The sequence below is a fragment of the Vibrio sp. JC009 genome (assembly GCF_029016485.1).
GTDB lineage: Bacteria > Pseudomonadota > Gammaproteobacteria > Enterobacterales > Vibrionaceae > Vibrio.
This window is the reverse complement of the sequence record NZ_CP092106.1, coordinates 1,900,004-1,956,722: the sequence shown is the minus strand read 5'-3', so window position 1 is coordinate 1,956,722 and position 56,719 is coordinate 1,900,004. Positions and strand designations below refer to the sequence as shown.

Annotated in this window: 56 protein-coding genes, 2 tRNA genes, 1 pseudogene and 1 other annotated feature (2 of these 60 cut by a window edge); of the genes and pseudogenes, 27 read left to right on the top strand and 32 right to left on the bottom strand. The window is 47.5% G+C overall.

The window, feature by feature from the left end:
- On the top strand, window positions 1-250 hold the 3' portion of the coding sequence (locus L3Q72_RS08745; RefSeq protein ID WP_275129564.1) for an ABC transporter substrate binding protein. The gene continues 2,624 nt to the left of window position 1, outside the view; 250 of the gene's 2,874 nt are visible here — the last part of the coding sequence; its start codon lies beyond the left edge, outside the window; its stop codon occupies window positions 248-250.
- 15 nt (window positions 251-265) lie between these two features.
- Here the strand turns inward: L3Q72_RS08745 and L3Q72_RS08740 are convergent, their stop codons facing one another.
- From L3Q72_RS08740 to pspF, 6 genes are all read right to left on the bottom strand, one after another.
- Window positions 266-1,057: an ATP-binding cassette domain-containing protein gene (locus L3Q72_RS08740; RefSeq protein ID WP_275129563.1), complete on the bottom strand. Its 792-nt coding sequence runs from the start codon at window positions 1,055-1,057 to the stop codon at window positions 266-268.
- Complete coding sequence (locus L3Q72_RS08735; protein ID WP_275129562.1) at window positions 1,054-2,049, bottom strand: oligopeptide/dipeptide ABC transporter ATP-binding protein; 996 nt, start codon at window positions 2,047-2,049, stop codon at window positions 1,054-1,056. The genes L3Q72_RS08740 and L3Q72_RS08735 overlap by 4 nt, the downstream gene beginning before the upstream one ends.
- Complete coding sequence (locus L3Q72_RS08730; RefSeq protein ID WP_275129561.1) at window positions 2,049-2,936, bottom strand: ABC transporter permease subunit; 888 nt, start codon at window positions 2,934-2,936, stop codon at window positions 2,049-2,051. Before L3Q72_RS08730 ends, L3Q72_RS08735 begins: the two co-directional genes overlap by 1 nt.
- Window positions 2,923-3,879 (bottom strand): ABC transporter permease subunit, encoded by a 957-nt coding sequence (locus L3Q72_RS08725; protein WP_275129560.1) that lies wholly within the window; start codon window positions 3,877-3,879, stop codon window positions 2,923-2,925. The genes L3Q72_RS08730 and L3Q72_RS08725 overlap by 14 nt, the downstream gene beginning before the upstream one ends.
- Window positions 3,879-5,498 carry an ABC transporter substrate-binding protein SapA gene (gene sapA, locus L3Q72_RS08720; protein ID WP_275129559.1) on the bottom strand — a complete coding sequence of 540 codons (1,620 nt, stop codon included), beginning with the start codon at window positions 5,496-5,498 and terminating at the stop codon, window positions 3,879-3,881. The genes L3Q72_RS08725 and sapA overlap by 1 nt, the downstream gene beginning before the upstream one ends.
- 119 nt (window positions 5,499-5,617) lie before the next feature.
- Complete coding sequence (pspF, locus tag L3Q72_RS08715; protein ID WP_275129558.1) at window positions 5,618-6,613, bottom strand: phage shock protein operon transcriptional activator; 996 nt, start codon at window positions 6,611-6,613, stop codon at window positions 5,618-5,620.
- A 194-nt stretch (window positions 6,614-6,807) separates the two neighbouring features.
- Between pspF and pspA the strand changes: the two genes are divergently transcribed.
- The 4 genes from pspA (at window position 6,808) to L3Q72_RS08695 (ending at window position 8,993) form a co-directional block, all read left to right on the top strand.
- Window positions 6,808-7,476: a phage shock protein PspA gene (gene pspA / locus L3Q72_RS08710; protein ID WP_275129557.1), complete on the top strand. Its 669-nt coding sequence runs from the start codon at window positions 6,808-6,810 to the stop codon at window positions 7,474-7,476.
- Window positions 7,477-7,488: 12 nt separating this feature from the next.
- Window positions 7,489-7,725, top strand: coding sequence for an envelope stress response membrane protein PspB (gene pspB / locus L3Q72_RS08705; RefSeq protein WP_275129556.1), 237 nt, complete (start codon window positions 7,489-7,491; stop codon window positions 7,723-7,725).
- The gene (gene pspC / locus L3Q72_RS08700; RefSeq protein WP_275129555.1) at window positions 7,715-8,101 is read left to right on the top strand and encodes an envelope stress response membrane protein PspC; all 387 of its coding nucleotides are present in this window, start codon (window positions 7,715-7,717) and stop codon (window positions 8,099-8,101) included. The genes pspB and pspC overlap by 11 nt, the downstream gene beginning before the upstream one ends.
- Window positions 8,102-8,387: 286 nt before the next feature.
- Window positions 8,388-8,993, top strand: a complete 606-nt coding sequence (locus L3Q72_RS08695; RefSeq protein WP_275129554.1) for a DNA-3-methyladenine glycosylase I — start codon at window positions 8,388-8,390, stop codon at window positions 8,991-8,993.
- A 38-nt stretch (window positions 8,994-9,031) separates the two neighbouring features.
- On the opposite strand, the gene L3Q72_RS08690 is transcribed toward L3Q72_RS08695, so the two are convergent.
- The 3 genes from L3Q72_RS08690 to cls form a co-directional block, all read right to left on the bottom strand.
- Window positions 9,032-10,414, bottom strand: a complete 1,383-nt coding sequence (locus tag L3Q72_RS08690) for a sodium-dependent transporter (RefSeq protein ID WP_275129553.1) — start codon at window positions 10,412-10,414, stop codon at window positions 9,032-9,034.
- A 272-nt stretch (window positions 10,415-10,686) separates the two neighbouring features.
- A complete protein-coding gene (locus L3Q72_RS08685) occupies window positions 10,687-11,877 on the bottom strand; it encodes a cystathionine beta-lyase (protein ID WP_275129552.1) in 1,191 nt (396 codons plus the stop codon).
- Window positions 11,878-11,957: 80 nt separating this feature from the next.
- Window positions 11,958-13,412 carry a cardiolipin synthase gene (cls, locus tag L3Q72_RS08680; RefSeq protein ID WP_275129551.1) on the bottom strand — a complete coding sequence of 485 codons (1,455 nt, stop codon included), beginning with the start codon at window positions 13,410-13,412 and terminating at the stop codon, window positions 11,958-11,960.
- 403 nt (window positions 13,413-13,815) lie between these two features.
- Here cls and L3Q72_RS08675 point away from each other — a divergent pair, with 403 nt between their 5' ends.
- The 4 genes from L3Q72_RS08675 (at window position 13,816) to L3Q72_RS08660 (ending at window position 18,197) form a co-directional block, all read left to right on the top strand.
- Entirely contained in the window at window positions 13,816-15,150 is a 1,335-nt protein-coding gene (locus tag L3Q72_RS08675) for a sodium-dependent transporter (protein ID WP_275129550.1), read from the top strand.
- Between the two features lie 108 nt (window positions 15,151-15,258).
- Window positions 15,259-15,951 (top strand): TIGR01621 family pseudouridine synthase, encoded by a 693-nt coding sequence (locus tag L3Q72_RS08670; RefSeq protein ID WP_275129549.1) that lies wholly within the window; start codon window positions 15,259-15,261, stop codon window positions 15,949-15,951.
- A gap of 16 nt (window positions 15,952-15,967) precedes the next feature.
- Window positions 15,968-16,906 (top strand): class I SAM-dependent methyltransferase, encoded by a 939-nt coding sequence (locus L3Q72_RS08665; protein ID WP_275129548.1) that lies wholly within the window; start codon window positions 15,968-15,970, stop codon window positions 16,904-16,906.
- A 100-nt stretch (window positions 16,907-17,006) separates the two neighbouring features.
- Entirely contained in the window at window positions 17,007-18,197 is a 1,191-nt protein-coding gene (locus L3Q72_RS08660) for a DEAD/DEAH box helicase (protein ID WP_275129547.1), read from the top strand.
- On the opposite strand, the gene L3Q72_RS08655 is transcribed toward L3Q72_RS08660, so the two are convergent.
- From L3Q72_RS08655 to L3Q72_RS08590, 14 genes are all read right to left on the bottom strand, one after another.
- Window positions 18,194-18,826: a CDP-alcohol phosphatidyltransferase family protein gene (locus tag L3Q72_RS08655; protein ID WP_275129546.1), complete on the bottom strand. Its 633-nt coding sequence runs from the start codon at window positions 18,824-18,826 to the stop codon at window positions 18,194-18,196. The genes L3Q72_RS08660 and L3Q72_RS08655 overlap by 4 nt on opposite strands.
- A 12-nt stretch (window positions 18,827-18,838) precedes the next feature.
- Window positions 18,839-19,477: an ATP-binding cassette domain-containing protein gene (locus tag L3Q72_RS08650; RefSeq protein WP_275129545.1), complete on the bottom strand. Its 639-nt coding sequence runs from the start codon at window positions 19,475-19,477 to the stop codon at window positions 18,839-18,841.
- Entirely contained in the window at window positions 19,443-21,128 is a 1,686-nt protein-coding gene (locus L3Q72_RS08645) for a thiamine ABC transporter permease (protein ID WP_275129544.1), read from the bottom strand. Before L3Q72_RS08645 ends, L3Q72_RS08650 begins: the two co-directional genes overlap by 35 nt.
- A gap of 27 nt (window positions 21,129-21,155) precedes the next feature.
- Window positions 21,156-22,298 carry an ABC transporter substrate-binding protein gene (locus L3Q72_RS08640; RefSeq protein ID WP_275129543.1) on the bottom strand — a complete coding sequence of 381 codons (1,143 nt, stop codon included), beginning with the start codon at window positions 22,296-22,298 and terminating at the stop codon, window positions 21,156-21,158.
- Between the two features lie 153 nt (window positions 22,299-22,451).
- Window positions 22,452-22,841 carry a GspS/AspS pilotin family protein gene (locus tag L3Q72_RS08635; protein ID WP_275129542.1) on the bottom strand — a complete coding sequence of 130 codons (390 nt, stop codon included), beginning with the start codon at window positions 22,839-22,841 and terminating at the stop codon, window positions 22,452-22,454.
- A 3-nt stretch (window positions 22,842-22,844) separates the two neighbouring features.
- A complete protein-coding gene (locus L3Q72_RS08630) occupies window positions 22,845-23,141 on the bottom strand; it encodes a YciI family protein (RefSeq protein ID WP_275129541.1) in 297 nt (98 codons plus the stop codon).
- Window positions 23,142-23,161: 20 nt separating this feature from the next.
- Window positions 23,162-23,566, bottom strand: coding sequence for an acyl-CoA thioester hydrolase YciA (yciA, locus tag L3Q72_RS08625; RefSeq protein ID WP_275129540.1), 405 nt, complete (start codon window positions 23,564-23,566; stop codon window positions 23,162-23,164).
- 18 nt (window positions 23,567-23,584) lie between these two features.
- Window positions 23,585-24,127 (bottom strand): septation protein A, encoded by a 543-nt coding sequence (locus L3Q72_RS08620; protein WP_275129539.1) that lies wholly within the window; start codon window positions 24,125-24,127, stop codon window positions 23,585-23,587.
- 540 nt (window positions 24,128-24,667) lie between these two features.
- Complete coding sequence (gene trpA, locus L3Q72_RS08615) at window positions 24,668-25,474, bottom strand: tryptophan synthase subunit alpha (RefSeq protein WP_275129538.1); 807 nt, start codon at window positions 25,472-25,474, stop codon at window positions 24,668-24,670.
- A complete protein-coding gene (gene trpB, locus L3Q72_RS08610) occupies window positions 25,474-26,664 on the bottom strand; it encodes a tryptophan synthase subunit beta (RefSeq protein ID WP_275129537.1) in 1,191 nt (396 codons plus the stop codon). Before trpB ends, trpA begins: the two co-directional genes overlap by 1 nt.
- A gap of 29 nt (window positions 26,665-26,693) precedes the next feature.
- A complete protein-coding gene (trpCF, locus tag L3Q72_RS08605; RefSeq protein ID WP_275129536.1) occupies window positions 26,694-28,091 on the bottom strand; it encodes a bifunctional indole-3-glycerol-phosphate synthase TrpC/phosphoribosylanthranilate isomerase TrpF in 1,398 nt (465 codons plus the stop codon).
- 2 nt (window positions 28,092-28,093) lie between these two features.
- On the bottom strand, window positions 28,094-29,092 hold the full coding sequence (trpD, locus tag L3Q72_RS08600; protein ID WP_275129535.1) for an anthranilate phosphoribosyltransferase: 999 nt from the start codon (window positions 29,090-29,092) through the stop codon (window positions 28,094-28,096).
- A gap of 40 nt (window positions 29,093-29,132) precedes the next feature.
- On the bottom strand, window positions 29,133-29,714 hold the full coding sequence (locus L3Q72_RS08595) for an aminodeoxychorismate/anthranilate synthase component II (RefSeq protein ID WP_275129534.1): 582 nt from the start codon (window positions 29,712-29,714) through the stop codon (window positions 29,133-29,135).
- 5 nt (window positions 29,715-29,719) lie between these two features.
- Window positions 29,720-31,288 carry an anthranilate synthase component 1 gene (locus tag L3Q72_RS08590; RefSeq protein WP_275129533.1) on the bottom strand — a complete coding sequence of 523 codons (1,569 nt, stop codon included), beginning with the start codon at window positions 31,286-31,288 and terminating at the stop codon, window positions 29,720-29,722.
- 121 nt (window positions 31,289-31,409) lie between these two features.
- Window positions 31,410-31,509, bottom strand: a sequence feature (Trp leader region).
- Window positions 31,510-31,644: 135 nt separating this feature from the next.
- On the opposite strand from L3Q72_RS08590, the gene L3Q72_RS08585 reads away from it, so the two are divergent.
- The 6 genes from L3Q72_RS08585 to L3Q72_RS08560 all read left to right on the top strand — a co-directional run bounded on the left by L3Q72_RS08585 (window position 31,645) and on the right by L3Q72_RS08560 (window position 38,609).
- Window positions 31,645-32,523 (top strand): PHP domain-containing protein, encoded by an 879-nt coding sequence (locus tag L3Q72_RS08585; RefSeq protein WP_275129532.1) that lies wholly within the window; start codon window positions 31,645-31,647, stop codon window positions 32,521-32,523.
- Entirely contained in the window at window positions 32,520-33,140 is a 621-nt protein-coding gene (locus L3Q72_RS08580; protein ID WP_275129531.1) for an L-threonylcarbamoyladenylate synthase, read from the top strand. Before L3Q72_RS08585 ends, L3Q72_RS08580 begins: the two co-directional genes overlap by 4 nt.
- A 153-nt stretch (window positions 33,141-33,293) precedes the next feature.
- Complete coding sequence (gene rluB / locus L3Q72_RS08575) at window positions 33,294-34,202, top strand: 23S rRNA pseudouridine(2605) synthase RluB (protein WP_275129530.1); 909 nt, start codon at window positions 33,294-33,296, stop codon at window positions 34,200-34,202.
- Window positions 34,203-34,578: 376 nt separating this feature from the next.
- Complete coding sequence (gene fdhF, locus L3Q72_RS08570) at window positions 34,579-36,687, top strand: formate dehydrogenase subunit alpha (RefSeq protein WP_275129529.1); 2,109 nt, start codon at window positions 34,579-34,581, stop codon at window positions 36,685-36,687.
- Window positions 36,688-36,700: 13 nt separating this feature from the next.
- Complete coding sequence (locus L3Q72_RS08565) at window positions 36,701-37,723, top strand: 4Fe-4S dicluster domain-containing protein (protein ID WP_275129528.1); 1,023 nt, start codon at window positions 36,701-36,703, stop codon at window positions 37,721-37,723.
- Window positions 37,716-38,609 (top strand): oxidoreductase, encoded by an 894-nt coding sequence (locus L3Q72_RS08560; protein ID WP_275129527.1) that lies wholly within the window; start codon window positions 37,716-37,718, stop codon window positions 38,607-38,609. The genes L3Q72_RS08565 and L3Q72_RS08560 overlap by 8 nt, the downstream gene beginning before the upstream one ends.
- Before the next feature lie 166 nt (window positions 38,610-38,775).
- Here the strand turns inward: L3Q72_RS08560 and L3Q72_RS08555 are convergent, their stop codons facing one another.
- From L3Q72_RS08555 to yeiP, 3 genes are all read right to left on the bottom strand, one after another.
- The gene (locus L3Q72_RS08555; protein ID WP_275129526.1) at window positions 38,776-39,381 is read right to left on the bottom strand and encodes a hypothetical protein; all 606 of its coding nucleotides are present in this window, start codon (window positions 39,379-39,381) and stop codon (window positions 38,776-38,778) included.
- Between the two features lie 189 nt (window positions 39,382-39,570).
- Entirely contained in the window at window positions 39,571-39,903 is a 333-nt protein-coding gene (locus L3Q72_RS08550) for an HI1450 family dsDNA-mimic protein (protein ID WP_275129525.1), read from the bottom strand.
- 9 nt (window positions 39,904-39,912) lie between these two features.
- Window positions 39,913-40,482, bottom strand: a complete 570-nt coding sequence (gene yeiP, locus L3Q72_RS08545; protein WP_275129524.1) for an elongation factor P-like protein YeiP — start codon at window positions 40,480-40,482, stop codon at window positions 39,913-39,915.
- Between the two features lie 204 nt (window positions 40,483-40,686).
- Here yeiP and L3Q72_RS08540 point away from each other — a divergent pair, with 204 nt between their 5' ends.
- Window positions 40,687-41,460, top strand: a complete 774-nt coding sequence (locus tag L3Q72_RS08540) for a nucleotidyltransferase domain-containing protein (protein WP_275129523.1) — start codon at window positions 40,687-40,689, stop codon at window positions 41,458-41,460.
- Window positions 41,461-41,462: 2 nt separating this feature from the next.
- Here the strand turns inward: L3Q72_RS08540 and L3Q72_RS08535 are convergent, their stop codons facing one another.
- Window positions 41,463-43,826, bottom strand: a complete 2,364-nt coding sequence (locus tag L3Q72_RS08535; protein WP_275129522.1) for a DNA polymerase II — start codon at window positions 43,824-43,826, stop codon at window positions 41,463-41,465.
- A gap of 305 nt (window positions 43,827-44,131) precedes the next feature.
- Here L3Q72_RS08535 and uvrY point away from each other — a divergent pair, with 305 nt between their 5' ends.
- The 6 genes from uvrY to L3Q72_RS08505 all read left to right on the top strand — a co-directional run bounded on the left by uvrY (window position 44,132) and on the right by L3Q72_RS08505 (window position 48,891).
- Window positions 44,132-44,776 carry a UvrY/SirA/GacA family response regulator transcription factor gene (gene uvrY, locus L3Q72_RS08530; RefSeq protein WP_275129521.1) on the top strand — a complete coding sequence of 215 codons (645 nt, stop codon included), beginning with the start codon at window positions 44,132-44,134 and terminating at the stop codon, window positions 44,774-44,776.
- Between the two features lie 12 nt (window positions 44,777-44,788).
- Window positions 44,789-46,621 carry an excinuclease ABC subunit UvrC gene (gene uvrC / locus L3Q72_RS08525; protein ID WP_275129520.1) on the top strand — a complete coding sequence of 611 codons (1,833 nt, stop codon included), beginning with the start codon at window positions 44,789-44,791 and terminating at the stop codon, window positions 46,619-46,621.
- A gap of 114 nt (window positions 46,622-46,735) precedes the next feature.
- The gene (gene pgsA, locus L3Q72_RS08520) at window positions 46,736-47,293 is read left to right on the top strand and encodes a CDP-diacylglycerol--glycerol-3-phosphate 3-phosphatidyltransferase (protein ID WP_275129519.1); all 558 of its coding nucleotides are present in this window, start codon (window positions 46,736-46,738) and stop codon (window positions 47,291-47,293) included.
- Between the two features lie 266 nt (window positions 47,294-47,559).
- Window positions 47,560-47,633: transfer RNA gene (locus L3Q72_RS08515), tRNA-Cys, on the top strand.
- Window positions 47,634-47,636: 3 nt separating this feature from the next.
- Window positions 47,637-47,712 (top strand) — tRNA-Gly (locus tag L3Q72_RS08510).
- A gap of 219 nt (window positions 47,713-47,931) precedes the next feature.
- Entirely contained in the window at window positions 47,932-48,891 is a 960-nt protein-coding gene (locus L3Q72_RS08505; protein WP_275129518.1) for a transposase, read from the top strand.
- A gap of 337 nt (window positions 48,892-49,228) precedes the next feature.
- On the opposite strand, the gene L3Q72_RS08500 is transcribed toward L3Q72_RS08505, so the two are convergent.
- Window positions 49,229-49,528, bottom strand: coding sequence for an isoamylase early set domain-containing protein (locus L3Q72_RS08500; RefSeq protein WP_275129517.1), 300 nt, complete (start codon window positions 49,526-49,528; stop codon window positions 49,229-49,231).
- 421 nt (window positions 49,529-49,949) lie between these two features.
- Between L3Q72_RS08500 and L3Q72_RS08495 the strand changes: the two genes are divergently transcribed.
- Window positions 49,950-51,167 (top strand): HDOD domain-containing protein, encoded by a 1,218-nt coding sequence (locus L3Q72_RS08495; RefSeq protein ID WP_275132091.1) that lies wholly within the window; start codon window positions 49,950-49,952, stop codon window positions 51,165-51,167.
- A 46-nt stretch (window positions 51,168-51,213) separates the two neighbouring features.
- On the opposite strand, the gene L3Q72_RS08490 is transcribed toward L3Q72_RS08495, so the two are convergent.
- Window positions 51,214-51,516, bottom strand: a complete 303-nt coding sequence (locus tag L3Q72_RS08490) for a glucose PTS transporter subunit EIIB (RefSeq protein ID WP_275132090.1) — start codon at window positions 51,514-51,516, stop codon at window positions 51,214-51,216.
- A 3-nt stretch (window positions 51,517-51,519) separates the two neighbouring features.
- Window positions 51,520-51,687, bottom strand: a pseudogene (locus tag L3Q72_RS08485) (glucose PTS transporter subunit EIIB); the annotation flags it as partial.
- A gap of 211 nt (window positions 51,688-51,898) precedes the next feature.
- Between L3Q72_RS08485 and L3Q72_RS08480 the strand changes: the two are divergent.
- Entirely contained in the window at window positions 51,899-52,561 is a 663-nt protein-coding gene (locus tag L3Q72_RS08480) for a hypothetical protein (RefSeq protein ID WP_275129516.1), read from the top strand.
- A 137-nt stretch (window positions 52,562-52,698) separates the two neighbouring features.
- The gene (locus L3Q72_RS08475) at window positions 52,699-53,031 is read left to right on the top strand and encodes a hypothetical protein (protein ID WP_275129515.1); all 333 of its coding nucleotides are present in this window, start codon (window positions 52,699-52,701) and stop codon (window positions 53,029-53,031) included.
- Between the two features lie 43 nt (window positions 53,032-53,074).
- Here L3Q72_RS08475 and amrA read toward each other — a convergent pair whose 3' ends face one another.
- Window positions 53,075-53,650, bottom strand: a complete 576-nt coding sequence (amrA, locus tag L3Q72_RS08470) for an AmmeMemoRadiSam system protein A (RefSeq protein WP_275129514.1) — start codon at window positions 53,648-53,650, stop codon at window positions 53,075-53,077.
- On the bottom strand, window positions 53,631-54,422 hold the full coding sequence (gene amrB, locus L3Q72_RS08465) for an AmmeMemoRadiSam system protein B (protein WP_275129513.1): 792 nt from the start codon (window positions 54,420-54,422) through the stop codon (window positions 53,631-53,633). Before amrB ends, amrA begins: the two co-directional genes overlap by 20 nt.
- A 154-nt stretch (window positions 54,423-54,576) precedes the next feature.
- On the opposite strand from amrB, the gene amrS reads away from it, so the two are divergent.
- Both amrS and L3Q72_RS08455 read left to right on the top strand, forming a co-directional pair.
- On the top strand, window positions 54,577-55,644 hold the full coding sequence (gene amrS, locus L3Q72_RS08460) for an AmmeMemoRadiSam system radical SAM enzyme (protein WP_275129512.1): 1,068 nt from the start codon (window positions 54,577-54,579) through the stop codon (window positions 55,642-55,644).
- A gap of 397 nt (window positions 55,645-56,041) precedes the next feature.
- A protein-coding gene (locus L3Q72_RS08455) for a tetrathionate reductase family octaheme c-type cytochrome (protein WP_275129511.1) crosses the window boundary here: on the top strand, window positions 56,042-56,719 show its beginning. Its footprint extends 942 nt past the window's final position; 678 of the gene's 1,620 nt are visible here — the first part of the coding sequence; the start codon lies at window positions 56,042-56,044; its stop codon lies off the right edge, out of view.

Genomic DNA, 56,719 nt, shown 5'->3' with positions numbered 1-56,719 from the left:
GGATCGCACCATACTTGAAGGTATTCTGGCGCTTTGTAATGCCTTCAATATTATGGCGATTGCAGAAGGGATGGAAACCATAGAGCAGGGCGTGCAACTGAAGAAAATGGGTTACCGGTATGTGCAGGGCTACGGGGTTGCTAAACCAATGCCTGCCGGTGAACTGCCAAAATGGCATAAAGAGTGGAAAGTACCCGATCAGTGGTTAAATGAAAGCGGGTACATTTCAGATATGTATCTGTCTTTGTGATTCAGGCTGTGCCTGTTAACACTTTTTATGGTTCGGAGCGGTATAGAAATGGCTCTCTACCAGACGCTGGGTAATGTTGTGTTTAGGGCAGTTAAGAACTTTATCTGTATCGCCGTACTCAACCACTTCACCTTCATGCATCACCATCACCTTGTCGGTGATATGTTTTATCAGCCCGATATGCTGGGAAACGTAGACAAAGGAAACCCCCATCTCTTCCTGCAGTTCAAGAAACAGGTTGATGACCTGAGAGCGCATCGCCATATCCAGCCCGTTTAACGCTTCATCTGCCACAATAATCGATGGCTGAAGGACCAAGGCCCTGGCCAGGCATACACGCTGTTTCTGGCCTGCTGCCAGCATCTGTGGATAGAAATAGGCGTGTTCAGGTAACAGGCCAACTCTGGACAAAGTCTCCTTCACACGCGCCATTCTGGCTTCAGGTGGCATATTGGTATTTCGCTTTAGCGGACCTTCCAGAATTCTGCCAATCTGAATACGCGGGTTCAGAGAGGTATTCGGGTCGCGGAAAATCATCCGGATAAGCTTACAGCGTGTCGAGTAATCTTTGTGTTCAAGCTTCTCACCGTTTACGCGGATCTCACCGCTGCTTGGCTCAACAACGCCGGCAAGCATTTTCGCTATGGTCGATTTTCCGGAACCATTCTGTCCGATAAGCCCAATGGTCTGTCCTGCATCCAGAGAAAAACTTACTGGCTTCACTGCCTGCTGAACTTTTTTGCCGAAAAAGCCTGAACGAGTGATGAAGCTTTTAGACAGATCTTCAACTTCTAACAGCGCACTCATGAACGTTTCTCCGTGTTAAGAGGGAAGTGACAGGCAAACTTATGGCCTTTGATTTTCTGGCTGTACGGATACTCCACGCACTGCCTCTGTGCATAAGGACAGCGAGGTCCTAACCGGCAGCCGATTGGCAGGTGCTGAAGCGGCGGGATAGCGCCAGGAAGAGACTGCAGTTTCTGCTTGTGCGGGATCCAGTCAGCAAAGTTTGGCATGGCCTTTATCAGCGCCAGCGTATAAGGATGCTTGGGGCTGTTAAGGATCTGCTCGGTTGAAGCAGACTCAACCGACTGGCCGCAGTACATAACGGTAATGCGTTTTGCCCACTGAGTAATGGTGGTCAGGTCGTGTCCGATCAGCAAAATTGTGGTGTTGTTAACCTGATTCATCCGGCTTAGCAGACGGAGAATCTGGGACTGGGTAATCGGGTCCAGGTCATTGGTTGGCTCATCTGCGATCAGAATACGCGGTTTGGCGGCAATCGCCATGGCGATCATCACCTTCTGGCATTCACCTTCAGTAAGCTCGTAGGGATAACTTCCCATTATCCGCTTATGGTCTTTAATCCCCACTTTGTGCAGCAAGGCAATAGCCTGCTTTTTACGCCACTTAATGCGCTCCCACCATCTGCCTTCAAATGAGCCCGACGGGATAGACTCGGCTAACTGACGGCCTACTAATTCTGAGGGGTCAAGACAGGTTTGCGGCTCCTGGAATATCATAGCGATATCCCTGGCAATCACTTTTCGCCTCTCTTTTGGCGACAGTTGCAGCAGGTCCACATCACCAAGGCGCATTCTGTCCGCGGTGATTTTCCAGTTGTCTTTGCAGATGCCGACAATCGCTTTTGCCACAAGGCTTTTTCCTGAGCCCGATTCGCCTACCAGCCCGCGGATATCGCCTTCAGAAATAGTCAGGCTCATTCGGTCCACCGCTTTTACCAGGCCGTGTGGCGTTTCGATTTCGATGGTCAGATGCCTGATATCAAGTAATGGCATTATTCCACCCCCGCATTTAACGCTTGTCTTACACCGTCACCAACAAGGTTAACCACTATGATGGTAAACATAATGACCAGACCCGGCAGGGTAACAGTCCATGGCGCCAGATAAATCAGTTCCACTGAATCGCCCAGTACCGCTCCCCACTCAGTACTTGGTGCCTGAGCGCCAAGGCCAAGGAAGCCAAGTGCCGTAATATCTAAAATGGCAACCGTCAGAGCCATGGTGACTTCGGCGGCAATCACAGGAAGAATGTTCGGGAAGATGGAGTTCCACAGCAGGTAGAAATCGTTGGCACCATCAAGGCGGGCGGCCATGATATAGTCCTTTTCAACCTGCTCATGAACCGCTGTGTAAAGCGAGCGGATAAAGCGTGGCACCAGAGACAGACAGATTGCCAGCAGGATATTAAATTCACCAAAGCCGAGAAAGGCGACAAAAATAATCGCCAGCAGCAGGGAAGGGATGGACATTACGGTATCAAACAGGTGATTCAGGGTGCTTGAAAGTACGCCCTTTGTCATCCCCGCCAGAATACCTATCAGGCAACCCATGAGAGCCGCAACGATTGTGATTGCGATACTTGCACCAAAGGTCAGCTGCGAACCGACAATCAGTCGTGACAGAATATCCCGGCCAAGGTCGTCGGTTCCGAGGAAATACTCTACGCTGCCTTCCGGATTCCAGGATGGCGGGATCAGAAGATGACCTGTCTGCAACTGAGGGTCGTGAGGTGCTACCCATGGTGAAACAAGAGTGATAAGAATAATACCCAGCAGACACCAGAGGCCAAACATCGCCAGGCTGTTGTTTCTGTAACTGCGCCAGAAACGTTCAAACTGGGTAGGAATATGCTCTTCCTGATAAACACTATTGCTTAGCATACCATTCCTTCCTTACCAGTGGATTCGCCATGGTTCCGATCAGATCTGACAGAATATTGGCTGTCAGGACAAAAGTGGCAACAACCATCACGCCGGCCTGAATCGAGGTGTAGTCTTGATTGGACAGGGCATCCAGCAGCCAGCGACCAATGCCCGGCCAGTTAAATATGGATTCTGTGATAATGGCAAAGGTAAACATGCTGGATAACTGCACGCCAAACTTTGGAATAATTGGCGGCAGGGCGTTTCTCAGAACATGCTCCAGAACGATTTCGTACTTGGACAAGCCCTTGATTCGCGCAATCCGGATATAGTTCTGGCCCATAATGTCAGATACGGAGGCTCTCATCAGGCGGGTGATCTGTGTTGTCGGCCCAAGCGCCAGCACAAGGCAAGGCAGGATAATATGCTCCAGCACGCTTTCCAGCGCTTCGGCTTTATGAGGCTTATCCGACAGCATGGCATCGATAATGGCAAAGCCGGTGACATGGTCAATTTCATACAGCAGATTGTAGCGTCCGGAAACCGGCAGCAGTTCAAGGTGCAGCGAGAAGAACATGATCATCAGCAGTGCCATCCAGAACAGAGGCGCTGAATAACCCGCCATGGAAATAAATGAAATGATATTATCGGCCAGCTTGCCCTGCCGCATACCGGCGATAGTCCCCAGCGGGATACCAATCAGCAGGGAGAAGGTGAAGGCGATAATGCAGAGCTCCAGTGTGGCCGGGAATACGACAACCAGCTCTTCGATGACAGGAATCCCGTTGTTATTGATGCCAAAGTCCAGTTGGAGAATCTGCTCAATATAAGCAGCCCAGCCAGCCATAAAGCCAATTTCAGGAAGATTCAGGTTCAGTCTTAATATGCTGTAGCCCACCATGGTTAATATGGTGAGCGTAATAACAAACAGGTACAGGCGTCTTATGGTGTAACGTAACATTATTGGCGCCTCTCTACCTGATAGAAGGATTGCGAACTAAACGGAGTGATATCAAATCCGGTTAATGAGCGGTGGTGGGCCTGAAACTGCACACCGTGCGCAAGAGGAATAACCGGAACCTCTTCGTTCATTATGTTTTGCGCCTCTTTGTATAAGTTGATTCTGTGACGCATCTGATTGGTCTCTTTCGCCAGATCGAGAAGGAAATCAAAATCAGGGTTACACCACATGGAAACGTTCAGGCCGACCTGCTCTGCGTCGCAGGAAAGCAGAGGCCGCAGGAAGTTATCCGGATCGCCGGTGCTGGCAATCCAGCCGGTGAGAATCAAATCGATATTAGCTACTTTGCTTAGTTCGCTGCGGTTAAAGCGGTCGCTTGTCAGCAGCTCAAGCTTTACGCCGATATCGGCAAAGCTTGCCTGAATCAGTTCTGCGGTTTTTCTTGGACTCGGGTTATACGGCTGAGGTTCCAGCGGAACCCACATGGATAACTCCAGACCGGAAGCAAAGCCGGACTCCCTTAGCAGGGCAACGGCATAGTTTCTGTCGTATCTTAAACGGACTGTGTCTTTCTCATAAGCCCAGGATGACGGCGGAAGCAGAGAATAGGCCTGATAACCGGTGCCGTAATAAACTGAATCGAGGATATTTCTCCGGTTTATGGCAAGGCTCAGCGCTTTACGGACTCTGTGGTCATTCAGAGCCGGGTGCTCAGTATTGATGGCGACAAAGGCCACGTTCATGGCATCATTCGCTTCCAGAACCAGTTCGTCGTGCTGCTTGATAATCGGGATCTGACTTGAAAGTGGCGAGGTCAGTACATCGCACTCCTTTCGCAGCAGTTTTGCCAGCGGGCCTGTTCCCCGGGCAGAGATATCAAACACGATCTGCTCCATTTCAGGCGTGCCGCGCCAGTATTGGTTATGCCGTTTTAATCTGACCAGATCGCCGACCTGATATTCGCCAAGATAAAAAGGCCCGGTTCCAATCGGGAACATATCAATATTTTGTTCTTCACCGCTTATTTGCAGCCTTGTGGCGTACTCTTTTGAGAGGATTACCGCATAGGAGGTGGCGATATTTGATAAAAAGGTATTGTCAGCCTGTGCCAGAACAAACTTAACTGTGTGCGGGTTTATCGCTTCAACTTCTTGTATCAGATCGGAAAAACCGATCCCGCTAAACCAGGGATAGGTTGAGTTGCCAACCTGATGGAAGGGGTTGGAGTTGTCAATGATACGCTTAAAGCTGAAAACAACATCGGATGCGTCCAGTGCCCTGGTTGGCGTGAACCAGTCGGTTTTCTGAAACTGTACGTTTTCACGAAGGTAAAATGTGTATTCAGTGCCATCTTCATTGGCAGACCAGCTATGTGCAAGGTTAGCCACCGGCTCATGGGTAACTGGATCGAGTTTTAGCAAGGAGTCGAATAACTGCTGACTCAGTACTTCTGAGGTAATTCCGCTATCAACCAACTGGGGATTAAATGATGAGGGGGCAGTCTGACCACAAAATACGAAACCGCGCTCTCTGACCTGCGAATCGTCGAATTTTTTTCCGCATCCGGCAAGCAGGCTAATCATGCTTATTGAAAAAATTGCTTTTGCTATTGCTTTCATAGAAAGATTTATCTTAATAAAAAGAGGCTAAGCACATCGTCCAATAACCTCATGATCCGGTTAATTTAACACTTTTGCCTTTTGAGACCAAACATATAGCCCTACATTGGCTGAGTTTTTTATTTTTCTGTCTGTTGTCCGACCAAATTGTATTTCCTGAGCATTCCCCGCATCTGGTGGTAACTCAGGCCAAGCATTTTTGCAGCTGCTTTCTGATTATGTCTGGCTTCGGTTAATACGGAATTAAGAAGCTCAATATCCAGTGTTTCCTGCCACTCTTTATAGTCTAGCGGAAAGGAGAAACTTCTCTTGGTAATGGTTTCTTTTTCTTGCTCTTTTTCCTGCCAGTCTGCAACAAACGGGTTCAGGGTCAGCTCCTGTATCGGTAACTCTGAATTACCGCTTTGATAAACCGCCCGCTCAATCACGTTTTTTAACTCCCGCACATTGCCTGGCCACTGGTAGTCGTTCATCTGTTGTCTGGCCTTCTCACCAAATCCGCTGAAAAACGGAATGGAAAGTTCCCGGCACATTTTTATGGCAAAGTTTTCCGCAAGAAGCGGAATATCTTCCTGTCTTTGTCTCAGAGGGGGGAGGTGAATGACATCGAAAGCCAGCCGGTCAAGCAGGTCGGGGCGGAACTTATCCTGTGTTGCCAGATCCTGAATATCAGCGTTGGTGGCACAAATCAGGCGTACATTGGCATTTAGCGTGCGGTTACCGCCCACACGTTCGTATTCACCATATTCGATGACGCGCAGAAGCTTTTCCTGAACAGATAGCGGCGCGGTGGCAAGTTCATCCAGAAACAGCGTACCGTTTTCTGCCCGTTCAAAACGCCCCTGATGCTTACCCTTTGAGCCGGTAAAGGAGCCGGATTCATGGCCGAAGAGCTCTGAATCGATTAACCCTTCACTTAAGGTGGAGCAGTTAAGGGAGATAAGTGGCTGATCCCACCGCTTTGACAGGTAATGAAGGCGCTGCGCTATCAGCTCTTTACCTGTCCCCCGTTCACCCAGAATGAGCACAGGTCTTTCAATGGGTGCCAGTCTGGAAACCTTATCCAATACGGCGAGAAATTGAGGGGATTCACCAATCAGTGTCTGCTGTTTCATGTTTTGTGATTCCATATAGGTAAAATTTACCACCTGGTGGTATTTTTTATCATAGCACCCTTTGTGAAAAACGTCCTCTTTCTGTAACCTGTTGAAAATTAAAGAGTGAAAGGTTGGCACGTATCTTGGTTATCTATTGGTAACAGACTGGCAGACAGTCACAGACTACAGATAGGTACGCAAAGGAGTAAATTATGGGTATTTTCTCTCGTTTCGCTGATATCGTGAACTCAAATATCAGTTCACTGTTAGATAAAGCAGAAGATCCTGAAAAAATGATTCGTCTGATTATTCAGGAGATGGAAGACACACTGGTGGAAGTAAGAACCAATTCAGCTAAGGCTATTGCGGATAAGAAAGAGCTTGCCCGCAGAGTGGATGCTGTTGAAGTTCAGATTCTGGAATGGCAGCAGAAGGCGTCTCTGGCTCTGGCTAAAGAGCGTGAAGATCTGGCCCGTGCCGCATTAATCGAAAGGCAGAAGCTTCAGGATATTGTTAAAGGGCTTCATACCGAGCAGACTCTGGTTGAAGAAACCATTGATAAACTGACCGGTGAAATTGGTAAACTGGAAGCGAAAATCAATGAGACCCGCGCGAAACAACAAGCGCTGGTGATTCGCAGAGAAGCGGCCGGCAGCCGTCGTGATGTTCAGAGATCACTTCATACCAGCCGTACTGACGAGGCAATGTCCAAGTTTGATCAGTATGAAAGAAGAATCGATGAACTTGAAGCCGAAGCAGACAGCTATGCGCTTTCAGGACAGGGTAAGTCTTTAGACCAGGAATTTGCAGAATTGCAGGCTCAGGATGAGATTGAGCAGGAACTGGCTAAAATGAAAGAGCAGATGAATAAAGATAAATAACAGGAGTGAATTATGACAGCAGCCATTATTACAGGTCCATTGGTTGTATTTCTGATCTTCGTGGCACCTCTGTGGTTGTTTCTTCACTACCGGAGCAAGAAGACGTCGGATACCGGGCTATCTTCAGAGGAGTATGAAAAGCTGGAGACTTTGTCTGCTAAGGCAGAGTCTCTGCAGATGAGAGTTCGTACTCTGGAAAAGATTCTGGATTCAGAGTCGCCTAACTGGAGGCGTGACTATGAGCGATAGACAGTTATTCCGCGATACGGTAAACGGCAAGCTGACCGGAGTGTGCGCGGGTATCGCCGGATTCTTCGGCTTAGAGATCTGGCTGGTGCGGATACTGGTTGTATCGGCCGCGCTGCTCGGCGGGAGTTTCCTGGTTATTCTTGCCTATGTGGCATTAACACTGATGCTGGAGAAGCAACCCTACGATCAGCGCGATTTTCAGTCGCCAAGAGATTACAAGCTGAAAAGTAAAGCATGGCAGGCCGGACAGTCGCCGTCGGGCTTGCTGGATAAGCTGGATTTTGAGCTCGGTGATGTTGAGAGCAGAGTGAAGGATATGGAAGCCTATGTCACTTCAGAGGCTTTTAAAGTGAATCGCGAGTTTAAGAACTTATAGTGAGAGGCTTTTATTTAAGTTTAAGGGGCAAAGAACTGCTCCTCCCCTTAACCCTGAAAGGTAGGATTTGCGAAGAAGTTCCATCGAAGGGGAGGCTGGGAGGGGTTGTTGCGTCTAGGATTAACTTATTGATTAAGCTAATATATCACCAACCCCCTCTAACTCCCCCTTTTCTCGGCTGTCATGAAAATACTCAGCTCTATCGCTCAAGGGGGAGAACCGTACTGCGGTCATTTTGATATTAGTGTTTAATGAGGGGCAACCAAGACTATTCGGAGAAAAAGCTATGTGTCAAAGATGCCCCTGGGTGGATTTAAGCAAACCGGACTATGTGAAATACCATGATGAAGAGTGGGGTGTACCGGTCACGGATGATAAAACCATGTTTGAGTTTTTAGTGCTTGAATCCGCTCAGGCCGGACTGAGCTGGTATACCATCCTTAAGCGCAGAGGCGGATATCAGAAGGCATTTGCAGATTATGATGTTGTGAAAGTTTCTGAGTTTACCGATGACGATGTGGAACGTCTGATGCAGGATGCCTCCATAATCCGAAACCGAGCGAAGATCTCCGCAACCATAAATAACGCCAAGCGCTTTATCGAAATCCAGAAGGAGTTTGGTAGCTTCTGTCGCTATATCTGGTCGTTTGTGGGTTACAAGGTGAAAGTCAGTCACTTTGACAATCTGGAAGATTATCCGGCAATGACACCAGAATCGGATGCACTGGCTAAGGATATGAAAAAGCGTGGCTTTAAGTTTGTTGGCTCAACCATTATGTACGCGCATATGCAGGCGACCGGGCTGGTCAATGACCATGTAAAAGGGTGTTCGCGAAGGGAAGAGGTGATGAAAATACCGCTTCCGGATTTTTCGGCTCACAATGAAAAGTAGTCAATAAGAAGGGCGCGAATATGCGCCCTTCTTAGCTCTTACCCGAATGAAGCCCAGATGACCGTAGCAACCAGAACCGGACAGACAAACTTAACGTATATCGGCCATAGCTTACCAAACCAGCCTTGCTGAAACTCAGGGTAGCCCTGCTCCAGCTCTTTAATTTTGGAGTGACGGTTCCAGACCCAGCCGCCGAACAGACAGAACATCAGTGCAGCGGTTGGTTGCAGGTATTGTGTCGCCACCGTCGCTACCAGACCAAACAGAGCGCCAAAGTTGTAGACAATCACCACGCTGAAGGCGGCAATCAGTCCGCCCAGTACCCATGAGGTTGGAGTTCGCTTTGTATTCATACGCTCGCTCACCAGAGCAACCGGACATTCCAGCATTGAGATTGATGAGGTCAGGGCAGCAATTGTCAGCAGAAGGAAAAACACCACAGCAAACAGCTGACCAAACAGTCCAAGGCTGTCGAACATCAGCGGAAGCACAGTAAATACCAAAGTATCTGAGCTAAGCAAAGAGCCGTCTTCGGCATAAATCTGAACACCTTTTTGCATTGCCACGAACATAGCCGGCATTACTACAAGACCTGCGATAAAGGCAACGGCGGTATCTACCAGAGTGACATTCATCGCCATTTTCGGCAGGTTCTCTTTCTTACTCAGGTAGGAGCCGTAAATCAGCATAGAGCAGCCGCCGATAGTCAGCGAGAAGAAGCCCTGGCCCATGGCGGCAAGGATCAGTTTTCTGTCCATTACTTTAGAAAAGTCGGGGATAAGGTAATGTTTTAACCCGTCCATTGCACCCTGCTGCATCATAATGTAGACAAACAGCAAACCAAACAGAACAAACAGCGCCGGCATCAGGCGTGTAGACCATTTCTCAATACCTTGTTTAACACCGCCCTGAACGATCAGGATAGTGAGCACATAAAAGACAATGGTGCCAAACAGGTTACGCTCTACGCTGAACCCTTTAAACCACGCGGTCGCGGCTTCAAGCCCCATCAGATCGGTAATCGCACCCAGCAAGAAACAGATAAGCCAGCCACCAACAATGCTGTAAAACGCCAGAACCGCACTCGGAACACTCAGGCCAATCCAGCCAACAAGACCGCCGATTTTCTTGCCCAACGGGTTGGCTGTCAGCGACTTCATACTGTCGACCGGGTTAGCCTGTCCATAACGACCGATAGCCATCTCCACCACAAGCATAGGGAAGGCGACGATCAGGATCATTACCAGATAAACCAGAAGAAAAGCACCACCGCCATTACTGGCCGCCTGGGTCGGAAATCCCCAGATATTACCAAGCCCCACCGCAGCCCCTGCTGCTGCAAGAATAAAACCTAAACGGGAACCGAAACTTTCACGGGATGGACCGGACTGGTCCAAAGAGACAACATCTACCTGACTCATTTATTTATACAACCATAACTGCGAACTAGTTTGCTAGTACAGTAATGTAAATGAACTATGTGAGCAAGCAATGCCAGGATAAAAGTTAGGTGAGGGGATGAAATGATAGTGAATTAGACTGTAATGATATGTGTACACTTAGCATTCGTCATTCCGGAAATTGCGAAGCTTTTATCCGGAATCTATCTTCAACGCGCTGTAGAGCCAGAGATAATTTGCGAGTCCACAACGCGCTTGAAGAAGATTCCCGTCTTCACGAGAATGACGAATTGTTAGCGATTTAAGGCTGCGTTGTAACGCTCAAAACCCGCTTCCAGATCAGCAATCAGATCGTCCGTATGCTCTAAACCAATATGAAGACGAATCAGAGTTCCGGAGAATTCAGGATCAGAAACCGTTCTGATGGATTTAATTGCTTCAGGCTCATGAGCAAGAATAAGGCTTTCAAACCCACCCCAAGAGTAACCCATGCTAAAGTGTTCCATCTCATCCAGCAGTGCGGTTGTTGCTTTTTCGTCAGATGTTTTTAATACAAAGGAGAAAAGGCCGTTAGCGCCGGTAAAGTCTCTTTTGTAGAACTCATGGCCCGGACAGGACTCAAAAGCCGGGTGACGGATATGATCCACTTCAGGGCGCTGTGCCAGCCAGTTCGCAACTCTAATACTGTTTTCTTCATGCTGACGTAGGCGTATATCCAGAGTTCTGATCCCGCGAAGACCAAGATAAGCATCATCTGGCGATACGCAGTAACCAAGCAGGTAGCTCTGTTCACGCAGGTGAGGCCAGTATTTTTCATTTGCCACTGCGGTGCCCAGCATAACGTCAGAATGACCAACGATATATTTGGTCGCTGCCTGAAGCGAGATATCCACGCCGTGGTCAAAAGGAGAGAAGTTAACGCCAGCGCCCCAGGTATTATCCAGTACAACGACGATGTCAGATTCGTGAGCGATGCTTGCCAGAGTCGGCACATCCTGCACTTCCATGGTAATTGACCCCGGAGACTCCAAAAACAGCAATGCGGTGTTTGGCTGAATCAAGTCACGAATTTCTTCGCCGATCATGGGATCAAAGTAAGTTGTCTCGATGCCCATTTTTTTCAGCATATTTTCACAGATGTTACGTGTCGGCTCGTAACAGTTGTCTACCATCAGGATATGGTCGCCGGTTTTAACAAAAGCGAGGATAGCAGCAGTGATAGCTGCGGTGCCGCAAGGATAAAGATAGCAACCCGCGCCACCCTCAATTTCTGTCATAGCATCCTGGAATGCAAAATGGGTAGTCGTGCCGCGTCGGCCGTAAACCAGCGCGTTATTGGCAATATTTGCCTGCGCTTTCTTTTTGTCTGCCACTGTGTCAAAAACAATGGTCGAGGCTCTTTGTACAGGAGGGTTCACCACTCCGTTGGTATACTTTTTCGCACGCCCTGATGTTACGAATTTAGTCTGTTTCTTCTCAGGCATTACACTTCCTTATCAACTTATTTTGTAAAAATAAAACAGAATATGAAGTGTTAGGCAAGCGTTAGTTATATATGTGTTTGTTATAATAAAGGACTAAACAGATAAAAGGCCCGTTCCAGAAAGTGGTAGTACATGGGACGGCTGTTCCAGCTTTCTTCTGTTACCTGAGATGAAGACTCGATATAGGAGAGCTGAAGATCGTGCAGGTTCTGAGTGAATGCCACATCATCGACAGCCAGTGTCAGCTCAAAATTCAGCCACAGGCTGCGCATATCCAGATTTACTGTACCCACAAGGCAGTATTGCTCATCAACCACAACCGACTTGGTATGCAGCAGACCACCGTCAAATTCAAATATGCGAACGCCTGCTTCTAAAAGCTCAGAGTAGTAAGCCCTGGATGCCCACTGCACCATAAGAGAGTCATTTTTCTTTGGGATAATAATATCAACCTGAACGCCGCGCTGAGCGGTCATTTTCAGCTCTTCAAGCAATTCGTCGCTTGGTACGAAGTAGGGGGTGGTAATACGCAGGGAACGTGTTGCCTGGTTAATTGCCAGCGTGAGTACTTGCTGGATAAGGTTTGTCGGCATACCCGGACCGGATGGGACGACCTGAATAGGCAGCGAACGAGCAGACTTATCGATCAGGCACTCAGGCAGTTGAGGCAGGATCCGGTGACCGGTTTCCACTTCCCAGTCCCAGGCGTGGATAGCCGATAGCACATTCACTGTCGGGCCGGTAATCCGGGTCATCACATCTATCCACTGACCAACACCAGCCTCTCGTTTGAAGAAAGAAGGGTCAACCAGATTCATTGAGCCGGTATAGGCAACAGTGTCATCAATCACCACGATCTTTCTGTGCTGACGTAAATCCAGCCGGCGAAGAAATACCCGCCATGGGCTAACTGCAAGTGCCTGCTGAACATCGACACCAGCATTTTTCAGAAGATCTACCCAATGGCTTTTAAAGAAACGATTACTGCCTGCTGAATCAAGCAGTAGCTGAACCTGAACGCCCCGCTTAGCCGCTCTTGCCAGTGCAGAGCCCACCGCATCAGCAAGACCTCCGGTATTCCATATATAGAACACAACCCGGATATGAGACTGAGCGTTCTCAATATCTTTTACCATGCTTCTCAGGATCTGCTCTGGTGAGTCCATCAAAGCAAGAGAGTTTCCGCAAAGTGCCGGAATACCCATTCTGTGGCTGCAAAGAAGGTCAATTTTGGTGATCTGCGGGCTCATTAGCTCAGGTTTATGAGCCTGGCAGTATTGCAGTTGGTTAAACCACTCCTGGTAGGGAGTAAACATCTTCTGTGCCCGTTCCGCTCTTTTGCGACCAAGGTTCAGTTCGCCAAACAGGAAATAGCAGAAAACACCGACGATAGGCAGGATATAGATGATCATCAACCAGGCAAGGGAGATGCTGACAGCCCGTCTTTTCAATACCACCCGCAGGGTAACACCGGCAACCAGCACCCAATAACCAATTAAACTGACAAGCGTTAGCACCTGGTAGAACTTTTCCATTTTGCCTTTCGTTCTGTAACCCACTAATTATTCAGATAGTAATACGATTTAAGGGCTTTGTCCGTAGTTTCTTTTGCAGTAATGGGATGCAAATTAGAAAGATATTCCTGCTGCCATGCAGGTTTATAAGGTGGATGGATAGTTTGCAATCTATCAATTAGAGTAAAATATTTCAGGAATGCAATTCAGAGGAGGTAAAACGTAATGGAGATCATAAAAGAAAAATAAAAGACGGGATTTTGTATATTTTGAGGAAAAATACACTAACGGGGGTTCCAATTTTAATCACAAACTGGTTTACTTGCCACCTTTCAGGTATCACCTCGATTTTATCTGTCTGTACAGATTAATTTACACTTTTAGATGCCTGCTTTAAACACAACATAAAGATTGGAAAAATATAATGGCAAGTAGTTCTAGAGGACAGTTTTCCTCGAAATTCGGTTTCATTATGGCGGCGGCAGGTTCTGCTGTCGGCCTTGGGAATATCTGGGGATTCCCTACTCAGGCAGCAAGTAACGGTGGTGCTGCGTTTCTGTTTGTTTATCTGGCAATGGTTTGCATTCTTGCGTACCCGATGTTGGTTGCGGAACTGACAATTGGTCGCTACGGACAGTCAAACCCGATTCAGTCACTAAAAAAAGTGTGGCCAAAAGGTAAGCTTGGCGCGGCTCTTATCGGTGCCTGTGGCATGCTGGCGGCGTCGCTTATCCTTAGCTTCTACGCTATCGTAGCTGGCTGGCTGGTGGGTGCTTTTGCCGGAAGCGGCTTCGAGCTGATTGGCCTTGATAGCGCAGCGAACTGGGTAAACAGCTTTGGGGAATCCAGAAACCTTCTGCTGATGGTTATCTTTATGGCGATGACCATGTACGTGGTTAAAGCCGGTGTACACGATGGTATCGAAGTCTGGTCTACACGTCTGATGCCGGTTCTGTTTGTACTTTTCGCTGTACTGATTGTTTATATCTTTACTCAGGATGGTGCAATGGAAGGTCTGAACATGTACCTGGTACCTGACTTCTCACAGATCAGCCCTAAGATGCTTGTAAGTGCAATGGGGCAGGCGTTCTTCTCGCTGTCGCTGGGTGTGGGCACCATCATGGTTTATGGTTCGTACCTGAGCAAAGAAGTTAACCTGCCAAAAACCGCAGCACAGGTTGCTATGGTTGATACGGGGGTTGCACTGAGTGCAGGTCTTCTGATCCTTCCGGCTATGTTTGTTGCTAAGAACAATGGTGTTGAAATTTTCTCTGAATCCGGTGCGCTGCTTAGCTCTGATACTCTGGTATTTACCGTTCTGCCGAGCATGTTCCATACAATGGGCACAGTGGGCATCTTTATCAGCCTTGTATTCTTCCTGCTGATGGTTATTGCGGCACTGACTTCATCTATCTCTATGCTGGAAGTTCCGGTTGCCTGCGCAATTGAAGAGCTAAACCAGAAGCGAAGCACTGCTGTACTTTGGATTGGCGGCCTGATCACGGTTATCTCTGCAATCATCGTATTCAACTTTGGCGCTCTGTTTGGATTCGTTATTCAACTTACAACCGTTTATGCACAGCCGCTGCTTGGCCTGTGTTTTGCTCTGATTGTCGGCTGGGTATGGAACCGCGATAAACTGCTTAGCGAAATTAAGCAGGGTTACCCAGAGCTTGAGCAAGGTCTGTTCTGGAAGATCTGGCCTCTGTATGTACGTGTGGTATGTCCGGTACTTATGCTGTTGGTGTTCTTTGCGTAATAGCGTAACAACCGATATATCTGAGAGGGCTGCGTTTTACGCAGCCTTTTTTGTACTGGCTTCTTGCTGCAATAAAGCTATACTTGCCGCCTGCAAAGGAGCCAGTTGATGTTTGATATTCTTTATACCCACCCCGATTTTTTAGTGATCAATAAGCATCATGATGTGAGTGTGCATAAGGATGATGGTGACACTATGCTGCTGGAAGAGGTGGCAAAGGTTTCAGGAGACGGCCAGCTTTACCTTATCCACCGTCTGGATAAAATGACTTCAGGTATTCTTCTGCTGGGCAGAAACCAGATGGCTGCAAGTACGCTTTCTCAGCTTTTTGCCAGCCGGGATGTGGAAAAGTTCTACCTTGCTATCGGCACTAAGAAGCCCAAGAAGAAGCAGGGGCTGGTTGTCGGGGATATGGAGCGTTCACGCCGTTCAGCCTGGAAGCTGGTTAACTCCCGCAATAATCCTGCTATTACACAGTTTTTCTCTTTAGCCGGAGAGCCGGGTGAAAGGCTGTTTTTGTGTAAGCCTCACACAGGTAAAACCCATCAGATCCGGGTTGCGCTTAAATCTGTTGGCTCTGGCATAGTGGGAGACCCTATCTACAACGCTTCAGTTAAGTCCGACCGGGGCTACCTGCACGCCTACGTTTTAAAATTCAGCTATCAGGGCGAAGAATTTACCTTTGTCTGCAATCCGGCAGATGCTAAAGCATCCGGAGCCAAGTGGCAGACTGAAGCGGTTATCGCCGCGCTACAGGAATGGGCGCAACCATGGGCTATCAACTGGCCGGTTATCAAATAGAAAAGTACATATCAAAATGAATCACTCAGCATTACCACTCTTTTTTCAACATATTGAAGCCGAACTGGCGCTTGTTCCCGATGAAATTCGCCGGCTTTTCCATGGCAGGGGAAGAAAGTGGGCCGGCCTTGAGCAACTGACCTGTGACTGGCTTACCGGGCAGCTGGTTGTCAGCTTGTTTAAAGAGGTTGATGAAACGTTTCTGCTTAAGCTAAAAGAAGGCTTATCGGGGCTGGCTGACTCAGAAGTCTGGAAAAACAGAAATGGCCGGGCGATTTTGCTGCAACACCGTTATCAGGAAGGTGCGCCTTCTGAAGTTGTTTATGGTGAAACTGACTCGAGACCTGTAGTGAAGGAATCCGGATTGAAATACCAGCTGGATCTTGGCCGCAATCAGAACTACGGCCTGTTTCTCGATATGCGCTATGGCCGTAACTGGGTGCGGGAAAATGCCGAAGGTAAAAACGTGCTGAACCTGTTTGCTTATACCTGCGGATTTTCAGTAGCGGCCATTGAGGGCGGGGCATCGAAAGTGGTAAACCTGGATATGGCAAAAGCTTCGCTATCTAAAGGCCGGGATAACCACAGATTAAATGAGCATGACCTTTCCAGGGTCAGCTTTATGGCACACGATATATTTAAATCCTGGGGAAAGATAAAAAAGTCAGGCCCTTATGCTCTGATTGTCATCGATCCGCCATCCTTCCAGAAGGGAAGCTTTGCACTGACTAAGGACTATAAAAAGATTTTGCGTCGCTTGCCGGATCTGTTAACTGAAGACGGAAAGGTGCTGGCCTGCGTTAACTCTCCGGCGGTCACTTCTGAGTTTCTGATTGAATCAATGAAAGAGGAAGCGCCATCAATCGTATTCACAGAAAGGCTGGATAATCCGCCGGAATTTCAGGATGTTGATGATGAAGCCAGCCTCAAAGCTCTGGTTTTTGCGCGGCTCTAATGTAAATTAAAGATACCCTGCATTAGTTTTGTGTGGTGATTGTTATCGTTTCCCACTATACTCCGCGCGCTCTTTTATTTTTACATTATCTGAGGTTGTTATGTCTTTTGAATTCCTTAATCTGCACCCGTCACTATTAAAGGCCATAGCTGACACCGGTTATAACAAGCCGACGGATATTCAAAGTAAAGCGATCCCTCAGATACTGGAAGGCCGTGACCTGATTGCCGCAGCACAAACCGGTACAGGTAAAACGGCCAGTTTTGTTTTGCCGATCCTGCATAAATTGCTGGATGGAAAGACAGAAAAGAAAAAGCGATTCCGCGCACTTATTGTGGTGCCAACCCGTGAACTGGCGATTCAGATTGAGCAGAAGATTGCGCTCTATGCAAAACACACTGAACTGGCCTGCATGGCAGTTTATGGTGGCATGGATGAAAAGGTTCAGAAGCAGGCATTGATTCAGGGGTGTGATATCTTAGTGGCAACCCCCGGCAGGCTGCTTGACCTTTATGGCCAGCGGGCACTCTACTTTGAAGAAGTGGAAATGTTTGTAATGGATGAAGCGGACCGTATGCTGGATATGGGCTTTATCGATGATATTAACCGCATTGTTTCGCGCCTTCCGCAGGATACTCAGAATCTGCTGTTCTCAGCAACGTTGTCCCACAAGGTACGCGACTTAGCCAGAACTGCGGTTCATAACCCGCATGAAATCTCTATTGCAGCGAAGCAGGCGTCAAAGAGCTCCATTGAGCAGTGGATTGTTACCGTCGATAAAGATAAGAAGTCAGCGCTGCTTAGTCATCTGATTCAGACATACCAGTGGAGTCAGGCACTGATCTTTATTGAGACTAAGCACGGCGCGGCAAAGCTGGTTACTCAGCTTGAAAAACGAGGCATTGCTGCAGAAGCTTTTCACAGTGGTCGCAGTCAGGCTGTGCGTAATCAATTGCTGGAGGATTTTAAAGCTGGCAAAGTTCAGTACCTGATTGCTACCGGAGTGGCAGCACGTGGTATTGATATTGCTGATCTGCCGCTGGTGATTAACTACGACCTGCCATTCCCGGCAGATGAATATGTTCACCGTATCGGACGTACCGGGCGTGCAGATGCAAAAGGTGAGGCAATCTCTCTGGTTTCTAAAGATAACTTTAAGAACCTTTGCATGATTGAAAGCCGTTTAGGTCACCTGCTGGAAAGGCGAGTGGTGGAAGGCTTTGAACCACGTAAACCGGTTCCTGTTTCTATTTTGAACTATGTGCCTAAACACAAAAGAAAAGAGAGCTAGTTGCTCTCTTGTCCAGACTCATATTCCCTGATGGTATGAAAACCGGCCCAGATGCGGTTAAAAGTGGTTATCCAGCAGAGCGCACCAAAGATATAAGCTATCAGGGCAAATGAGCCCGGAAACAGACAAAAGAGAACAAAACAGGCGATGGTTTCAGTGCCTTCAGTGAGGCCACTCATATAGTAGAGCGATTTGTTCTTATACACCGGGTTTTCAATTTTGTTTTTTCCTGCCATCACCGCAAAGGCTAAAAAGCTGGAGCCTGTCCCGATAAAAGAGAAGATAAGAAAAGCGCCAGCGATGGCGTTCTGCTCCGGGTTTGCCAGTACAAAGCCAAAAGGGATTAGCGAGTAGAAAAGAAAGTCCAGGCTGATATCCAGAAAGCCGCCTGAATCGGTCACTCCCTGAATTCTTGCCAATGCGCCATCCAGCCCGTCACAAATGCGGTTAATCAGGATAAATGCCAGTCCGGCGGAGTAGTAGCCAGATATAATCAGCGGAAAGGCAATAAAGCCCATAGCAAAGCCAAAAATGGTCGTCTGGTTTGCGCTTATGCCACGGTTATGCAGAACTCTGGCTGCGGTTTCCAACGGCTTTTTAATCAGTTTAATACTAAATCTGTCCAGCATAATTACGTCCTGTTACTTCCATGGCCAGATAAGGCAAGGGGAGTTGTCGGGTACATCTTCATGATCATGAGTCACCATAAGGGCAGGGATATTTGCTAAGGCAAGCTGGCTGAAGACCCAGTCTCTGAATGTTTGCCTCAGCTCTTTATCCAGCTTATTGAAGGGTTCATCAAGCAGCGCCACCTTTGGTTCGGCCAGCAGCATTCTCAGCAGGCTGATTCGCGCTCTTTGCCCGCCGGAAATCTGCTCCGGGTAGGCGTTTGCCAGACTGGTTAATTCAACAGTTTCCAGTACCTGAAGCACTTTTTCTTTGCGCGGTTTGCCTTTTACAGAATCGGGCAGGGCAAATGCCATATTTTCCCAGACCGTCAGGTGCGGAAACAGCAGGTCATCCTGAAAAAGGATACCAGCTTTTCGTTTGTGTGGCGGCTCTTTGTTTAGCAATGAAGCATCAAGCAGAATTTCACCTGAATAGCTAAAATCACCGGCAAGGTGCCCGGCAATGGCGCTAAGCAGAGTGGATTTCCCGCAGCCGCTGGGGCCCATCAAAGTTAACACTTCGCCTTTTTCTACCTCAAAGCTGACCGGAGGGAAAAGCGTCTCGCCGGTTTCGGTTTTAGAGATGGTGAGGTTCTTTAGCTGCAGGCTCATACTTAACAAGACTTCCTTTGGTTTTAGTTGTTTTAATCTGAATTTGGTTAATGGCTATCACGGCAGCGAAAAACAGCAGAGGCAGTAAGGTCTGCCAGATAGCGTAAATAGAGGTGACTCTGCGGTCAAAGCCGCTGGAGAGGGCAACAGCTTCCGTTGTCAGCGTAGAAATCCTTCCGGCTCCCAGCATAAGCGTCGGCAGGTACTGAGCCAGGCTCACACTGGCACCTACCGCCCATGAAAATAAAATGGCAGAGAACAGCAGAGGGAGTTTTATCTTAATCCAGGCGGTAAAAGGTGTTTTACCCAGGCTTAACGCTGTATGGAAATAGGCCTGGTTAAAACTGCTCCAGGGCCCGTCTAAAGCCAGATAGACGTAGGGAAAAGCAAAAAATACATGAGACCAGATCACCCAGAAATAGTAATACTCTGAATTAAGGTACAAAGTCGTAACCTGAATACCAAACAGCAGCGACAGTTGCGGAACCAGCATGGGAATTGCAATCAGATAACGTGGAAGTGCCAGTGAGTGCCTGATCCTGTACTCCTGAGCAATCAGGGCAAAGATAAGCGCAGCAGTGGCTGAAATTACCGCCAGATAGAGGCTATCCAGTATCACCGGAGTGATGCCCGGCCATTCGCTTGCCCAGAAACGCAGGCTGAAACTGGAGGGGACCAGATCCGGAAAGCGCCAGCGCTGGGCCAATGTCCACACAGCCAGAACCACAAAAACCGCAGCAAAAAGCAGAGCCATAGCAAACCAGAGCGTTTTCCCCGGAAGAGACGGAGCACTGCGTCCGCTGATCTGCCAGTTTCTTTTGTTCTTTAATAAATACCATTCTGCGGCTCTGGCGAAAGCGATTAACAGGCTACAGAGAATAAACAGAATCATCGCTCCGGCCGAGGCGCGGGGAAACAGAGTAAGATCCGGCTCGCTGAACCACTGCCAGACTAAAACCGGAAAGGTTGGGGGATTGGTCGGCCCGATAATCAAGCTGACATCCACAACTGAAGCACCGTAGGCAACCACGGCGATAAGAGGGAAACGGATTTTCGCCAGCCACTGAGGAAGAAGGCATTTCCACCAGAAAGCCGCCCGGTCATAGCCTAAGCTGTTCGCTATCTTCTCGCTCTGCTCCGGATTAAGCTGACGCAGTATCGGAATACTCATTAAAAGCAGAAAAGGTGTCTCTTTCAGTGACAGCATCAATATCAAACCAATGCCGAACGGGTCCTGTACCAACCATTTTAAGACTTCGTTATTTAGCAGTGGATCAGCCAGACGTGCCAGCATTCCCGTTGGTGAAAGCAAAAACGCCAGTCCGATAGCAAAGGCAACATGAGGAACGGCTAAAAGCGGTGAGAGTGAGCGTTCTACTTTCTGCCAGAGCGGGCTCTTCCAGGTTGAACTCAGAATGGCGAAACAGGTTATCACCGCAATAAAGCTGCTTAGCAGGGTTGTAAAAATGGTAAGCCCGATGGACTGCCAGACTCCGCTCCAGTTAAAGACGGCCGCAAATCCGGAAAGATTAAACTCAAAAAGGTTAAGCGGCGGAATATAGCCAAAGGCAGAGGTCATCACACCGGCTATTCCGGGAATAGTCGGTGTGATGCAGACAAAGATCAAAAGCAGATAGAGTAAGCGGAACATCAAATCAGTTCTTACCGGCCACGGCCGTTACTGGCCATAGCGCTTAAGCCATTCTTGCTCAAGTGCGCCCTGCCAGCTTGGGTGTGGCTCGGGAACAGATTTAAACAGTCTGGTCTTTTTCGCGCTTCCGGTCAGATGCTTCGCAGAGAGAACGGATGGATCGCCCCAGATATTGATATCACCTTTGCGCGACTGAGCTTCAGGGCTGAGCAGGAAGTTGATGGCAACTTTCGCTCCGGCTTTTGCATTGGCATTCCAGGGAATCGCCAGAAAGTGAATATTGGACAGAGCGCCACTATCCATCGCGTAAGCCTTGGTGGAAGTGGCAAGCTTGCCGCTGGCGTGAGCGGAGAATACGGCATTAGGATTAAAGGTGATTGCCAGATCAAGCTGTCTGTCGTCCAGAAGCTGAATGGTTTCCGAGGTGCCGGAAGGGAATTGTTTACCCTGACGCCATGCAACTTTGTGGAACTGATCCAGATAGTCCCACAGAGGCTTAGTGACAAGAGTAAAGTTTTCCTCACTAACTGGCATATACAGAGATTTATCCGAGTTAGTCAGTTCAATAAGCAGGGCTTTTAAGAAACTGGTGCCGTGAAACTCAGGTGGTTTCGGGTAGCTTAAACGGTCCGGAAAAGCGTTGGCATAGCTTAGCAGTTCAGAAAATGATTGCGGTGGGTTATTAAGCTGTTTTTCATCGTGGATAAACACCAGTTGACCCACGCCCCATGGCGCTTCTAAGCCTTCCGTCGGCTCAGAGAAGTCGCTGTCTACCGGCAGGCTTTTATCCACCAGTTTCCAGTTAGGGAGTTGCTCCACAAAGGGCTCCGATAGAAGGCCATTGCTCTTCATGGACTTAAAGTTTTCGCCGTTAATCCAGACCATATCGACGCTGCCACCACTGTTTTTACCCGCCGTTTTTTCGGCAAGCAGCAAGGAGGTGGTTTTCGCAATATCGGTCACTTTGACATGCTGGAAATTGATATTGTAGCGTTTTTTCAACTCACGCCCGGCCCAGCGCAGGTAAGCGTTAATTTCCTGGCTTCCTCCCCAGGCGTGGAAATAAACGGTCTGGTTTTTCGCTTTCTCTTCAGTGTCCTGCCAGTTTTCAGCCGCAGACAGCGAAAAGCAGGAGAGAATAAGTGTGGTGAGCAGCAGTAACTTTTTCATTGGATTCCTTTCTGAAGATCGTTTTTTAATTATAAGAACTGACTTTTCTTCTATTTCTTTCATTATGAACGAAAAAAAATAAGAGACAAAAAAGTATAAAGCGTAAATCTGGTGAAAAAGCCCTTTACGCAGGATAAGCGCAAAGGGTTTAGATTATTGACAGGAGTCAGCAGAAATTCCCTGATCGGTCAGAAGCTGACCGCGGGAGTTTCTGATTTTGATTTGGTAAGAAAGGCCAAGGTCAAGGTTTTGTTTAACGTCAGGGTTTGAACAGTAGTAGTTGATACTGCTGCTAATCAGCTTCTGAACCGGGATTGCACGGGAGTCGTTGTATATCATCATAAGCTTGATAACTTTCCCGTCGGCTTTTGCCTGCATAACCTTTAGCGGGCCATGCTCAATCGGCAGACCGGCAGAGAGAACCTGGGCTCTTTGTGATGCAAGTGCAGCCAGGCGCTCCTCTTCCTTATCAGAGGAAGCGCAGCCAAACAGGCTAAGACCTGCCGCAATGAGAGCGGCTGTTCTGACTGTTTTAGTAAACATAAATCAGAATACTTTCTTAAATGGTTTTACGATGACATTATCGTAAACACCGGCTTCGATATACGGGTCGGCGTCTGCCCAGCTTTTTGCCTCTTCAAGAGAGTTAAATTCAGCAATTACCGTTGAGCCTGTAAAACCTGCTTCACCCGGGTTTTCAGAGTCAATTGCCGGCATAGGGCCCGCGGTCAGAAGTCTTCCTTCATCCTGAAGTTGTTGAAGACGCGCAAGGTGCTTTTCTCTTACACCCATACGTTTTTCCAGAGAGTTCTCAACGTCCTGAGAAAAAATGACATACCACATATGTGACTCCTTGATGTTTCTTAGTTATTGGGATTAACTGCGCGAGGCTTTCCTTCGCTGTCAATTGCAACATAGTTAAAAGTCGCTTCACAAACCTGAAAGCGTTCTTTTGGACCTTCTTCATAAACGGGTTTTACCCAGACCTCCAATGCTATCTGCATGGAGGTGCGGCCGATTTTGGTGCATTCACCATAGCAGCATACAACATCGCCAACGCTCACTGGCTTTTTAAAGGTAATGCCGGATACTGAAACGGTTACCGTGCGACCTCCGGATATTTCCTTTGCCAGAATACCACCGGCAAGGTCAATCTGAGACATGATCCAGCCACCGAAGATATCGCCGTTGGCATTGGTATCTGCCGGCATAGCCAGAGTGCGCAGAAGCATTTTTCCACGAGGTTCTGTTTTAGATGTGTCGTTCATTATTTTGTTCCAACTGAATTATTTTTCTTCTGATTCTTCTTTGGGCATATGTTTGTAGATATAGATGCCGGTCAGCAGAGTAAATGCGAATGTGGCGGCCAGCAGGCCAAAGACCTTGAAGTTAACCCAAACATCCAGCGGCAGGCTAAAGGCTACGTATACGTTGCCAACGGCACATACACAGAAGAAAGCGACCCATGCCCAGTTGATTTTGTTCCAGGTGGTATCGGGCAGAGTGATTTCCTGGCCCAGCATGCCTTTAATCAGTGGTTTACCCATAAAGTGGGTCACTGTCAGCCCAAGCGCGAACAGGGCATACACTATGGTTACTTTCCATTTGATAAAGTTGTCATCGTGGAAAAAGATTGTCATTCCACCAAATACGGCAACCATCACAAAGGTGATAAGCTGCATTTTTTCTACTTTTTTGTACAGAATGTAGGTAAGGCCAATCTGAACGGCTGTTGCAACGATAAGCGCGCCGGTTGCGACATAGATATCGTACATTTTGTACAGAGCAAAAAAGATAATTAGCGGAATAAAATCAATAAGTTGTTTCATTTTAAACAGGTGTTCCGGTTACTGCGTTGGCAACAGTCTAACGAATTTAGCGCTAATGCAAAACAGTTATGATGGTAACGAGGGGAAAATCGGTTGTTGAGTCACCAAATTTCTTTGTTTCCATGTTACTGCGTGGGAATACATATGGGGCTCATATGTACTCCTAATAACCCTGACTTTTATACAGAAGTTTAAGGAGCCAAAGAATGCTCCTCCCCTTAGCCTCGAAAGGCTGGATTTTCGAAGAAGTAGCATCGAAGGGGAGGCAGGGAGGGGTTGTTTCTCATAAGCTTAAGTATTGGTGGTTTAGCCATGCATGGCATAACCAACCCCCTCTAACTCCCCCTTCTGTTAGCTTTATCAACCAGTTAGGCTTTTTCACTCAAGGGGGAGAACCGTTCTCTGGTCACTTTAATATTTGTGTATAAGAGTCAGCCTAATAATCTTGGAGCTAAAGAGTTGTTTGGAGATGCCGAGGTGTTTTTATGTCATCCCTGCCTCCGCAGGGATGACATATATTAAGCTTGCAAGTACTGAGAATTACTTCTGAGTAGCAGCCTTCATAGAAGAGACAAATTCACCCAGTTTCGCCAGCATTGCAGCATTGTCACCAACATTGGCTTCAATGATTTTTACAACAGCAGAGCCTGAGATTGCACCTGCTGCGCCGGCTTCAATGGCTTCTTTCACCTGCTCAGGCTGAGAAATACCAAAACCAAGAAGAGCTGGTGGAGCATCAAACTGGTTCAGACGTTCAAGCAGACTGGTTACCGGCATGTTCGCCTTGGTTTCAGCGCCGGTAACGCCAGCGCGTGAAAGCAGGTAAGTATAACCGCCGCCTAAGTGAGCCACTTCTTTCAGAGTTTCATCCGAAGCGGTTGGTGGTGCGATAAAGATAGAGTGGATGCCGTACTTATCAGCCGCACGTTTAAACTCACCGCATTCGTTGGTCGGAACATCCGCAATCAGTACCGAGTCAACACCTGCTTCAGCGCAAAGACCATAGAAGAAATCCACGCCTCTTGAGTAAACCAGGTTGGCATACATCAGCAGACCGATTGGCAGTTCAGGGTGTTTTTCACGAATTTTGCCGATCTGCTCAAGGCAGATATCCGGTGTTGTGCCGGAATCCAGCGCCCGGATGTTTGCACCCTGAATGGTTGGTCCATCGGCCAGCGGATCAGAAAAAGGAATGCCCAGTTCCAGCGCATCCGCACCAGAATCTACCAGAGTTTCCATAATTTTCAGAGACTGCTCAGGGTTAGGGTCACCGACAGTAACGAAGGGAACAAATGCGCCCTGATTTTTTTCAGCAAGACGCTGAAACAGAGATTGATAGCGATCCATTACAGCGCTCCTTTTTCATCAAGTAGTTTATGAACGGTGAAGATATCTTTATCACCACGGCCAGACAGGTTTACCACCAGAATCTGCTCTTTTTCAGGATCGGCTTTAGCCATCTTCACTGCGTGAGCAAGTGCGTGTGACGACTCAAGAGCCGGGATAATACCTTCATTACGAGCCAGAAGCTGGAAGGCTTCCAGTGCTTCATCATCGGTTACTGAGTCGTATTCCGCACGGCCGGTCGCGTTCAGGTGCGCGTGCTGAGGGCCTACTGACGGGAAGTCCAGACCCGCAGAAACAGAGTAAGACTCTTCCACCTGGCCGTTTTCATCCTGCATCAGAGGCGCTTTCATACCAAAGAAGATACCGGTTTTACCGTGTTTCAGTGGCGCACCGTGCTGGTCGGTATCAATTCCTTTACCTGCCGGTTCAACACCAATCAGTTTTACGCTCTCTTCTTCGATAAAGTCTGCAAACATACCGATAGCGTTAGAGCCACCGCCAACACAGGCGATTACTGCATCCGGAAGACGGCCTTCGCGGGCAAGGATCTGGTTCTTGGTCTCTTCGCCAATCATACGCTGGAATTCACGAACTATGGTCGGGAAGGGGTGAGGGCCCGCTGCAGTGCCAAGAAGGTAGTGAGCGGTTTCGTAGCTGCCTGACCAGTCGCGCAGCGCTTCGTTACAGGCATCCTTAAGAGTTGATGAACCAGAGTGAACCGGGATAACTTCCGCGCCCATCAGTTTCATACGAAATACGTTCGGGCTTTGACGCTCAACATCTTTTGCGCCCATATAAACACGGCACTTAAGGCCAAGCAGTGCACATGCCAGAGCAGTTGCTACACCGTGCTGACCAGCGCCGGTTTCTGCGATGATTTCGTGCTTGCCCATGCGTTTTGCTAAAAGTGCCTGTCCCAATACCTGGTTGGTTTTGTGCGCGCCACCGTGAAGCAGGTCTTCACGCTTTAAGTAGATCTTGGTTTTAGTGCCTTTTGCTAGGTTACGACAAAGTGTCAGAGCCGTTGGTCTGCCAGCATATTCCTGCAGCAGAGTCATAAATTCAGCGTGAAACTCAGGATCGTCCTGCGCTTTTACAAATTCTTCTTCCAGTTGTTCCAGTGCCGGAACCAGTATCTGAGGTACGAACTGACCACCGTACTCTCCGAAATAGGCATCTAGTTTAGCCATCTTATGTCCTTACTCTTTAAATCTTGTTCTTAATAATTTCGAATCTGTGCAAAGGCTTTGTTAATTAAAGCCGCGTCTTTTTTACCCGGTTCAGACTCAACACCTGAATTCAGGTCCAGTCCGGTGCAGCCCAGTTTTAAGGCTTCCTGAACATTGTCCGGGTTAAGTCCGCCCGCAAGCATGACAGATTTTCTTTCGCTAATGACTGACCAGTCGAATGTGGTGCCTGTCCCTCCAGACTGACTGCCCACTTTGCTGTCCAGCAGGTGTCGGTTAACATTTGACTGCAGAAGTTCCGGCATGGCGTCTGTTACGCCATAAGCTTTCCAGATATCACAGCTTTCCGGAAGCTGAGCTCTGATGGAATCAACAAATGCCTGATCTTCATCACCATGCAACTGAACTGCAGAAAGGCCCAGCTCTTTTGCCGCTGTGACAACGGTATCCTGAGACTGATTCTGGAATACACCGACATATTTCAGTGGTGCACCACTCATGGTCATGCGGGCCTCTTCCAGATCGACTTTGCGTTTAGAACCTTCTGCAAAGATGAGTCCGCCATATACAGCACCAGCTTTATAAACCGCAGCTGCATCGTTGGCATGAGTCAGGCCGCATACCTTGTTGTCACCAATCAGTACGCTTCGTACTGCCAGCTCCAGATTATCTTCAGCCATCAGTGAGCTACCGATAAGGAAGCCGTTTGCGTACTGGCTCAGATCTCTTACCTGCTGATTGGTGTAAATACCGGACTCAGAGATAACCGTTGTTCCCTCTGGCAGCTTAGGAGCCAGCTCGCGGGTGCGGTTAAGGTCGATAGAAAGGTCACGCAGGTTGCGGTTATTAATACCGACCACTTTCGCTTTAAGGCGAATGGCGCGTTCCAGCTCTTCTTCATTGCTGACTTCAGTCAGAATGCCCAGACCCAGAGAGTGCGCAACATCAGCCAGTTCCTGATACTCGTCATCGCTGAGTACTGACAGCATCAGCAAAATGGCATCAGCGCTGTAGTGGCGGGCAAGGTAGACCTGATAGGTATCGACCATAAAGTCTTTGCACAGCACAGGTTGCTTGGCAATGCTGCGGACTTTTGGCAGAAACTCAAAACTGCCCTGAAAGTACTTTTCATCGGTCAGTACCGAAATAGCACTGGCGTGGTTGTTATAAACCGAAGCGATATATTCAAGATCGAAATCATCCCGAATCAGCCCCTTGGAAGGAGAGGCCTTTTTACACTCAAGAATAAATGCGGTTTTCCCGGTGGAAAGTGCATCGTAAAAGCTTCGGTCTGAATTTGTCAGGCTGCCTTTAAAGCTGTCCAGCGGCTGCTGTTTTTTACGCTCTTCAACCCAGATACGTTTATCGGCAACAATTTTTGCCAGTACCTGCGCCATTTCGCGGTTTTGGGATGTGATGTGCTCGGACATTATCAGCCTCTCTCTGCCAGTTGCTTAACCAGCTTGTAAGCCTGGCCGGAGTTCATCACTTCAATCGCTTTTTGCGTGTTGGCTTTCAGGTCTTCCTGACCAAACAGGCGCAGAAGCATAGCAACGTTAACGGCTACGGCTGATGTCTGAGCTTCTGTCCCGTTGCCTGTCAGAATATCTGTGATGATTGCGCGGTTTTCTGTTGGCTCACCACCTTCGATTGCTTTAAGTGGATGAGTGTTTACACCAAAGTCTTCCGGAGTCAGTGTGTATTCTTTAATTTCGCTGCCGATGATTTCGGCAACCAGAGTTTCACCGTGAATTGCTACCTCGTCCAGACCACTGCCGTGCACAACCGCCGCGCGCTTCATGCCCATTTTTGCCATGGTTTCAGCGATAGGGCGCACAAGTGATGCGTCATAAACACCCATCAGTTCAATATTCGGGCGGGCAGGGTTAATCAGCGGGCCAAGAATATTGAAGATAGTGCGGGTCTTCATTGCCAGACGGGCAGGCATCGCGTTACGGATACCCCAGTGATACTGCTGGGCAAACAGGAAGCCGACACCCAGATCATCGACCGCATCGCGTGTTTGCTGCGGTGTCATGGAAAGATTGATACCAAAGGAGTCCAGAAGATCTGAAGAGCCTGTTTTACTGGAAACGCTGCGGTTACCGTGTTTGGCCACTTTTACGCCACATGCAGCCGCGACAAAGGCGGCTGTAGTGGAAATATTGATGGTATTGGCACCGTCTCCACCTGTACCTACGATATCGGCAAAATCATAGTCAGGGCGAGGGAACGGATTGGCGTTTGCCAGCAGTGCAGATGCAGCACCTGCAATTTCATCGGGTGTTTCACCTTTGATTTTCATTGCAGTAAGAACGGCGGCAATCAGAATCGGGTCCATTTCACCCTTGATAATGGTGTCAAAAAGCTGCTCGCTCTCGTCCCTGGTTAAAGACTGTTGTTCGTATAACTTATTAATAATCTGTTGCATTCTACTTCCCTAAAATTTTTATCTGTCTTTAACTTGTTGGCTATTTACCCAGTGCCCAGTCGATGCTATTTGCCAGCAGGGCAGCGCCATAGGTTGTCATGATAGATTCCGGGTGGAACTGAAACCCGACAACCTTGTCCTGCTCGTGAACAACAGACATAACCAGTCCGTTTACTTCTGCTGTTATTTTTAGCTCATCAGGTACTGAAGTGGCAACTAATGAGTGATATCTGGCGATGGCAAGTGGTGAAGGAAGATTACCATATACCGAATGCCCTTGGTGTTCCATCATTGAAACCTTACCGTGCAGAATTTCACCTGCTCCGGCTACCGTGCCACCGTAGGCTTCAACAATAGCCTGATGGCCCAGGCATATGCCAATCATTGGCACTTTGCCTTTCAGTAACTGGATTATCTCTGGCATATTTCCGGCTTCTGAAGGAGCGCCCGGACCAGGGGAAAGAAGTACAACCGGATTTTCCAGCTCGTTGACAATTGCTGCGATTTTGTCTGCAGCGATATGATTACGGTAGATGGTGACTTCATGACCCAGTGCCCGGAACTGATCAACAAGGTTGTAGGTAAAGGAGTCAAAGTTGTCTATAAATACAATATCAGCCATCTTGTTTACTCCTTGTGTGCTTTTTGAATCGCAGAGATTACTGCCTGCGCTTTTGCCCGGGTTTCATCGGCTTCTGACTGTGGATCTGAGTCATAAACAATACCGGCACCAGCCTGAACCTGAGCGATACCGTTTTCCACATAGGCAGAGCGGATAACGATACAGGTATCTAAATCACCTTCGCCTGTGTAGTAACCTACGGCACCGCCATAGCTACCGCGGCGTTTTTTCTCTACGTCGCGAATTAGCTGCATAGCACGAATTTTTGGCGCGCCTGACAGAGTGCCCATATTCATACAAGCCTGATAGCCGTGCAGGGCATCAAGGTCATTGCGAAGCTGACCGACTACGCGAGATACCAGGTGAATTACGTGGCTGTAACGGTCTGCTTTAAGAAGGTCTGCCAGATGACGGGTGCCAGGTTCAGAGATTCGGGCAACATCGTTACGTGCCAGATCTACCAGCATCATATGCTCGGCTTTCTCTTTCATATCACTTCTCAGATCCAGCTCCATGCGGCTGTCCAGATCTAAGTTAATCGTGCCGTCAGGGTTCTTACCGCGTGGACGTGTACCTGCGATAGGGTAAATCTCGATCTGGTTTGTATCGGCAGAGTATTTCAGCGCACTCTCTGGCGATGCACCAAACAGAGTGAACAGCTCATCATGCATATAGAACATGTACGGGCTTGGGTTGCTCTGCTTCAGAGACTGATAAGCGGCCAGAGGCGAAGGGCAAGGAAGGGTAAACCGGCGTGATGGTACTACCTGGAAAATATCGCCTTTCACTACGTATTCCTTCAGGTCACTGACAACCTGACAGAAGTCTTCATCAGAAACGCTTGGTACGGCTTCGCATTTGCTTAGTTTTACACTTTCTTTTAACGGTGCAGGCTGGTGGCTTAGTCTGTCAATTTCATCAAGGCGACTTACCAGTGCTTGCTTGGTTTCGTCTGAGCCGTCAAACACACTTGCCTGTACTGTGCAGCTTTGTGTCTGATGATCGACAATCATCAGGGTTTCTGCCAGATAGAACAGGTAGTCAGGGCAATCGTTAACCGGGTCTGCATCACCAAGAGGTTCAAAGTTTGCTACTAAGTCATAGGCAAACAGTCCACCCATGAAGAGTGCAAACTTGTCTTTACCTTCAATATCAAAACTGTGCTGAATCAGACGAAGCGCATCAAAGGAAGAGGCTTCACGCAGACGGCTGTCTTCATCTAACGTGTTATCAGGCTGCTCAAAGTGAAGCTTGAGTGTTTTTTGCTTATCGCCGGACGTTTGAATTGATGACTGAACATGATCTGAAATACGCTGAAGTGCTTTTTCACCGTTTGCCGTTAATGCTTCCAGTTCAACGTCATGCTCGCGGCAGACAATGCGCACTGCAGCATCAATCAGTAGCATGCTTTTCAGGTCTTCTTTTGAATCTATATCGGCAGATTCAAGAAGCAGGCTGTTGGTTTTATCGCCGCATAAAACCTGAAACAGGCGTGTGGGATCCTGAGTATAAGAGACATCTTTGGAGATGATGTCCAACTGACCTTTCTGTTTTATTTCAATGGCCTTATTCACAAGACCTCCTGTATATCAAATTGGTATAATTCCTTTTCCTAGATAGTGTCACAAACTTTTGCCGTACCCAATCAGGAAAATCGTTATTCTGTTCTATTTTTGTTCAAACAATCCGGAAATAATAAAAAAGCCCGCAATTCGTGCGGGCTTTTTATAAATTCTTCTGTAAATAACAGTCGTTAGCCCGCCTCTGAAATTAACCAGATACGCCACCAGCTAAGCTCAGCGTGCACTTTGGGTGCTGCTGTCATAATTGCGCTGGGCTTTCTGTAAATTTCTTGTAACATGGGCATAAATTCGATTCTGTGAAAACAGGTACTAGTTAACTAGTACAGAGAGATAAAGTCAAGCATCAAATGAAAATAGATCTACACAGTCATACAACGGCATCCGACGGACGCTACTCCCCACAGGCGCTGATCGACAGAGCTTGCGAGTTTAATATCCGTGTTCTGGCCATTACCGACCACGATACTATCGATGGTCTGGAAGAGGCTCATCAGCATATTGCAGAAAATCAGCTGGATATTAAGCTTATTAATGGCATTGAGATCTCTACAGTTTGGCAGAATAAAGATATTCATATTGTCGGATTACGAATCGACCCGGAAAGTGAAGCCTTGTCGGCCCTGATTGAAGCTCAGAAAGAGCGGAGAAGCGCCAGAGCGCAAACCATGGCCGCAAGACTTGAAAAAGCAACCAGAGCGGGCGTGTATGAAGAGGTGCAGAGCATTGCCGGAGAGGCTCCCATAACCAGAGCTCACTTTGCAAAGTGGATTGTGGACAACGGCTTTGCCGCCAATATGCAGCAGGTATTTAAGAAGTTTCTGACCCGCAACAATCCCGGCTATGTGCCGCCAAACTGGTGCTCAATGAAAGAGGCTGTGGATGCCATTCACGCAGCCGGAGGTATGGCAGTACTGGCTCATCCCGGGCATTACAACCTGACAGCTAAGTGGATAAAAAGGCTGCTTAGCGCTTTTATTGAAGCCGGAGGAGAGGCAATAGAAGTTGCCCAACCGCAGCAGGCGCAACATGACAGGCGCAATTTGGCCGATTATGCTATACAATACAAACTATTAGCTTCTCAAGGTTCAGACTTTCATTATCCCTCTCCCTGGATGGAGCTGGGAAGGAACCTCTGGCTACCTTCAGGAGTAGAACCAGTATGGAAAGACTGGGGGCTGACCCCGGCTGAAAATGTCGAGTCTATCGACAGTGAGGAATCCAAATGAGCCAATTTTTTTATCTTCATCCAGAAAACCCACAGACAAGACTGATTAATCAGGCTGTCGCAATAATCCGTAATGGTGGCGTGATTGTTTATCCGACCGATTCAGGTTATGCGCTTGGCTGCCAGCTTGAAAATAAGCAGGCACTAGACAGAATTTGCCGCATCCGCAAGCTGGATAATAACCATAACTTTACTCTGTTGTGCCGCGACCTTTCTGAACTTTCCCTTTACGCGCGGGTTGATAACGGAGCCTTCCGTCTGCTGAAAAACAATACACCGGGACCTTACACCTTTATCTTTAAAGGTACAAAAGAGGTGCCGCGCCGCCTGATGAATGCCAAGCGAAAAACCATCGGAATCCGTGTGCCGGACAACAAAATTGCTCTGGATCTGTTGGAAGCTTTGGGTGAGCCGCTAATGTCTACCACCCTTATCCTGCCGGGTAGTGAGATGGCAGAGGCGGACCCGGAAGAGATCCGCGATAAGCTTGAGCACGCCGTTGACCTTATCATGAACGGCGGCTATCTGGGTGAGCAGCCAACAACGGTTATTGATTTTAGTGATGATGAGGCCGTTGTTGCGCGTGTAGGCGCGGGTGACCCGGCACCGTTTGAGTAGTATCTTCTCCCACTAATATTTTTCTATCTAACAAACTACAATCTAATGTATAATCACCAGCCGCAAAAATTTTGCTGCTGGTGGATTGTGATTCATCAGTACCTTCATTTTCAATGAAAACTGACGTCTGAGAAGACGACAATAGGAACTTTAATGAGCGAAAAATTACAGAAGATATTAGCACGTGCAGGTCATGGTTCTCGCCGTGAGCTTGAAGCATTAATCAAAGCTGGTCGTGTTAGTGTTAATGGTCAGGTAGCAAAACTGGGTGAACGGCTGGAAGACGAGAATGCCGTTGTTCGTATTGATGGACACACAGTATCCGTGAAAGCACAGGAAGAAGTTGTTTGCCGTGTTCTTGCTTACTACAAGCCGGAAGGGGAGTTGTGTACCCGACACGACCCTGAAGGTCGCAGAACTGTTTTTGATCGCCTGCCTAAGATTCGTGGTTCTCGTTGGATCTCTGTTGGTCGTCTGGATGCAAACACCTCCGGGCTGCTTCTGTTCACCACAGACGGTGAACTGGCAAACCGCCTGATGCACCCGAGCCGTCAGGTTGAGCGTGAATACCTGGTTCGCGTATTCGGTGAAGTGAACGAAGAGAAAGTTCGTAACCTTGTGAAAGGCGTTGAGCTTGAAGATGGCATGGCCCGCTTTGAAGACGTGGTTTACGCCGGTGGCGAAGGCATCAACCATACTTTCTATGTTGTGATCAACGAAGGCCGTAACCGTGAAGTTCGTCGTCTGTGGGAATCTCAGGATACAACGGTTAGCCGCCTTAAGCGTGTGCGTTACGGTGATATCTTCCTGGAGAAAACTCTGCCACGTGGTGGCTGGATGGAACTTGAACTGAAGGAAGTCAACTATCTGAGAGAGCTGGTTGAGCTTCCGCCGGAAAAGAACACAATGATTGACAAGAACGACACATCCCGCAAGCGTGAGCGTTCAAGAAGCCAGAAAATCCGCCGTGCGGTTAAGCGTCACGAAGAGAGAATTAACACGCCTAAGGGTCGCTCGAATTCACGACGTAACAGAACGAACAAGCCTTCCAGACAAAGATAATTCTTATCACAGAGCCTGAGCAACCTGCTCAGGCTCTCGCTTTTCTTTTCTTCATATAATCCTTTTAGGTTATTTAAATCGATAATTGTCATACAAATTATTTATTGTATGATTTTCGTCACGTTTTTCCCTGCTCGTTTTAGAGTATTTTATTCAGCCACAACTTATATACCCAAGTGACCTCGGTGTTTGTGGTGAGGTCGCTTGGGTATATATGCTTTGTTATTTCTTAACGAAAAATTTTTCATTTTGCACTGGAAAGGTCTGCTGACTCTCCATTGCCTGGCTTGTTGCGTCCTGAAAAAAGGAGAGCGGCACCTATGGTGGTGGAAGAAGCGCAGCCTTTGTGTTTTGTTAAGCAATAAAGGAAAGCAATATGATAAAAACCACAGCTTCTGTGTGTCCGTACTGTGGCACAGGATGCGGCATAGGTTTGCGAAGTGACGGAGACAGGGTAATAGGTGTGGAGCCTATATCCGGTCATCCAATCAGTAAGGGACGACTCTGCTCTAAAGGCTGGAGTTCAGCGTTTGCTACCAGCCACGAAAACCGCGTTACCAGCCCGCTTATCCGGGAAGGCGATGGCTTCAGAAAAGCCAGCTGGGACGAAGCACTTTCACTGATTCATGAACAATTCAGTTATTATCGTGATCATCACGGCCCTCAATCGGTAGGGATGATCAGTTGTGCGCGTGCAACCAATGAAGATAACTACGCTATTCAGAAATTTGCCCGCTCTGTACTAAAGACCAACAATGTTGACCATTGTGCTCGTATTTGTCACAGCCCCTCTGTTGCCGGGTTGAAGCAGACGCTGGGTGAAGGCGCGATGACCAACAGCATCGGCGATGTGAGCAAAGCGGATGTGATCGTTATTTTCGGCTGTGACCCGACAGAAAGTCACTCCATTATCGGCAGCGATATCATTAAAGCTAAAGAGGCCGGTGCGCTTCTGATGGTGGTCGACCCGCGTAAAACCCGCCTTGCTGAAATGGCCGATGTGCATCTTCAGCTTCGCCTGGGAACCAACGTTGCGCTGCTTAACGGTCTGGTAAATATCATTCTGAGTAAAGGCTGGGAAGATAAAGCTTTCCTGGCAGAGCGCTGCGAGCATTTAGATTTGCTGCGTAAAACTGTTGCGGAATATACGCCAGAGCGGGTGCAGGAAATTACAGGTGTTCCTGTGGATCAGCAGACCCAGTTTGCCCGTCTTTACAGTCATGCGCGTGCGGCATTCTTAGCTTACGGAATGGGTGTTACCCAGTATGTAAGCGGCACAAATAACGTTATGGCTGTGTCAAACCTGGCACTGGTTAGTGGTCATGTGGGTAAGCCGGGTGCGGGTATTAACCCGCTGCGTGGTCAGAATAACGTACAGGGTGCCTGTGATATGGGTTGCCTGCCTGGGGTATTTCCGGGTTATCAGTCCACCGATGACGAAGCTGTGCGAAACAAATTCAGTGCCGCCTGGGATACCACGGTCGCCGACCATCCGGGCATGACGTCTCTTGGGATGAATGAAGCTGCCCTGCAGGATAAATTCCACGCCATGATGATTTTTGGTGAGGACCCGGTTGTGACGGATCCGGACCAGAATCAGGTCACTAAATCGCTTAAGAAGCTTGATTGCCTTGTGGTGGTTGAGATGGTGATGACAGAAACGGCAAAACTTGCCGATGTTGTTCTTCCAGCGGCAAGTTTTGCGGAAAAAGAGGGCACATTTGCCAACTGTGAACGCCGCGTGCAGAGAGTCAGACAGGCTGTTAATCCTCCGGGTGAGTGTAAAACCGACTGGCAGATGCTTGCTGAACTGGCGAAGAAGTTTGATGCGTCAGGGTTTGAGTGGAATAACGCCGAAGAAATCTTTGATGAACTGGTTTCACTGGTTCCTATCTATTCTCAGATGAGCTACCCGAGACTGGCAGATGCACAGGGGCTTCAGTGGCCTTGTGATATCAAGCATCCGGACGGCTCTGCAGTGCTCCATGAAAGAAGCTTCCCGAACGGTAAGGCACGTCTGATGCCGGTTCACCATCTGCCAACGGCAGAACAGCCTGACGGCGAATACCCTTATTATCTGACAACCATAAGGCTGCACTTCCACTACGGTTGTGGCTCTATGACCCGAAAATCCCCCCTTCTGGAGCGAGAATCTCCAAAAGGCTTACTGTTTATGAACCCGAGAGATGCGAACAATCAGGGACTGTTTAACCATGCGCCTGTGGGGGTACGCTCACGCCGTGGCTATCTGGAGACCCGGGTTATTGTGACTGATCAGGTGCCGCCTGGTCTGGTCAGTATTCCGTATCACTTTAACGATGTGCCGTCGAACCAGCTGACCAACGATGCGCAGGATCCGGTGACACGCATGCCGGAACTGAAGGCTTGTGCGGTAAGAGTTGAGCCTCTGGCAAGAGATGCTGAGCCGCGCTCAATCGATGTGCTTAAAAAGTCAGGTGCCATTCTGACGACTGCAGAATTATAGGGAAGAAATAAACATGTACGTATATGAACTGGACCGGATTGAACACCTCCGGGATTGGCTGGCGCTGCGAAATGAAGTATATCAGCCGGTGGATAAAGGGACAGGCAACAGTAACTGGGAAGCGATTGCTCATGGAGAAGTGGCCCATTTTGACCCTGAGCTAAGACCTCTGATGTCACCGAAAGGTCTGTTCTTCTCTGAGCGTGAAGATCTGTTTTACTTTGATGGTGAAACCTTTAATGCAACCAAACCAGAACACAGTGCGCAGGTACTGTTCGGGGTAAAAGCCTGTGATTTAACGGCAATTTCCTATCTGGATAAGCATTTTAAAGAGGATCCGTATTATCAGGAGCGTAGACGAAACACCTTGCTGGTAGGTATCGACTGTTCTGCTCCCTGTGAAAATGGTTTCTGCCGCAGTGTGGATGCCGGCCCTCAGGTAAAAGATGAAATCGCAGATTTGATTCTGACGCCGATGCCGAGTATTGGCGGCGATATGCAGGGCTGGTGGCTGATTTGCAGCAGTGATGCAGGCCGTGCCGCGGTTTCCGGAATGGACTTGCGCCCGGCAGACAGCAGCTGGAGCTCATGGCGTGAAATGAACCGCCGTCATACCGAGGCTGAGTTTAAAAGTGATACCCACATCATCAATGGCATTCAGCGAATCAATGCCCGTGCGGTACCGGATGAGCACTGGGCCCGCTTTGCACACCAGTGCATCAGTTGCTCTGGTTGCAGCCAGGTCTGCCCGACCTGTAGCTGTTACACCACGCATGATGTAAAACAGGATGAGGGTTATGTCCGCCAGCGGGTATGGGACTCCTGCCTATTGGAAGGTTTCCAGAAGGAAGCAAGCGGCGCAAACCCGGCTGCGCAGGCTGGTAAGCGAATGTACCGCTACTGGTACCACAAGTTCTCTGAAGATATTGCTCAGAGAATGGGCCGTTATGGCTGCGTCGGTTGTGGACGCTGTGAAACAACCTGTCCGGGCTCCGTAGGAGTGCATTCCATTATGGAGAAGATTTCAAATGCTTGATTTAACGCCACAACCTATCCGTCTGGTGAGAGTTTATGAGGACGGACAAGATATCAAACACTTCACTTTTGAGGCTGCGGATCAAAGCCGCGGTCTGCCGGATTTCGCCAACCCTGATGTCGTTGAGCCGGGGCAGTTCTTTATGCTGTCCATTCCCGGCTTTGGTGAAGCTGCATTTACTTATGCCAGTATGCCGGATGAGAACGGTCGCTTTAATGCGCTGATCCGCCGTATCGGTTCCTTAACGGACGCCCTTTTCCTGCATGAAGAGGGAGACTTGCTGGGGGCTCGCGGGCCTTTCGGTAAAGGTTGGCCTGATCTCAAAGGGACAAAAGTACTGGTGGTTGCCGGTGGTGTGGGACTTGCTCCGGTCGCAGCGCAAGTCGACACCCTGATTGCCGCGGGCTCTGAACCAGTGGTTTACTTCAGTGCCCGTAACGAAGCCATGCTGGTCATGAAGGAAGAGCGCGCCCGCTGGGAAAGTCAGTGTACGCTTTATCAGGCGGTGGACGATATTGATAACGCAAAGGGCGATTATATGCATGGCCGCAAACTGGCGGACAACCTGCACTTTATTGAAGAAAAGCAGGGGCCTTTTGACCATGTGATGACCTGTGGCCCGGAAGGGATGATGGAAGCGGTTTGTAAAATTATGGCGCAGCATGGTCATCCGTCAGAGTGTATCTGGCTGTCACTGGAGCGCAGAATGCATTGCGGTGTGGGTCTTTGCGGTCACTGCTACGTGGCTGATGACTTAGTCTGCATGGACGGCCCGACCTATCGCTGGGATCAACTGGGTGAGCTGGTTGTGAAGGAGAAGGCGATTAAACCGCCTTCGGAGCCTGTTGATATGACGGGTGGGGCTTCTAAGTGTTGTAGCGCTTGATAATAAGCTATCAGCCGTCAGCTTTCAGTATAAGAGGTGGTCGTTGTGACCACCTTTTTTTACTTTAAGCGACAAGAATATTACGTGATTTCTTGACTAATGGTGATGAAGATAAAAATCATGGTAGCCCATAGCCCATAGCCCATAGCCCATAGCCCATTACCCATTACAATCGCGCCTCAAGCTGTGATTTATGCTCCATAACCAAATTCATAGCATCCAGATACTGATACAAACCACTTCCGTCCAGCTGATACTCATCTATCTCACTTCTTTCCAGCTTAAAGCCTTTTGAACGTGCTTCTCCCTCAAGCTCGGTAGTATCCAGCAGTTTGAAAATCAGGCCATCGTTTTGTTGCTCGGTGGATAAAATTTCTTCTCTTAGCTGATTGTTCAGATCGTATAGCTGGTGCTCTTCATCTGAAGTCGCAGCGGCCGGTGAAAACTTGCTATGCAGAATCAGGCCGACAAAATAGGCGATAAGCAATCCGACAACCGTAACCAGATTTAGCCCGGTAGTCAGGTAAGTGACAATAATCACCAGAGTTGAAAGTCCGCTAACCCACAGAAGGCGATTTAGCGTCTGTTTAATTCGCCGGCTGCGCTCTGTCTTTAACAGGATCCGGTTCAGGTCAAGTAGCTGCGCGCAACCAGGCTTAAGTCGGGTTTCAAATAGCTTAAATGCGGCGCTGATTTCACGGGAAGAGACTTCAGACGCCTGTGTGCCTTTTTGAATGCGGGAGTCGTGGATGCCAACGGTTGATGAGTTCATTGTTACCTCAAGATCGATTTTTGATTTTTGCAAAAAATATCAAAGTAACAAAGTCAGAAATGTTATTTGCCCCCTGAGCATTTAGTGCGGCAAAAGCATTAATTGGTTTTAATAAATTCTATTGGAAAGAGATAGAAGCGGGAGAATAAGCTCACTGGCAGAGGCCACCAGTGAGCAGAACTAAGAAGCTTAATCGCGTTTCCAGAACATATGACAGAATTTATGCTCAGGATCGCGGCTTATCAGCATTCGGGCGAAGACTTCATCAAGCTCGTCTGACTCTTCATTCACAAGTCCGATACGAACTTCAGCATAGACTTCCTTATCTACTTCAAATCCGACTTCGGCCTGCCAGTCATCGCCGGTTTCTACCAGCTCTGCGGCGCCGCGGTCTTCAAACTGAGCGGTAAAAATAATCACGTCAGCAGGCTCAAGATTGTCCTGAGCCATTTCAAGGAAGATATCGTACGCAGTGTCAATGGCATCGTCGTAGGACATCAGTTCGTTAGCATTGTCAGACATAATAAACTCTTATTCAGCACGGCCCATAAATTTAGCTTCAGTGGTGTTAACCTTCACTTTTTCACCGGTAGAGATATATTCAGGCACCTGAATGGTCAGACCGGTAGCAAAACGGGCAGGCTTAGTACGAGCAGAAGCAGAAGCGCCTTTGATTGAAGGATCAGTCTCTTCAATCACCATATCTACAGAAGCCGGAAGCTCAAGGCCAACAGCGTTGCCATCGATAAGAACAGCCTGAATGCCCTGAGTCTCTTCATTGATGTAAAGAAGCTCGTCTTTGATATCTTCTTCTTTGAAGGTGTACTGGCTGTAATCTTCATTATCCATAAAGATGTACTCATCGCCGTCAATGTAAGAGAACATCACGTTGCGCTTAGTCATCTCAACGGTATCGAGCATTTCATCACTCTTGAATGCTTCTTCAACCTTTCCGCCTGTTGCCAGATCTTTAAAACGGAACTTGTAAATCTTTGCACCGCCACGTCCACCCGGAGTGGTAATGTCAAAATCTTTAACCAGCAGAATTTTTCCGTTCAGGCTTACTGCAAAGCCTTTTTTGATATCACTTGCCTTTGGCATCAGTATTGTCCTTTCGACTCAGTTTTTATGTATAAATCTACTTGTATTGCAACTTGGCAGATTATCTCTGGTGCCACATTGCCCAAGATGTCCGCTATTAATAGGGTCAAAAATCCTAAATTTCAACCTCTGGATTGAATTCTAGTCTCAAGTGAATATGATATCTAACAGTTGTTTATTAATACTCAGGTATTTTTTCTAAATATGTCCTCCACACTTCCTATTATTGACCCGCGAGACCCTTTTCAAAGTGCCTATATTCCGGTGATAAAAGATCTGATTCGTTATCTCAGGGGCGGGATGGGAAGTAACCTTCACAGCGTATATCTGTTTGGAAGCGTTGCGCGTAAAACGGCGGTGAAAGGGCGCTCGAATCTGGATGTGGTTATTGTTTCTCACAACGAACCTGATGCTCAGTTTAATTCGCTGCTAAGTACGGTTAAGTGGCGGTTTAAACGCGCTTATCCCTATGTCAGCGGGTTGTCGGTTCAGTATGCTCCTGCAAAAGAGATCCTTAATCTGGAGAGCATTTTCACCTGGGGCTTTATGCTAAAGCATTGCTGTGTCTGTATTTATGGTGATGACCTTGCCACCCGCTTTGGTGAATTTGAGCCAAGCTGGGAGATAGCCAAATACTGGAATATGGATGTGGAAGAGTGGCTGACTCTGTACCGGAAAAAAATTGCTCAGTCTGAAACACCGCAGGAGCAGGCATACCATCAGGTGGTGATTGCGAAAAAGCTGCTTCGCGCCAGCTATTCATTGATTATGCATAAAGACAAACGTTGGTTTGATGACCCGGTTGAGTGCGGACAGCACTTTCTGGAATATCACCCGGAAAAGCAGACAGAAGTAGGCCGGCTGGAGATACTGCTCAGCGGTAAGGCGATACCTAAACGTTCGGTAATCGGCCTGCTGGACAGCTACGGCGACTGGCTGGTGAAGGCGTATAAGAAAACAGAGTTTAAGATTGGTTAAACTCAGAACAAACCCAGTTGAGGCGCATTCAGCGCATCAAAGTCCAGCCCGATAAACGGAAGAATGGCATCGGCGACCGGCTTTAGCTGTTTGTCGATATAGTGCTGATAGTCGATGGGGCTTTGCCTGTATTCTGCCGGCTCCGGGCCGTTGATGGTGATGACGTACTCAATCCGGCCACGGTTTTGGTATTGTAGCGGTCTGCCGAGTTTCTGGTTGATCTCATCGGCCATTCTGGCGGCGCGAACCTGTGGCGGGATGTTTTTCTGATAGTCGCTGAGCTTTCTTCTTAGCCGTTTCTGGTAGATCAGTTTATCATCGTAATCGCCCGCAAGGGTCGCTTCAACGTATTCGCGGATATATCCGGCAGGATCACTGCCGTGGAATATCATCAGATAAAGGTTCTTCTGAAATTCCTGTGAAAGGGGCGTCCAGTCTGTGCGGGCGCTTTCCAGGCCCTTGAAGATCAACTGCTCGTTTTTGCCTTCACCAACCAGACCGGCATAGCGCTTTTTCGAGCCTGTATCAGCTCCGCGGATGGTCGGCATCAGGAACTTTCTGTAATGTGTTTCGTATTCCAGTTCAAGGAAAGAGGTCAGCCCGTACTCTTTAGTCAGGTGTTCTCTCCACCAGGTGTTGATATAAGCGGTAAGCTCATTGCCTGTCTTGTCTGCTTCTGACTGAGGCATGGCATGATTCAGAGAAACAAAGGTGGAGTCGGTGTCACCATAAATCACCTGATAGCCTTTTTCTTCTATCAGCTTCCTGGACTGCTTCATGATTTCGTGGCCACGCATGGTAATGGAAGAGGCCAGACGATAATCAAAGAAGCGGCAGCCGGATGAGCCAAGCACACCATAAAAGGAGTTCATGATAATTTTGATGGCTTGAGAAAAGGCCTTTTCATTATTCTTTTTCGCCACATCACGGGCAGCCCATAAATCTGAAATCATATTAGGCAGGAAGTGTTTTTCACGGTGAAACTGAGCACCCCGGAATCCTTCTACTGCTTGATGGGACTCTGGACCGGCCTCTTGCATCAGCCCTTCTACCAACCCCATAGGATCTATCAAAAAAGAGAGAATGATGGAGGGATAAAGACTTTTAAAATCCAGCACCAGCACAGAATCGTAAAGACCGGGAATGGAGTCCATCACGTAACCGCCGGGGCTGGCCAGCCAGTTTTCCGGTTCAAGGTTGGGAGCGACATACCCAGCACGGTGCAGTTGAGGCAGATAAAGGTTAGTGAAAGCGGCAACTGAACCACCCAGCCGGTCTAACTCTACGCCTGTCAGTTTGCTGCGCTCAATAGCAAACTCAATAAGATGGGTTTTCTCAAAAATTTTGTTTACCAGTACACAGTCCTGCAGATTGTATTTGGCAAGTGAAGGCTTATCCTCACGGTACATACGGTTGATTTCATCCATACGGTCGTGAACATTGTGGATCTCTTTGCCTTCGCCAAGCAGCTCCTGAGAAACGGATTCAAGTGACCATGAACGGAAGTTATAGGTGGCGGTTTTTAGTGTATCTATACCGTCCAGAACCACGCGTCCGGGGATGGAGATAAAGCCCTGATTTGAGTTAGATGACTGGCGAAAATAGGCGTTCTGATTTCCCCTGCCAATAGCCAGTTTGATATCGTGCCATTCGGCGCGTTTTGCCAGCAGGCGAAAATCAAAGTCGATAACGTTCCAGCCCAGAATCAGATCGGGGTCGTAGGTCTGAATCCAGTTAAAGAGCTCAAGGATAAGTTCTTTTTCGGTCTTTACCCATTGGATATTTGTTGAGGCGGGCTCAGGCTCGCCGACCATAATGACGCGATTGTCCATGGCGCTGGCAAGGCCGACAGAATAGAGTATCCCTTTTTCTGAGCACTCAAAATCGAGGGAGACATAGCTCAGGGTAGGGTGATAGCTACCCTTCCGGCATTTGACCTGGCTGAACTGCTGCCATGGCCCCATATTTTGCTGAGTTCCGGTAAACTCAAGGCTGCCACAGATAAAGCGTTCCATCAGGTAGCGCTCTGTCAGTCTTATATCTGATTCGTAGCAGGGAATTTCCTGCGATTTTAGCGCAGAGACAAACTGATTCATTGCCGTAACTGTCGCGCTGTAGCAGGAGGCGACGGCATGCTGGCGGAAGGTTTTTAACTCAATGGGTTGCAGCTCGATACTCAGGCGGTGTGACTGAATAATCCCGGTAATTTTCTCCAGGTCGGACTGATGGACAAAAACGACAGGTCTTTCATTCTGAATTAACAGCTGAGCCGGGCCTTCTGGCGTATTTATCCAGAACTCTATCTGATTTTTTCCGCCTCTTTCCCTTGTGTGTCGGGTTAATACAAAACCTTCGCCTATGTTCAATGAGCTGCCCCTTGGTGAAAAAAGTTGAGCCATAGTAGCAATTATTATTGGTAATTTTCCATATCACAGGGTAGTGTGTCTGCAGAAAATATGTTTGAAGCTTATTATTTGATCGGAATTGGCCTTTATCAGGGCTAAATCAATAGCTTACTTGCATGGATAATAAATATGTTTTCGTAAAACTTTGAGTGATAGCGCATATTGTTCTAAAGTTTTTTATAGGAAAATGAGTTAGGATAGCAATTTAATGCTTTACGGTTTTCCGAAGAAAGCAGAACCAATGTTAGTTGTGTGGAGATACAAGTTTGATTAATGTTTTCCTTGTAGATGATCACGAGCTGGTTCGCACAGGGATTAGACGTATTATTGAAGACGTCCGTGGAATGAAAGTAGCAGGGGAAGCTGACAGCGGTGAAGAGTCTGTAAAGTGGTGTCGCAATAACCATGCTGACGTCATTCTTATGGATATGAACATGCCAGGTATCGGCGGCTTAGAAGCAACCAAGAAGATTTTGCGTGTCAATCCGGACATCAAGATCATCGTTTTAACTGTTCATACAGAAAACCCGTTTCCAACGAAAGTGATGCAGGCCGGAGCGTCGGGGTACCTTTCTAAAGGAGCAGGTCCTGACGAAATGGTTAATGCCATTCGTGTGGTTAACAGTGGGCAGCGTTATATTTCTCCGGAAATAGCGCAGCAGATGGCGTTGAGTCAGTTTTCTCCCGCATCTGAAAACCCGTTTAAAGATCTGTCTGAACGCGAACTGCAGATAATGCTGATGATCACTAAAGGGCAGAAGGTGACGGATATTTCCGAACAGCTGAATTTAAGCCCTAAAACGGTAAACAGCTACCGTTACCGATTATTTAGCAAATTAGGCATCAATGGCGATGTTGAGTTAACTCACTTAGCAATCCGTCATGGCATGCTGGATACCGAATCACTTTAGAATGGTTTTGTTGTGACACAAACATTCGATTCGGTAGCCTTCCTTAAAACGGTTACTAATCAGCCCGGTGTATACAGAATGTATAACGCCGGGGCTGAGATCATTTATGTAGGCAAGGCAAAAGACCTCAAAAAACGACTTTCCAGTTATTTTCGTAAAACCATAGATAGCGAAAAGACTAAAGCGTTAGTCAGTCATATTGCAAAGATCGACGTCACCGTTACTCATACGGAAACAGAAGCGCTGATCCTTGAGCATAATTATATCAAGCAGTACCTGCCTAAGTACAACGTTCTTCTCCGGGACGATAAATCTTACCCTTATATTTTTCTTAGCGGTCATAAGCATCCGCGTATCTCCATGCACAGAGGTGCGAAAAAGAAAAAGGGCGAATACTTTGGCCCATACCCTGACTCGGGCGCTGTCAGAGAAACCCTTCATCTGATCCAGAAAATATTTCCGGTAAGACAGTGTGAGGATACGGTATACAGCAACCGTACTCGCCCGTGCCTGATGTATCAGATTGGCCGCTGTGTTGCTCCCTGTGTGCCGGATATCATAGGTGATGATGAGTACGGGGAACTTGTCGATTATGTGAAATTGTTTCTAAAGGGCAAGGATACTCAGGTAGTAGGGCAACTGGTTGAGAAGATGGAATTGGCCAGTCAGAGCCTGAAGTTCGAGCAGGCAGCTAAGTACAGAGACCAGATCCAGGCCATACGCCGTGTTCAGGAGCAGCAGTTTGTTTCTGAAGACAGCATGGATGATATGGACGTGCTGGGCTTTGCCCAGGAGAATGGCATCGCCTGTATCCATATTCTGATGATACGCCAGGGAAAAATCCTGGGCAGCAGGAGCCATTTCCCGAAAATACCGAACAATACGGATCAGCAGGAAGTGTTTTACAGCTTCCTTAGCCAGTACTATCTGGGACAAAACGAGTCCCGCACTATTCCGTCGCGAATTATTCTGAATCGCGGGTTGTTTGATGATATTGAGCCGCTTCAGGAAGCCTTATCTGAGCTAGGTGGCAGAAAAGTACATTTCCATCAGAGTCCGGCGGGGACCAGGGCAAGATATCTTAAGCTGGCAAATACCAACGCTCTGACGGCAATTACCACCAAAATTAACCACAAGATGACCATCAACCAGCGGTTCAATGCGTTGCAGGATGAACTGGGAATGGAATCTATTCGCCGTATGGAGTGTTTCGATATCAGTCATACCATGGGCGAGAGCACCATCGCGTCTTGTGTTGTGTTCAATAACGAGGGGCCTGTTAAGCAGGAGTATCGTCGTTACAACATAACCGGAATAACCGGCGGCGATGATTACGCTGCGATGGGACAGGTTTTGGAGCGCAGGTACAGTAAGCAGATTGATGTGGAAAAGATTCCGGACATCATTTTTATTGATGGTGGTAAGGGGCAACTAAACCGCGCACATGAAATCATCTCTCAGCACTGGCTGGACTGGCCGAAGCGTCCGCGTCTGATTGGTATTGCCAAAGGCGTTACCAGAAAGCCGGGTCTGGAAACTCTGATAACAACGGATGGCGAAGAGTTTAACCTGCCTTCTGATGCACCTGCTTTGCACCTTATCCAGCATATCCGCGATGAAAGTCATGACCATGCCATTGCCGGTCACAGAGCCAAAAGAGGCAAAACGCGCAGAACGAGCCCGCTTGAGGGTATTGAAGGCGTAGGGCCAAAGCGCAGACAGGCACTTCTTAAATATATGGGCGGATTACAGGAGCTTAAGCGGGCAAGTGCTGAAGATATAAGCAAAGTGCCGGGGATAAGCTATTCATTAGCAGAAAAAATACATCAGGCATTGAAACAATAGCGAATTTGGCGCACCATTGTGGGGTTATACCCAAGTGACTTCAGAATGTGTGGCTATTAAACGTTTTGTGAGGTTGCTTGGGTATAAATAATCACTAAGCATTGAGCACTAAATATGCGTTTAACCATCCCTAACATTCTTACTCTTCTGAGACTGATACTGATACCGGTATTTGTTGTCGTTTTTTATCTGCCGTATAGCTGGTCTCCTTTTGTCGCAGCACTGGTTTTTGCTATTGCAGCTGTGACGGATTACTTTGATGGGATGCTGGCAAGAAAACTCGGGCAGACGTCGCGCTTTGGTGCGTTCTTAGACCCGGTTGCTGATAAAGTGATGGTTGCCTCTGCGCTTATTTTGATCACAGAGCATTTTGCCAGTATCTGGGTAACGATTCCGGCACTTACTATGATTGCGCGTGAGATTATTATTTCTGCGCTTCGAGAGTGGATGGCTGAGATTGGTAAGCGTTCTAATGTTGCCGTTTCCTGGGTCGGTAAAGTTAAGACTACTTCGCAGATGTTTGCGCTTGTTGTTCTGGTCTGGCGCTATGATGAGTGGATGATATGGGTTGGTTATGTGGCCTTGTATGTGGCGACGATTCTGACTTACTGGTCTATGGTTCAGTATCTTGCTGCAGCAAAAGATGATCTATTGGCAGAAGAGAACCAATAATTCAGATTTTTAACCGGTTCACTAAGGTTTTCCTTTTTAAGCCTCCCCATAAAAGGGGAGGCTTAATTTTATCTCTAAATTTATCTTAGTTATCCTGGCGAAAATTAAGCACTTATCGTTATAAAAATAGACAGCTTTACCGTTATTGAGCGTAAAGTAGTCAAACAATACAAAATTTGAAAAATAGTGTTGACTCATCTCCATGAATCCGTAAAATGCCTCCCCGTACTCAAGAGGAACACAGCGTTCCAGAGATGAGATACAAAGGCGCGTTGGCAGAGTGGCTATGCAGCGGATTGCAAATCCGTGGACCTCGGTTCGACTCCGGGACGCGCCTCCATTTGCGACACTAGCTCAGTTGGTAGAGCGCAACCTTGCCAAGGTTGAGGTCACGAGTTCGAACCTCGTGTGTCGCTCCAAATTCAGAAAGCCCCGGTAGAAATGCCGGGGCTTTTTCGATCTTGCTCCTCTTCTTTAGAGGGACAGGCGCCTCATGCTTTTTATGAGGACAGGCACCCCATGAAATGAAAACTGGGTGTTGCAGGATTATGCTGTTTGTCTCGTAATGCATTAACGTTGTTAATCTTTCTTTGCTTTGGTTAGTTATCATTGGTGAGATTTCTTTGTAGGAGAATCTCATGACAACAGCCAGAAGCCGTCAGGTAAACCCAGATGTCACACCTTATTATCATGTAGTTTCCCGGTGCGTACGTAAAACCTATCTATGTGGATTTGATGAAACATCGCAGCGATGTTACGAGCATCGTCGGGAGTGGATCGAAGGGCGAATCAAAGATCTTTCCAGAGTGTATTGTGTTGACATTTGTGCATATGCGGTGATGAGCAATCACTATCACCTGGTGGTGCACTTAAATCGTCGTAAAGCTCAAAAACTGACTTGTCAGGAAGTGATAGAGCGTTGGTCCGGGTTGCATCATCAACCAAACCTTATTCAGAAAATGGTAGATAAGGAGCTTAAATCGGAAGCTGAATATTTGAAAGCTCAGGAAATCGTAGAGAGTTGGCGAGAGAGGCTGTCAAATCTGAGCTGGTTTATGAAAGAGTTAAACCAGGATATTGCCCAAAAGGCCAATAGCGAAGATAAATGTAAAGGGCATTTCTGGGAAAGCAGGTTTAAAAGTCAGGCTCTGATGGATGAACAAGCATTGCTGTCGGCAATGGCTTATGTGGATTTAAACCCGGTCCGGGCTGGAGTTGCAGAGGTACCGGAAGAATCGGAGCATACATCAATAAAAGAGCGGATAGATTGTTTGTCACGCTTTCAGGCTACTCCTGCCTGCTTGTTCCCATTTACCGGCACCAGAGGCGGCGACAAGGATGAGGGTATTTCGTTTTCGCTTTTTGACTATATAGAGTTGGTTGACTGGACTGGTCGTCAGTTGCGTGAAAACAAATTGAGTATTGATAGCCAGCAACCACCCATTATGGACAGACTCCGCACTGATTCCAGCGCCTGGCTGCAAGTCTGTACCCGACTTGAAAGTAAGCGAGCAGTGTTGGTCGGCCAAAAGCGGAATCTTGAGAGAGCAGTTCCTAAGCTTAATCGGACAAGAGTCGTTGGTTATGCTTTAAACTAACCTGCTAGAGTATTTCCCTTCCAGAAATATCAACAAACTTTTAGAAGTTTGATTTTGGCATGTGCGCTGATGTCATAATTATCATTTCAGCTTATTGAATTGTAATCCTCTATAACTCTCAGAAAAGATAGAATCTCTCTTGAAGGGATAAGATGTGTTCTCGTTGAAAATTTAGAGCAATTTAGAGCAATTTAGAGTGCCTGTCCTCGTTGGAAGAGCATTGGCTGTCTTGGCTAAAGGCGTCTGTCCTTATTGGATTAAGGTGCCTGTCCCGATAAGGGAAAACAAAACGAGCCCACTGGGGGACCAATGAGCTCGTTACAGGAATAATGTTGACTTATTCAGCGACTGTAGAAATCAGGCTGTTGTCGCTTCCGTATTGGTTGCTTACATAGCCGTCTGCTACAGGATCGTTTTCCCATGAGTCTTCGTCAATGCAGTAACGGAACTGGAAGTTCTCGTTCTTAGGTAGCCTTGTCTTGAATGTGAAAGCCTTAGCTTTCTTATTCAGTTTCATAGGTTGTGCAGTCCAGTCGTTGAAGTCACCAGCGATAGCTACACTGCTTTCTTCTCCCTGAGGCCATTCAAAAGTAACTTCGACTTCGTCTTTAGTTTTGAAAAAGCGCTTTTTAATCATTTTTGTATCCTAATTTGTACCAATCCTAACGACTAATTTGTAATCGATTTCGTGAGAAGGTTCAAGTATTTTTCCGCATATTGTTAAGAAAAAGATGCAGAAGTCTCATGAAAACGATTAAAGCCTAAATATTATACCAAAATCATAACAAATTGATTTATAAAATATTTCAAATTTACTTACATAATTAGAAAAAATGATTGTGAAAAAGAGGGGATACCCGCATTTTTACGTTTGTGAGCTATGATTAATACAGCGCTATTTTGTTGGCGGTTTGTTAATCCTATTGACTGAGTGGTCAATATTTAACGTGACATTGATTCAAAATATGATGTAATAGAGATTGCTAATAAAGCTAGTCTTACTAAGTGCATAATAGATAATTAGGATATTGACATTGACCTCAACTCGCTCCCCGGAATTGCTTTTTAGTGATAAACGCTACAACGAGCAGGCCAAGGAAGTAGCAAGAAAAATCACCGAAAAGACCAATGAACGCTACTCGACCTGGCTGGTAAGTATGAAATACCTCGTCGATCAGGGCGATGTTGACAGTGTTTTGAGCCTGCAGGGACGGTACTGTGACTCTGTGATCTTTGAAGAGAAAGAGAGGGTCACTGAAAACCAGCGTATTCTTCTTCAGTGTGAAAAGCTGAAGGTCATCGAGAGGCAGGCTCAGATAGAAGAAAGGCAGCAGGTTATTGATAAAGTGGTTACCAGAGTAGCACTGGAGACCGAGAAAATGATGACCACCAGGCTGGCTCAGCTTGATGTTCCAAAGTTACTTTGGGGTTTCCCCGATTTTGCCCATTTCGCTTCTTTCGCTTACTCTGCTTCATTAACCTTTACCAAGCTGGGCACTCTTACAACGCTTAGCCATTCACTTCGTGGAAGCATTCTGGATCTGGTCGGAAATCAAAAATTTTGCGAATTGATGGGGAAGGCACCTAAGAGTATCAACGATCCCAAAGTGGCTATCGGCTATATCGGAATCGAAAATTGCAGAAAACTCTTTCCTGTGTTGATGGCCAGACCTCTGCTGCGTTGGGCGGACAAAAACACCAAGCTGATTGCGCCTAAGATGTGGCAGCATACTGTGGTTACATCTAATGTGGCCAGAATGAGGCTTGAAGCCGCAGGCTACAAAGAGCCGGATGAAGGTGTTCTTCTGGGAGTCATCCGGACAATTGGCATGTTTGCCATCTGTAACTACTTCAGCCAGATTTTTGAAGATGCCCTTGTTGATGTGATGCAGAACTATCGTGAAAACGAAATGATGGATGAGTACTTTGCCTGCACAGAAGTTAAGCCAACGCTGTCAGTTCTGCCCCGGATAATTCATAAGTTAGAAAAAGTGCTGACCAGAAACATTGTTGAACATATAGAGTGGGATAGAAAGGTTTTTCACCTGAGAACCGCTCTGATTGAGGACTTAGATGATGTCCCCATTTTGGAAAGAACACTTCATGGTGTCGCTCTTGGGCAGGCAAGAACTTACTCAATCTACGACATTATGCAGCGAAGCAACGCATTTGTAGATAAGCACAAGCCTTTCTGGTTTGCCAACGTTCAGTTGGATGGTCTGGCGCTGAGAAAAATTGAAGAAAGCAACCCGGGTAAACTGACCTTGTCAATGTGACGGGTATAAAAGAAACCCCGCAGAGCGGGGTTAAAAAATTGAAATATTACTTAGCAATAATGCTGGAAATATCATTCTTAAGCTGATCAGATTGCTTGCCAAAGATAGCCTGAACATTCTTATCCAGTACCACAACGCCCATAGCGCCCAGCTCTTTTAGCTTGTCCTGATCTACTTTTTCAGTCTCATTCACATCAACTCTCAGGCGAGTCAGACATGCGTCAGCTTTAGTGATGTTTTCAGAGCCGCCAAATGCTTCGATGATTGCACCTGCAACGCTGGATTCCGGATGCGCTTCCATCCAGCTTTTCATCTTGGCTCTTACTTCATCAGCCTGCTTGCCCATGATCGCCTGTACGATGCCGTCGGCAAATACAACGCCCATAGCGCCCAGCTCTTTTAGTTTGTCCTGATTTACCGCGTCAAACTCTTTAACAGTCACGCGCAGGCGGGTAAGACAAGCGTCCAGTTTTGAAATGTTAGTCTGTCCGCCAAAGGCGTTAACGAGTTCTTTGCTCATCTGAGCGTCTTGTGCAGAAAGGCTGCCGGTCATAAATTGCTCCTAAATTGATAAATTTTTCATCTAATACTTCGGCCATTATATAGCAATATTTCATGTTGTAACATTCACAAAATTTATCTCCGGCCTAAAAACAAGATTATCAGGCCACCACAATTTCTTTGTTGCTGTTATAGTTATATAGAGTTAGCTATGAATAACGGTGTCCGCGTTGAAAGCATTTAAGTTTATAATCTGGGGCTTAGCCATTGTCATCTTGTTGCTTGTTGCCATTTTTGGTATCGAGATTGAAAGTGAGCCTGTGGTTAAACAACTTCCTTCGGAGGAAGCTCCGGTAGTCGAAGAGGTTGAAGAGCCGCCTCTGTTTGATGAATCTGAGTTGATAGATGTCGAACTGCCCAGACTCTCTGATGCGCAACTTGCTGTGATGCCTGATTTTATTAAGGTTCTGCCCACGAATCCGAAAGATGGCGATCGCAACGGCAACTTGCTGCGTGACGATATTGAAGTCTTTATCGCCTACAAATTCCCGACTTCCCCCCAGAGAAGATCCATATATATTCAGCTTGCCAAGGCAATCGACCGGGTGGCAACGGATGCAGGACAAACGAAAATTGCCCGCCAGGTAACGCTGTGGCAGCAACTGGTGACCGCTGAGAAGTGTTTTTACAGCTCTGGTTTTACAGAGCGGGATTACAAAGAGCTCAAATCTTTTATCCTGAACAATGTACACCGAATCGACGGGTACAAAATGGTGATGGAACGAAGAGCGGATATTCCCGAAGACCTGGCTGCCAGTATCAAGGTTCCTGAAGAGCCTTGTGATTCGATAATTCTCGAAAACGAAAGAGCTTTGCAAGCCTGGAAACCTTAAACGAACATTTTAACTCTGCGTTTGTTTACATTTTGCTGTCCAGATCACAACGATGATTTAACAAATCGTTATGATGACACTTACCCCCCTCTCTTCATTAAGAGTGAGTCCGGTACGTCGTTGGACAGGAGAATTAAATGAATAATATTGAGAAAAAAATAGAAGCTATATTTAACCAGGCTTTCCCCGAAGCCGAATTAAACCCATCGCTAAATCAAATTGACCTTGGCTTGCACGAGCCAAAATTGATCGGATTGTCAGTTCAGTCAGCAAGTTTTGAGTTTGCACCGGAAGGAGACTGCAGACGCGTCCACCTTCAGGCTGAACAAAATGGCGTGCCATTAGACATCTATGATGACCTTGCTGAGCATACTGAAATCAAACTGGACGAAGGCAAGCTACGAATTCACGATATGTCGATACGCTCTGTTGCGGACTTTAAAAGAGTGATCAGGCAGAATTATTGTTAATATCTTCAACTCCCCCTTTTTTGGGGGAGTTTGGTTTCAGGGCTTAGTAGTCTTTTTCCAGACTAATCACTTCAAATATTTCAACCCGCATTCCGTCTGACCAGTAATCAGCCTGCCATCCGGCTTTCAGTTTAAGGTGTTTCAGAAAATCAACCGGCTCCGGCAATTGTTCCCAGACCTGGGGCAGAAACAGCGCCTGATGGTACCCTTGGGAAAGGATGACTCCCGCCTTATTTATGGTCAGATAGTCAATCAGACCTTTTTCGCTATCCACCTTAAGCTCAGAGGGCCGGGTCAGAACGGAAACCTCAACAGTAAGATCCGGTAACTGCTCTTTAGCCAGAGGGCTAAAGCGATGATCGCGATGCGAGGCCGCAATGGCCATTTCATGTACTTCTTCAACCAGAGGTTTTCTGGGTAAAATCGTCCCCAGACAGCCCTGAAGCCGGCCTGATACTTTCAAAGTGACAAAACAGCCTGCAGGCTCTGCAAGAGTTTCGGGGTATTTGCTGACTTGCGGCGTTGGGCTGTTTTCCTGGAAAAGAAACTCCCGGATGCTATTACGGGCCAGATCCACAAGCAGGTTCAGCTCGTTTTGATTAAGTTTCTGAGATGACATAGCTCACGTATCCTACAACTCTCTCTTTATCTGTATATCTGTCACCTGAATTAATCTGTTCAAGTTTATGCAGGTGATAGTCCCTGGATTTTGCCATTAGCAGCATAGTGTTAATGCCGGTGGCACCACACGCCTGTTCCGGGCTGAGTGTGGAGTCAAAGTGCTCAATTTGCTCGCAGGTTTCGCTATCGAGCATTTGAGCTTCGCTGTATGAGTGAAAGTGACTTAAATCGCTACTGATGATAACAAGAGTCTGTTCATTCCAGAATGGCTCCAGCAATAAGGAAAGTGATTTGGGCGAGATATTGCTGGTTAAAACCGGCATAACAGTGGCGCCGGACAGAGCGTACTGAATAAAGGGCAACTGCACTTCCAGGCAGTGCTCGTCGCTGTGCATCTGGTCGGAGAGCATCACATTGGTATCCCGGGACAGTTCAGCCCTAAGGTGGGTGTCCACCGGAACATTGCCAAGCGGGGTTTCGAAGTAGTTGGATTTCGGTAATGCGCAGCCCTGGAAGTAATATTTATGGCTCGGCCCCACAAGTATCACCCGGGTGATATGGCTGGCGTGTTTTACGATATTAAAATAGGCTTTAGCTGCGGTCGGGCCGGAAAACATATACCCGGCGTGAGGAACAATAAGGCCGCGCACATGGTCGATATCTGTGGTTGATTCTTTAAACCACTGGTTAAACTGCTTAATCAGCACTTGCGGGGAGGCGTCATAAAAACGCCCGGCAACCGCCGCTTTGCGTACCATTTCACTGGACATAATTCACTTCCTTATACTAATACCAACCCCAGAAATCACTGAACAGCTAATGACTGGTATTGGTATAACTCAGGCAATGAGCTGGTCAGATAATTGCCTGAATTAGTATCAGACCTGCTATACCTAAAGTATAGATAATATAAAGAGCTGCCACATGTCCGGAACATGCAACAGAAGGGGTCAAAGCAGGATTAAAACAAAATTCTGGCACCGGAACGAAAACGGTCTGGTTGTTTGCGACTTATGTCCGAGGTTTTGTACTCTGCGAGACGGAAAAAAAGGCGCGTGCTTTGTAAGAGAAGCGTGCGATGGAGAGATCGTTTTTACCAGCTACGGCCGCTCCAGCGGGTTCTGCATTGACCCCATCGAGAAAAAGCCGTTAAACCATTTTTATCCGGGCAGCTCAGTGCTCTCTTTTGGTACTGCCGGATGCAACCTCGGCTGTAAATTCTGTCAGAACTGGAATATCAGCAAGTCTCGCGAAACCAGTTTGTTATCCGCAGACGCCTCTCCTGAGAGCATTGCCCGTCTGGCTCAGGAGCGAAATTGCACCAGCGTTGCCTATACCTATAACGACCCGGTTATTTTTCTTGAATACGCAGCAGATACCGCAAGCGCCTGTCGTGAACTGGGTATAAAAAATGTTGCAGTCACTGCGGCTTATATTAACCCGGAACCTGCTAACGTCTTCTTCAGAGATATGGATGCCGCCAACGTAGATTTAAAAGCATTCACAGAGAAATTTTACCGCAGGCTCTGCTCGGGCCATCTTGCTCCGGTTCTGGACTGTCTGCTTTACCTGAAACATGAAACCGATATCTGGCTGGAAATTACAACGCTTCTGATCCCCGGTGAGAATGACAGCAATGAAGAACTGGAGGCGCTGTGCTGCTGGGTCAGCGATAACCTGGGGCCGGATGTGCCTATTCATTTCAGTGCCTTCCATCCTGATTTTAAGATGTTAACGACTCCCCGCACGCCGGAATCCACACTGCTCAGAGCCAGAGAGATAGCAATATCAAATGGCCTGAGATATGCCTATGTGGGAAATGTTCACAATGTTGATGCAGACAGCACTTATTGTCCGGGCTGCGGAAAACGGTTAATTAAGCGCGACTGGTATCAACTAAGCAGCAATGAAATCACTCTGGAAGGGAAGTGCGGCTATTGCGGTTTTGATATTGCAGGACGCTTTTCAAAGCTGGATACGCCCCCTGCCTGAACATTATTTGTTCAAATACATCTATACCAATCCCAGCAATTATCTGTTCATCCTTGCTTGTCAAAATCGCTAATAGCTGCGTTAAAATTTTTGTAATTAGACCCACTAGTTACTGCAAATTTTGCCTTGCTCTTAGCGATTTTTCCTGCGCAATCACTGAACAGCTAATTACTGGTATTGGTATTACTCCATTTGCGAATAAATATCAGCTAAGCGTTATAGTGTGATCTACCCTAAAGGTTTAACTCTTTGTGGTTATTTCCCCGAGCTTTGTGCGGTTATTGCTTGTATATTAGAAAAAAAATAATAAAGTAATGTATGCATTAGTGTTGACTAAATTTTGACGTCGGTTTTTTGTCGAATACGGGATTCACTACCATTAGGGCGATACTAAATAATGAAAAAAATTATTACATTGTTCGCAGGGATTTTAGTTTTATGGAGTGGTTTGGTTACTGCTTCGGGAGCTGAAGCAGTACCTGTCAGTAAGAAAAAGGCGACATCAATAGCCAGCACAGCAGATCATTCAACTTTCGAATCACTGCATGAAGAGTTCGATTATGCGCCGGATGTAACTCTGGCTTGTATTGAATGTCATACCGAGTCTGCCAAGCAGATCCACAGCACCTTCCACTGGACATGGGCCAAAGAAGTCGATGGCGTGATGGTGGGTAAATCGCAAAACGCGTTTAACAACTACTGCGTATCAGCCAGAGGGAACGAAAGCTGCACTCAGTGTCATGTGGGTTATGGCTGGCGTAATGAAGATTTCGACCTTGAGGAAGAAGAGAATGTAGACTGCCTTGTCTGTCACGACACAACAGGCACCTACAAAAAGAACGGCGCTTCCTCCGGTCACCCGTACTACGAAGATAAAGTAGTAAAAGGTGAGGTAGTACAAAAAGCGGTAGACCTTTCTTATGTCGCTCAGCACGTTGGTACGCCTGACCGGGAGAACTGCCTGGCCTGTCACGCCAACGGTGGCGGCGGTAACGGTGTTAAACACGGCGATACCGATATGTCACTGGTCAATCCGGAGTTCGCGCTTGATGTGCATATGAGTCCGGACAAGCTG

Bases quoted from the DNA above. Each gene is read 5' to 3' on its own strand.
- L3Q72_RS08670 (WP_275129549.1), top strand. From the start codon at position 15,259: ATGTTTGATATTCTTTATACCCACCCCGATTTTTTAGTGATCAATAAG.
- rluB (WP_275129530.1), top strand. From the start codon at position 33,294: ATGAGCGAAAAATTACAGAAGATATTAGCACGTGCAGGTCATGGTTCT.
- L3Q72_RS08740 (WP_275129563.1), bottom strand. From the start codon at position 1,057: ATGAGTGCGCTGTTAGAAGTTGAAGATCTGTCTAAAAGCTTCATCACT.
- L3Q72_RS08505 (WP_275129518.1), top strand. From the start codon at position 47,932: ATGACAACAGCCAGAAGCCGTCAGGTAAACCCAGATGTCACACCTTAT.
- L3Q72_RS08645 (WP_275129544.1), bottom strand. From the start codon at position 21,128: ATGTTCCGCTTACTCTATCTGCTTTTGATCTTTGTCTGCATCACACCG.
- amrS (WP_275129512.1), top strand. From the start codon at position 54,577: ATGTCCGGAACATGCAACAGAAGGGGTCAAAGCAGGATTAAAACAAAA.
- pspA (WP_275129557.1), top strand. From the start codon at position 6,808: ATGGGTATTTTCTCTCGTTTCGCTGATATCGTGAACTCAAATATCAGT.
- sapA (WP_275129559.1), bottom strand. From the start codon at position 5,498: ATGAAAGCAATAGCAAAAGCAATTTTTTCAATAAGCATGATTAGCCTG.
- L3Q72_RS08640 (WP_275129543.1), bottom strand. From the start codon at position 22,298: ATGAAAAAGTTACTGCTGCTCACCACACTTATTCTCTCCTGCTTTTCG.
- amrA (WP_275129514.1), bottom strand. From the start codon at position 53,650: ATGTCATCTCAGAAACTTAATCAAAACGAGCTGAACCTGCTTGTGGAT.
- L3Q72_RS08630 (WP_275129541.1), bottom strand. From the start codon at position 23,141: ATGTGGTATGTCATTTTTTCTCAGGACGTTGAGAACTCTCTGGAAAAA.
- trpA (WP_275129538.1), bottom strand. From the start codon at position 25,474: ATGGATCGCTATCAATCTCTGTTTCAGCGTCTTGCTGAAAAAAATCAG.
- L3Q72_RS08650 (WP_275129545.1), bottom strand. From the start codon at position 19,477: ATGAGCCTGCAGCTAAAGAACCTCACCATCTCTAAAACCGAAACCGGC.
- trpCF (WP_275129536.1), bottom strand. From the start codon at position 28,091: ATGTCCGAGCACATCACATCCCAAAACCGCGAAATGGCGCAGGTACTG.
- yeiP (WP_275129524.1), bottom strand. From the start codon at position 40,482: ATGCCAAAGGCAAGTGATATCAAAAAAGGCTTTGCAGTAAGCCTGAAC.
- L3Q72_RS08565 (WP_275129528.1), top strand. From the start codon at position 36,701: ATGTACGTATATGAACTGGACCGGATTGAACACCTCCGGGATTGGCTG.
- L3Q72_RS08695 (WP_275129554.1), top strand. From the start codon at position 8,388: ATGTGTCAAAGATGCCCCTGGGTGGATTTAAGCAAACCGGACTATGTG.
- L3Q72_RS08735 (WP_275129562.1), bottom strand. From the start codon at position 2,049: ATGCCATTACTTGATATCAGGCATCTGACCATCGAAATCGAAACGCCA.
- L3Q72_RS08555 (WP_275129526.1), bottom strand. From the start codon at position 39,381: ATGAACTCATCAACCGTTGGCATCCACGACTCCCGCATTCAAAAAGGC.
- L3Q72_RS08540 (WP_275129523.1), top strand. From the start codon at position 40,687: ATGTCCTCCACACTTCCTATTATTGACCCGCGAGACCCTTTTCAAAGT.
- pspB (WP_275129556.1), top strand. From the start codon at position 7,489: ATGACAGCAGCCATTATTACAGGTCCATTGGTTGTATTTCTGATCTTC.
- L3Q72_RS08635 (WP_275129542.1), bottom strand. From the start codon at position 22,841: ATGTTTACTAAAACAGTCAGAACAGCCGCTCTCATTGCGGCAGGTCTT.
- pspC (WP_275129555.1), top strand. From the start codon at position 7,715: ATGAGCGATAGACAGTTATTCCGCGATACGGTAAACGGCAAGCTGACC.
- trpD (WP_275129535.1), bottom strand. From the start codon at position 29,092: ATGCAACAGATTATTAATAAGTTATACGAACAACAGTCTTTAACCAGG.
- L3Q72_RS08595 (WP_275129534.1), bottom strand. From the start codon at position 29,714: ATGGCTGATATTGTATTTATAGACAACTTTGACTCCTTTACCTACAAC.
- L3Q72_RS08620 (WP_275129539.1), bottom strand. From the start codon at position 24,127: ATGAAACAACTTATTGATTTTATTCCGCTAATTATCTTTTTTGCTCTG.
- pspF (WP_275129558.1), bottom strand. From the start codon at position 6,613: ATGAAACAGCAGACACTGATTGGTGAATCCCCTCAATTTCTCGCCGTA.
- pgsA (WP_275129519.1), top strand. From the start codon at position 46,736: ATGCGTTTAACCATCCCTAACATTCTTACTCTTCTGAGACTGATACTG.
- L3Q72_RS08660 (WP_275129547.1), top strand. From the start codon at position 17,007: ATGTCTTTTGAATTCCTTAATCTGCACCCGTCACTATTAAAGGCCATA.
- L3Q72_RS08500 (WP_275129517.1), bottom strand. From the start codon at position 49,528: ATGATTAAAAAGCGCTTTTTCAAAACTAAAGACGAAGTCGAAGTTACT.
- yciA (WP_275129540.1), bottom strand. From the start codon at position 23,566: ATGAACGACACATCTAAAACAGAACCTCGTGGAAAAATGCTTCTGCGC.
- L3Q72_RS08475 (WP_275129515.1), top strand. From the start codon at position 52,699: ATGAATAATATTGAGAAAAAAATAGAAGCTATATTTAACCAGGCTTTC.
- L3Q72_RS08725 (WP_275129560.1), bottom strand. From the start codon at position 3,879: ATGTTACGTTACACCATAAGACGCCTGTACCTGTTTGTTATTACGCTC.
- fdhF (WP_275129529.1), top strand. From the start codon at position 34,579: ATGATAAAAACCACAGCTTCTGTGTGTCCGTACTGTGGCACAGGATGC.
- cls (WP_275129551.1), bottom strand. From the start codon at position 13,412: ATGGAAAAGTTCTACCAGGTGCTAACGCTTGTCAGTTTAATTGGTTAT.
- trpB (WP_275129537.1), bottom strand. From the start codon at position 26,664: ATGGCTAAACTAGATGCCTATTTCGGAGAGTACGGTGGTCAGTTCGTA.
- amrB (WP_275129513.1), bottom strand. From the start codon at position 54,422: ATGTCCAGTGAAATGGTACGCAAAGCGGCGGTTGCCGGGCGTTTTTAT.
- L3Q72_RS08730 (WP_275129561.1), bottom strand. From the start codon at position 2,936: ATGCTAAGCAATAGTGTTTATCAGGAAGAGCATATTCCTACCCAGTTT.
- L3Q72_RS08690 (WP_275129553.1), bottom strand. From the start codon at position 10,414: ATGAGTCAGGTAGATGTTGTCTCTTTGGACCAGTCCGGTCCATCCCGT.
- L3Q72_RS08685 (WP_275129552.1), bottom strand. From the start codon at position 11,877: ATGCCTGAGAAGAAACAGACTAAATTCGTAACATCAGGGCGTGCGAAA.
- L3Q72_RS08560 (WP_275129527.1), top strand. From the start codon at position 37,716: ATGCTTGATTTAACGCCACAACCTATCCGTCTGGTGAGAGTTTATGAG.
- L3Q72_RS08580 (WP_275129531.1), top strand. From the start codon at position 32,520: ATGAGCCAATTTTTTTATCTTCATCCAGAAAACCCACAGACAAGACTG.
- L3Q72_RS08655 (WP_275129546.1), bottom strand. From the start codon at position 18,826: ATGCTGGACAGATTTAGTATTAAACTGATTAAAAAGCCGTTGGAAACC.
- L3Q72_RS08585 (WP_275129532.1), top strand. From the start codon at position 31,645: ATGAAAATAGATCTACACAGTCATACAACGGCATCCGACGGACGCTAC.
- L3Q72_RS08665 (WP_275129548.1), top strand. From the start codon at position 15,968: ATGAATCACTCAGCATTACCACTCTTTTTTCAACATATTGAAGCCGAA.
- L3Q72_RS08550 (WP_275129525.1), bottom strand. From the start codon at position 39,903: ATGTCTGACAATGCTAACGAACTGATGTCCTACGACGATGCCATTGAC.
- L3Q72_RS08675 (WP_275129550.1), top strand. From the start codon at position 13,816: ATGGCAAGTAGTTCTAGAGGACAGTTTTCCTCGAAATTCGGTTTCATT.